The 57206-nt window shown below is 63.9% G+C and carries 49 protein-coding genes, 2 other RNA genes and 4 pseudogenes (1 of these 55 cut by a window edge); 18 read left to right on the top strand and 37 right to left on the bottom strand.

The window, feature by feature from the left end; all coding sequences use genetic code 11:
- The first annotated feature begins 58 nt into the window (after window positions 1-58).
- Both NX05_RS06805 and NX05_RS21970 read left to right on the top strand, forming a co-directional pair.
- A non-coding RNA gene (locus NX05_RS06805) (sX9 sRNA) lies at window positions 59-134 on the top strand.
- A gap of 5 nt (window positions 135-139) precedes the next feature.
- Window positions 140-295: pseudogene (locus tag NX05_RS21970) on the top strand (PhnA domain-containing protein); the annotation flags it as partial.
- A gap of 287 nt (window positions 296-582) precedes the next feature.
- Here the strand turns inward: NX05_RS21970 and NX05_RS06750 are convergent.
- From NX05_RS06750 to NX05_RS06740, 3 genes are all read right to left on the bottom strand, one after another.
- The gene (locus NX05_RS06750) at window positions 583-819 is read right to left on the bottom strand and encodes a hypothetical protein (protein ID WP_039433862.1); all 237 of its coding nucleotides are present in this window, start codon (window positions 817-819) and stop codon (window positions 583-585) included.
- Window positions 820-887: 68 nt separating this feature from the next.
- Window positions 888-1289 (bottom strand): hypothetical protein, encoded by a 402-nt coding sequence (locus NX05_RS06745; protein WP_039433406.1) that lies wholly within the window; start codon window positions 1287-1289, stop codon window positions 888-890.
- A 493-nt stretch (window positions 1290-1782) separates the two neighbouring features.
- The gene (locus NX05_RS06740) at window positions 1783-2877 is read right to left on the bottom strand and encodes an alkene reductase (RefSeq protein WP_172645706.1); all 1095 of its coding nucleotides are present in this window, start codon (window positions 2875-2877) and stop codon (window positions 1783-1785) included.
- 242 nt (window positions 2878-3119) lie between these two features.
- Here NX05_RS06740 and NX05_RS06735 point away from each other — a divergent pair, with 242 nt between their 5' ends.
- From NX05_RS06735 to NX05_RS06710, 7 genes are all read left to right on the top strand, one after another.
- A complete protein-coding gene (locus NX05_RS06735) occupies window positions 3120-4331 on the top strand; it encodes an MFS transporter (RefSeq protein ID WP_039433411.1) in 1212 nt (403 codons plus the stop codon).
- Between the two features lie 171 nt (window positions 4332-4502).
- Window positions 4503-4673 (top strand): hypothetical protein, encoded by a 171-nt coding sequence (locus NX05_RS24355; protein ID WP_022559751.1) that lies wholly within the window; start codon window positions 4503-4505, stop codon window positions 4671-4673.
- Between the two features lie 217 nt (window positions 4674-4890).
- Window positions 4891-5346: a PA2169 family four-helix-bundle protein gene (locus NX05_RS06730; protein WP_010380460.1), complete on the top strand. Its 456-nt coding sequence runs from the start codon at window positions 4891-4893 to the stop codon at window positions 5344-5346.
- Window positions 5347-5619: 273 nt separating this feature from the next.
- Window positions 5620-6222 (top strand): RNA 2',3'-cyclic phosphodiesterase, encoded by a 603-nt coding sequence (thpR, locus tag NX05_RS06725; protein WP_010366055.1) that lies wholly within the window; start codon window positions 5620-5622, stop codon window positions 6220-6222.
- A 35-nt stretch (window positions 6223-6257) separates the two neighbouring features.
- A complete protein-coding gene (locus NX05_RS06720; RefSeq protein ID WP_010366057.1) occupies window positions 6258-6863 on the top strand; it encodes an HD domain-containing protein in 606 nt (201 codons plus the stop codon).
- Window positions 6864-6926: 63 nt separating this feature from the next.
- Window positions 6927-7121 carry an oxidoreductase-like domain-containing protein gene (locus tag NX05_RS06715; RefSeq protein ID WP_010366058.1) on the top strand — a complete coding sequence of 65 codons (195 nt, stop codon included), beginning with the start codon at window positions 6927-6929 and terminating at the stop codon, window positions 7119-7121.
- A gap of 69 nt (window positions 7122-7190) precedes the next feature.
- Window positions 7191-8561, top strand: coding sequence for a virulence factor (locus NX05_RS06710; protein WP_039433415.1), 1371 nt, complete (start codon window positions 7191-7193; stop codon window positions 8559-8561).
- Between the two features lie 471 nt (window positions 8562-9032).
- Here NX05_RS06710 and mprF read toward each other — a convergent pair whose 3' ends face one another.
- Window positions 9033-11597, bottom strand: a complete 2565-nt coding sequence (gene mprF, locus NX05_RS06705; protein WP_039433419.1) for a bifunctional lysylphosphatidylglycerol flippase/synthetase MprF — start codon at window positions 11595-11597, stop codon at window positions 9033-9035.
- Window positions 11598-11860: 263 nt separating this feature from the next.
- Between mprF and NX05_RS06700 the strand changes: the two genes are divergently transcribed.
- Entirely contained in the window at window positions 11861-12568 is a 708-nt protein-coding gene (locus NX05_RS06700; RefSeq protein WP_039433422.1) for a DUF998 domain-containing protein, read from the top strand.
- 10 nt (window positions 12569-12578) lie between these two features.
- Window positions 12579-12926 carry a RidA family protein gene (locus NX05_RS06695; protein ID WP_010366067.1) on the top strand — a complete coding sequence of 116 codons (348 nt, stop codon included), beginning with the start codon at window positions 12579-12581 and terminating at the stop codon, window positions 12924-12926.
- A gap of 195 nt (window positions 12927-13121) precedes the next feature.
- Here NX05_RS06695 and NX05_RS06690 read toward each other — a convergent pair whose 3' ends face one another.
- The 16 genes from NX05_RS06690 to gloA2 all read right to left on the bottom strand — a co-directional run bounded on the left by NX05_RS06690 (window position 13122) and on the right by gloA2 (window position 28341).
- Window positions 13122-14192 (bottom strand): SAM-dependent methyltransferase, encoded by a 1071-nt coding sequence (locus NX05_RS06690; RefSeq protein ID WP_039433423.1) that lies wholly within the window; start codon window positions 14190-14192, stop codon window positions 13122-13124.
- Window positions 14193-14209: 17 nt separating this feature from the next.
- Window positions 14210-14992 carry a DUF1295 domain-containing protein gene (locus NX05_RS06685; RefSeq protein ID WP_039433426.1) on the bottom strand — a complete coding sequence of 261 codons (783 nt, stop codon included), beginning with the start codon at window positions 14990-14992 and terminating at the stop codon, window positions 14210-14212.
- Window positions 14989-15534: a DUF2878 domain-containing protein gene (locus NX05_RS06680; protein WP_039433429.1), complete on the bottom strand. Its 546-nt coding sequence runs from the start codon at window positions 15532-15534 to the stop codon at window positions 14989-14991. Before NX05_RS06680 ends, NX05_RS06685 begins: the two co-directional genes overlap by 4 nt.
- On the bottom strand, window positions 15531-16826 hold the full coding sequence (locus NX05_RS06675; RefSeq protein WP_039433432.1) for an SAM-dependent methyltransferase: 1296 nt from the start codon (window positions 16824-16826) through the stop codon (window positions 15531-15533). The genes NX05_RS06680 and NX05_RS06675 overlap by 4 nt, the downstream gene beginning before the upstream one ends.
- Complete coding sequence (locus NX05_RS06670) at window positions 16823-17707, bottom strand: DUF1365 domain-containing protein (RefSeq protein ID WP_039433435.1); 885 nt, start codon at window positions 17705-17707, stop codon at window positions 16823-16825. Before NX05_RS06670 ends, NX05_RS06675 begins: the two co-directional genes overlap by 4 nt.
- A complete protein-coding gene (locus tag NX05_RS06665) occupies window positions 17707-18957 on the bottom strand; it encodes an NAD(P)/FAD-dependent oxidoreductase (protein ID WP_039433438.1) in 1251 nt (416 codons plus the stop codon). Before NX05_RS06665 ends, NX05_RS06670 begins: the two co-directional genes overlap by 1 nt.
- Window positions 18954-19952 carry an acyl-CoA desaturase gene (locus tag NX05_RS06660; RefSeq protein ID WP_026112293.1) on the bottom strand — a complete coding sequence of 333 codons (999 nt, stop codon included), beginning with the start codon at window positions 19950-19952 and terminating at the stop codon, window positions 18954-18956. Before NX05_RS06660 ends, NX05_RS06665 begins: the two co-directional genes overlap by 4 nt.
- Before the next feature lie 227 nt (window positions 19953-20179).
- Window positions 20180-21013 carry an anti-sigma factor gene (locus NX05_RS06655; protein ID WP_010366087.1) on the bottom strand — a complete coding sequence of 278 codons (834 nt, stop codon included), beginning with the start codon at window positions 21011-21013 and terminating at the stop codon, window positions 20180-20182.
- Entirely contained in the window at window positions 21010-21573 is a 564-nt protein-coding gene (locus NX05_RS06650; protein WP_010366088.1) for a sigma-70 family RNA polymerase sigma factor, read from the bottom strand. The genes NX05_RS06655 and NX05_RS06650 overlap by 4 nt, the downstream gene beginning before the upstream one ends.
- A gap of 58 nt (window positions 21574-21631) precedes the next feature.
- Window positions 21632-22000, bottom strand: a complete 369-nt coding sequence (locus tag NX05_RS06645; RefSeq protein WP_039433442.1) for a DUF4345 family protein — start codon at window positions 21998-22000, stop codon at window positions 21632-21634.
- Between the two features lie 85 nt (window positions 22001-22085).
- Window positions 22086-22871 (bottom strand): hypothetical protein, encoded by a 786-nt coding sequence (locus NX05_RS06640; RefSeq protein ID WP_039433447.1) that lies wholly within the window; start codon window positions 22869-22871, stop codon window positions 22086-22088.
- Window positions 22872-23538: 667 nt separating this feature from the next.
- Window positions 23539-23967, bottom strand: coding sequence for an Rnf electron transport complex subunit RnfB (gene rnfB, locus NX05_RS06635; RefSeq protein ID WP_052239612.1), 429 nt, complete (start codon window positions 23965-23967; stop codon window positions 23539-23541).
- 1 nt (window position 23968) lies between these two features.
- Window positions 23969-24559: an HAD family hydrolase gene (locus tag NX05_RS06630; protein ID WP_039433452.1), complete on the bottom strand. Its 591-nt coding sequence runs from the start codon at window positions 24557-24559 to the stop codon at window positions 23969-23971.
- Window positions 24560-24934: 375 nt separating this feature from the next.
- Complete coding sequence (gene metG, locus NX05_RS06625) at window positions 24935-27013, bottom strand: methionine--tRNA ligase (protein ID WP_039433454.1); 2079 nt, start codon at window positions 27011-27013, stop codon at window positions 24935-24937.
- Between the two features lie 241 nt (window positions 27014-27254).
- Window positions 27255-27704 (bottom strand): DUF2147 domain-containing protein, encoded by a 450-nt coding sequence (locus NX05_RS06620; protein WP_039433456.1) that lies wholly within the window; start codon window positions 27702-27704, stop codon window positions 27255-27257.
- Between the two features lie 247 nt (window positions 27705-27951).
- Window positions 27952-28341, bottom strand: coding sequence for an SMU1112c/YaeR family gloxylase I-like metalloprotein (gene gloA2, locus NX05_RS06615; protein ID WP_039433466.1), 390 nt, complete (start codon window positions 28339-28341; stop codon window positions 27952-27954).
- A gap of 360 nt (window positions 28342-28701) precedes the next feature.
- Between gloA2 and mmuP the strand changes: the two genes are divergently transcribed.
- Window positions 28702-30099: an S-methylmethionine permease gene (gene mmuP, locus NX05_RS06610; RefSeq protein ID WP_039433469.1), complete on the top strand. Its 1398-nt coding sequence runs from the start codon at window positions 28702-28704 to the stop codon at window positions 30097-30099.
- Window positions 30096-31061, top strand: coding sequence for a homocysteine S-methyltransferase (gene mmuM / locus NX05_RS06605; RefSeq protein WP_010380417.1), 966 nt, complete (start codon window positions 30096-30098; stop codon window positions 31059-31061). Before mmuP ends, mmuM begins: the two co-directional genes overlap by 4 nt.
- Window positions 31062-31248: 187 nt before the next feature.
- Here mmuM and NX05_RS06600 read toward each other — a convergent pair whose 3' ends face one another.
- The 3 genes from NX05_RS06600 to NX05_RS06590 all read right to left on the bottom strand — a co-directional run bounded on the left by NX05_RS06600 (window position 31249) and on the right by NX05_RS06590 (window position 34916).
- Entirely contained in the window at window positions 31249-33186 is a 1938-nt protein-coding gene (locus tag NX05_RS06600) for a DUF885 domain-containing protein (protein WP_039433472.1), read from the bottom strand.
- Between the two features lie 274 nt (window positions 33187-33460).
- A complete protein-coding gene (locus NX05_RS06595; RefSeq protein ID WP_039433475.1) occupies window positions 33461-34237 on the bottom strand; it encodes a queuosine precursor transporter in 777 nt (258 codons plus the stop codon).
- Between the two features lie 4 nt (window positions 34238-34241).
- Window positions 34242-34916, bottom strand: coding sequence for a DUF502 domain-containing protein (locus NX05_RS06590; RefSeq protein ID WP_010380413.1), 675 nt, complete (start codon window positions 34914-34916; stop codon window positions 34242-34244).
- A gap of 235 nt (window positions 34917-35151) precedes the next feature.
- Between NX05_RS06590 and NX05_RS06585 the strand changes: the two genes are divergently transcribed.
- A complete protein-coding gene (locus NX05_RS06585; protein ID WP_039433477.1) occupies window positions 35152-36507 on the top strand; it encodes a hypothetical protein in 1356 nt (451 codons plus the stop codon).
- Window positions 36508-36778: 271 nt separating this feature from the next.
- On the opposite strand, the gene NX05_RS06580 is transcribed toward NX05_RS06585, so the two are convergent.
- Window positions 36779-38332, bottom strand: coding sequence for an alginate export family protein (locus NX05_RS06580; protein ID WP_039433479.1), 1554 nt, complete (start codon window positions 38330-38332; stop codon window positions 36779-36781).
- 376 nt (window positions 38333-38708) lie between these two features.
- Between NX05_RS06580 and NX05_RS06575 the strand changes: the two are divergent.
- Both NX05_RS06575 and NX05_RS06570 read left to right on the top strand, forming a co-directional pair.
- Window positions 38709-39022 (top strand): annotated as a pseudogene (locus NX05_RS06575) (PadR family transcriptional regulator).
- Window positions 39023-39057: 35 nt separating this feature from the next.
- Window positions 39058-39974: pseudogene (locus tag NX05_RS06570) on the top strand (sensor domain-containing protein).
- A gap of 135 nt (window positions 39975-40109) precedes the next feature.
- Here the strand turns inward: NX05_RS06570 and NX05_RS06565 are convergent.
- Complete coding sequence (locus tag NX05_RS06565) at window positions 40110-41453, bottom strand: polyhydroxyalkanoate depolymerase (protein ID WP_017112999.1); 1344 nt, start codon at window positions 41451-41453, stop codon at window positions 40110-40112.
- 144 nt (window positions 41454-41597) lie between these two features.
- A complete protein-coding gene (locus NX05_RS06560; RefSeq protein WP_026112296.1) occupies window positions 41598-42200 on the bottom strand; it encodes a methyltransferase in 603 nt (200 codons plus the stop codon).
- A gap of 74 nt (window positions 42201-42274) precedes the next feature.
- Here NX05_RS06560 and NX05_RS06555 point away from each other — a divergent pair, with 74 nt between their 5' ends.
- Window positions 42275-42721, top strand: a complete 447-nt coding sequence (locus tag NX05_RS06555) for a HemJ family protein (protein ID WP_010366134.1) — start codon at window positions 42275-42277, stop codon at window positions 42719-42721.
- 247 nt (window positions 42722-42968) lie between these two features.
- Here NX05_RS06555 and NX05_RS06550 read toward each other — a convergent pair whose 3' ends face one another.
- From NX05_RS06550 to dnaE, 5 genes and pseudogenes are all read right to left on the bottom strand, one after another.
- The gene (locus NX05_RS06550; RefSeq protein ID WP_039433481.1) at window positions 42969-43403 is read right to left on the bottom strand and encodes a DUF2628 domain-containing protein; all 435 of its coding nucleotides are present in this window, start codon (window positions 43401-43403) and stop codon (window positions 42969-42971) included.
- A 36-nt stretch (window positions 43404-43439) separates the two neighbouring features.
- Window positions 43440-43955 (bottom strand): annotated as a pseudogene (locus NX05_RS24770) (hypothetical protein).
- A gap of 30 nt (window positions 43956-43985) precedes the next feature.
- Window positions 43986-44741 carry a tetratricopeptide repeat protein gene (locus NX05_RS06540; RefSeq protein WP_039433486.1) on the bottom strand — a complete coding sequence of 252 codons (756 nt, stop codon included), beginning with the start codon at window positions 44739-44741 and terminating at the stop codon, window positions 43986-43988.
- Window positions 44742-44801: 60 nt separating this feature from the next.
- Window positions 44802-45761, bottom strand: a complete 960-nt coding sequence (locus NX05_RS06535) for an acetyl-CoA carboxylase carboxyltransferase subunit alpha (protein WP_010366140.1) — start codon at window positions 45759-45761, stop codon at window positions 44802-44804.
- Window positions 45762-45919: 158 nt separating this feature from the next.
- Complete coding sequence (gene dnaE, locus NX05_RS06530) at window positions 45920-49510, bottom strand: DNA polymerase III subunit alpha (protein WP_039433488.1); 3591 nt, start codon at window positions 49508-49510, stop codon at window positions 45920-45922.
- Window positions 49511-49686: 176 nt separating this feature from the next.
- Here dnaE and NX05_RS21960 point away from each other — a divergent pair.
- A non-coding RNA gene (locus tag NX05_RS21960) (sX9 sRNA) lies at window positions 49687-49763 on the top strand.
- 398 nt (window positions 49764-50161) lie between these two features.
- Here NX05_RS21960 and NX05_RS06525 read toward each other — a convergent pair.
- The 6 genes from NX05_RS06525 to bamA form a co-directional block, all read right to left on the bottom strand.
- Window positions 50162-50890: a ribonuclease HII gene (locus tag NX05_RS06525; RefSeq protein ID WP_039433491.1), complete on the bottom strand. Its 729-nt coding sequence runs from the start codon at window positions 50888-50890 to the stop codon at window positions 50162-50164.
- Complete coding sequence (gene lpxB / locus NX05_RS06520; protein WP_230597812.1) at window positions 50887-52206, bottom strand: lipid-A-disaccharide synthase; 1320 nt, start codon at window positions 52204-52206, stop codon at window positions 50887-50889. Before lpxB ends, NX05_RS06525 begins: the two co-directional genes overlap by 4 nt.
- Window positions 52203-52994 (bottom strand): acyl-ACP--UDP-N-acetylglucosamine O-acyltransferase, encoded by a 792-nt coding sequence (gene lpxA / locus NX05_RS06515; protein ID WP_039433495.1) that lies wholly within the window; start codon window positions 52992-52994, stop codon window positions 52203-52205. The genes lpxB and lpxA overlap by 4 nt, the downstream gene beginning before the upstream one ends.
- A 25-nt stretch (window positions 52995-53019) precedes the next feature.
- The gene (fabZ, locus tag NX05_RS06510) at window positions 53020-53478 is read right to left on the bottom strand and encodes a 3-hydroxyacyl-ACP dehydratase FabZ (RefSeq protein WP_017118186.1); all 459 of its coding nucleotides are present in this window, start codon (window positions 53476-53478) and stop codon (window positions 53020-53022) included.
- A complete protein-coding gene (lpxD, locus tag NX05_RS06505; RefSeq protein WP_039433498.1) occupies window positions 53475-54488 on the bottom strand; it encodes a UDP-3-O-(3-hydroxymyristoyl)glucosamine N-acyltransferase in 1014 nt (337 codons plus the stop codon). Before lpxD ends, fabZ begins: the two co-directional genes overlap by 4 nt.
- A gap of 986 nt (window positions 54489-55474) precedes the next feature.
- Window positions 55475-57206: the 3' portion of an outer membrane protein assembly factor BamA gene (bamA, locus tag NX05_RS06500; RefSeq protein WP_039433501.1), read on the bottom strand. The gene runs 635 nt beyond the window's last position; only the last 1732 of its 2367 coding nucleotides appear in the window; its start codon lies off the right edge, out of view — the gene reads right to left on this strand; it ends in the stop codon at window positions 55475-55477.

Here is a 57206-nt window from a genome sequence, read left to right as displayed (position 1 = left end):
CAGCTAACAAAACTACTGCGCAACCGCCAGGCGGGCGCGGCCTGTGCTCGGAATCCTCATGTACCACTCGTACACTGCGGTTCCTGCGCGCCGTCCGCGCCCACCTGACGGCTGCTCGCTACGTTTTGTTAGCCGCTCTAAGGATATGAAGGTCAAAGGCTCGTCGATTCCGCTCAAGCAGGGCACGGTGATCCGCAATATCCGCCTGGTCGAAGACGATGCCGAGCACATCGAAGGTAATTCCGAAAAGATCAAGGGCCTGGTGTTGAAGACCTGTTTCCTGCGCAAGGCGTAAGTGTGTCTCAGTGACTGCGCTTACCGCCAGGCACCGCGGTCGGTGCTCGGTACGGCATGGTCCACTCGCAGGTTGCGCCCTTGGACGCCGTCCATGCTTAGCTGACGACTGCCTTATCCCTACTGGTAGCTGCCTCAAGCGGCGAAGCGCGATTTGCCAGTGTAGGAGCGCGCATGCGCGCGATGCGGCCTTCTCGGTAACACTGCATCCAGCGGCGGCTCGCCGTTAACGTGCGATGTCGCTCCGAATGGCGGGCGCTCGCAGATGGGTGGTGAAGGCCGGCTGCGCTAATCGCGCGGATACACCGCTGCTACCATGCAGTTCTGCCACATGCGCGACAACATGCCGCCGCACATGCTGCTGAGATCACCTTCCGCACCAGCCCCCACGCGTGCGCCGGCGATGCCGATTTCGTCGAGCACATCGACCTTGTCGCCCGGATTGCCGCAGATCGCATACAAGCCCATGCCGGAGATGAAGCGGATGGATGGAGCGCCGCTGAGTTCACGACAGCTGTCCATCAATTCAACCCGGTAATGACGGTGTGTGCCAGGATGGCGCGGCGACACTTCCACCACCAGGCCCTGGCCGTTTACGACCAGGAGCGCAGCATGCTGGGATTGAAGCAGTAGCTGGAGGAACCGGCGAAATTGCGGCGGCGCGCCTCGCGCACGCTGATGCGTTCCAGCGTTGGCACGCCGTCGTGGTCGTGTTGACGCCCAGGGCTGGCGTAGTCGCGTGCGGTGAGTGGGGCGACCTGGTCGATCGCGCAACCCTGCTGACCGGTGCTGACATACGCTTGTGCGCCATTGCAGACCCAGCCGTTTGCAGCCAACAGGCTGGCATCCGGTTGTGCGGCCAGTTGCGGGCAGTCCTGCGACAACTGCAGGCGGAATAGCCGTCCATCGCGCTCGGCAACTGCCAAGATACGCGCGTCGGCCTGATGCAATTCGGCAACCTGGCGTGCGTCCAGGCAGTCGGCACTGGGCGCCACTGGTCACTGCATTGGTGCCGATGCAGCAGGCAAGCCACAGCCAAAAACCGTGCTACCGAGCAGAACTGCAACGATCACGCACATCCTTGGCAATGAGGTTGTTGCATCATCCGCCCGCGTTGGCGTGCTGGTAATCGCGACGGTAGCGTGCATTGCGGCGAACCGCGAGTGGTGATGTGGTGCTTCGCGGTGAAGATCAGAGGCGCAGTGGCGACGCGTGTCAGTCGCGCATGGCAATCAGCAAAAACGAAAGGAAAAAAACGCAACGCCGGATACGCGATGCGGCATGCAGGCTTCTAAATACATCCCACTTCACGAACGCTGAGGGTATGTCATAGCGCCCATGTGCAAGGCGCTACGAGCGGTCTGTTTGCAAGGCAAGCAACTACGTATCCGGCAGCAGCAAGCATGCAGTGCATGTGCCATGCCGCATAGAGAGCGCACCGTGCCGGCTGGCAAGGTGCGTTCGCGTGGTCAGCGGCTGATCAAACGATCACTCCGGCAATGCGGGGTAATCGGTATAGCCCTTGGCACCGCCGCCGTACATCGTGGCTTGGTCGAGCTCGGCCAGCGGCGCGTTCTCGCGCAGGCGACGCACCAGATCCGGGTTGGCGATGAAGGGACGTCCGTAGGCGATCGCATCGGCATAGCCGCTGCTGATGGCGTGTTCGGACATGCCGCGGTCATAGCCGTTGTTGGCGATCCAGGCGCCGTCGAACTTGCCGCGCAACGCGGCGTAGTCGAAAGCGATGTTGTCGCGCGGGCCGCCGGTGGCACCTTCGATCACGTGCACGAAGGCCAGCCCGCCGATCAGGTTGAGGCGCTCGACCGCACGCTCGAACAGCGGCTGCGGGTCGGAGTCGTGCGCGCCATACACGGGGGTCACTGGCGACAAGCGCACGCCGGTGCGGTCGGCACCGATTTCATCGGCGATTGCCTGCACCACTTCGGCAAGCAGGCGGGTGCGGTTTTCGATATCGCCGCCATAGGCGTCGGTGCGCTGGTTGGAGCTGTCGCGCAGGAACTGGTCGAGCAAGTAGCCGTTGGCCGCATGCACTTCCACGCCGTCGAAGCCGGCATCGATCGCGTTGCGCGCCGCGATGCGGTAGTCCTCGATCAAGCCGGGGATTTCTTCCAATGCCAGTGCGCGCGGCTCGGACACATCCTCAAAGCCGTTCTTGGTGAAAGTCTTGCCTTCCGCGCGGATGGCGCTGGGCGCAACCGGCACTTCGCCCGGCGGCAGCACGCTAGTGTGTGAGACACGGCCCACATGCCACAGCTGCAGCACGATCTTGCCGCCGCGGCGATGCACTTCGTCAGTGACGGCGCGCCAGCCCTGGATCTGTTCCTTGGTGTAGATGCCGGGCGTGTCGAGGTAGCCCTGGCCCAGCGGACTGATCTGGGTGCCTTCGGCCACAATCAGGCCGGCGGTGGCGCGCTGGCCGTAATACTCGGCAGCAAGCGGCGAGGGCACCTGACCGGCGATGGCGCGGTTACGCGTCAGCGGGGCCATGATCACGCGGTTGGCAAGATCCAGCGCGCCCAGGCGCACCGGGAAGAACAAGGGGGATTCAGTGGATTTGGACATCAGCAACCAGTCGATTTGATCACGCGCCAGGCGCGACGCCGCGTCGATCGCGGTGCCCCATAGCGATGGTGGCGCACTCATGCAGTTTCGAGCGATGCAGATAGGACACAGCGTCCCCATCGCGTTGAAAGCGATGTAACTGTGATGGGTTGGGCGATTGCGCTGAACCGACCTGGTGTCGCGCTTTCCTGCTCTATTGCATTGCACAATAATAGACCGCCCCGCCATCACCGGAGTCGGGCATGACCGATACCGATCTTTCTTCGCCACGCGTGTCCCGGCGCGATTACGTGCTGATCCTGCTTGCGCTGGCGATGGGCGGCTTTGCGATCGGCATCAGCGAATTCTCCACCATGGGCCTGATGACGCAGATTGCGCAGGGCTTGCAGATCAGCGAGCCGCAGGTCGGCCACGTCATCAGCGCATATGCATTGGGCGTGGTGGTCGGTGCGCCATTGCTGGCGATTTTGGGAGCGCGCTGGCGGCGGCGCACCTTGTTGCTGCTGTTGATGGTGTTCTATGCGCTTGGCAACGTGGCCAGCGCCTTGGCGCCGAGCTACCACACGATGCTGCTGTGCCGCTTTATCGCCGGGTTGCCGCATGGCGCGTACTTCGGCGTTGCATCCTTGGTCGCCGCATCGATCAGCCCGCCCAATCAACGTGCCACTGCAGTGGGGCGGGTGTTGTTGGGCTTGAGCGTTGCGCTGCTGGTGGGCAACCCGCTGGCGACCTGGCTGGGGCAAATTGTGAGCTGGCGTTGGGCGTATGCCTCGGTGTCGGTGATTGCGCTGGGTACGGTCGCAGCTGTGGCGATCCTGCTGCCACCGCAGCCCGATGAGCCGCGGCAGCAGCCGCTGCGCGAATTGCGGGCGTTCAATCAGCCACAGGTGTGGCTGGCATTGGCGATCGGTGCAGTTGGGTTCTCCGGCATGTTCTGCGTCTTCAGTTACCTCGCGCCGACGTTGACTGCGGTGACCGGCGTGACCGCAGCGCGCATTCCATTGGCAATGGTGGCGTTTGGCTTAGGCGGGGTGCTGGGGAGCATCCTGGGCGGTTGGTTGTTCGACCGTATGCAGTTCCGTGCGGTGCCGGTATTGCTGGTGTGGTCGGTGGTGGTGATGTTGACGTTTCCGCTGGCCGCGCAGTCAGAGGTATGGGTGTTCGTATCCATCGTGGCGGTCGGCACCATGGGGGCATTGGCGCCTGCCTTGCAGACACGCTTGATGGATGTGGCGGCAGACGCGCAGACCCTGGCCGCAGCATCGAACCACGCAGCATTCAATACGGCCAATGCGCTTGGCCCATGGCTGGGTGGGATGGCGATCACGGCGGGTTGGGGCTGGACCTCCACCGGCTACGTTGGCGCGGTCACCGCGCTCGGCGGGTTGGTGGTGTACGCACTAGCAGTGTGGCAAGAGCGTCGCCAGCAGCGCACGGTATTGGCGAACTGGTGAGGTGGCACACGCCAATCCGGTCGTGCGCATCTGGTGCGGCAATGCCGCGCCAAGTGCTCGCACACTTGCCTCGCCGTGCAGTTGTACAGCGATGCGCGTGTTGCATCACCACAGCCATCTCACAGCCTGCCGGCGAGACTGTGCGCTCAATCAAGCGAGCCGAACAGTGTCATGACTGAATTTACTCCACCGCCGTGGAAGCGCCCGAATCCCAAAGGCAAGGCGAAGTCGACACCGTTGACCGACGCGCAGAAAGCGGCTGCCAAACAGCGTGCTGAAGAGGCGGGGCGGCCCTATCCGAATTTGGTCGACAACATGTGGGCCAGCCGTCAGCCGAAGTAATCTTGACCCGCTGTTGGCATGGATGAATTGCGATTCATCGCTTGCAATGTGGCGTGAGGATGATGCTCGCATCGCTCACATTTCAATTATGCAAACGACGCGAGGATGAGGCCGTACACAACGCAACGGCACTGCAATCAACCCATCGATTGACTCAACCGCCGCAGGCACAGTCATCGCACAGCGCAGCGTCGGTCCATCTAACAAGGAGCCACACATGAGCATTCAGAGCAAAACCGAGCACAGTCTCAACGACCTCATCGCCATCTCGCGCGACGGCAAGGACTTCTACGATGAAGCCGCAGCCAAGGTGGGCGATGCAGAGCTTGCGACGCTGTTCCGTCGCATTGCAGGCGTCAAGACCGACATCGTCAGCAGCCTGAGCAGTGTGGTCACCGCCGCTGGTGGTACGCCGGAGCAGCACGGCACCATGGTGGGCAGCATGCAGCAGTTCTACGGCAAGGTGCGCGCAACCCTGGGTGACACCAAGTACGGTTACGTGGCCGAGCTGGAAGAATCGGAAGACCGCCTGCTTAAGGCCTTTGACGAAACCATTGCCGACCAGGACACTCCGGCTGCTGCACGCGAAGCCGCGCTGCGCCTGCTGCCGGAAGTGCGCGCTTGCCACGACGTCATGCGTAACCGCAAGCATGCAATGAAGAGCGCCGCATAACCTGCGCGCTTGACCGAAGTGCATCGTCACCGATCCGATGCAGCTCCGGGGTAAAACGATAAAGGCGGAAACGGGCAGCGCGAGTTGCCCGTTTCTTTTTGTGTTGCAACAACGCGCCACAGCGCGAACTAATGCTGCAATCGCGGTTCCACGCATCGCAACACGTTTCACGTCGGCGATGCGCACGACGGCATATTCGGCAGGCAGCGGGTCTGCTAGTATCCGCCGCCCTTCTTCAGGCAGGCCCGCGTTGCGCGGTCGTGGCATCCACCCATGAAGCAACAGTTCCTGTACCTGTCATCGGCCGACGCGCAATTGTCGCTTGGGCTTGGGGAAGAGAAGACGACTGAACGGCTGTTCTTCGCGGTCATGGCCGATGCGCCCACTGCCGAGCATGCGGCGCGAATTGCAGACAGCCTGCTGCAAGGCGGGCACGCGGAAGGCAAGCCGCTGGCGCGCGAACGGCTACATGTAACCCTGCATCATCTGGGCGATTACGCCGGTGGTCTGCCGCCATCGTTGGTGAGCCGCGCCAGCCAGGCCGCGGCGCGCGTAGCGATGGATGCGTTCGCAGTGGAATTCGACCGCGTTGGCACCTTCGGTGGCAGGCGCTCGCAACTTCCCTGCGTATTGCGTGGCGAAGAGCAGGTGCGTGGGCTATACGAGCTGCAAGGCGCAGTGGGAAAGCAGCTTGCGCATGTCGGCATTGCCGGCGATGCGCAGTACACGCCACACATGACCCTGCTGTACTGCAATCAGGCGGTGCCACAACGGCGCTGCGATGCGCTTGCCTGGACCGTGCGCGACTTTGCATTGGTGCGCAGCTTCCTTGGCCAGTCGCGCTACCAGATCGAAGGCCGCTGGTCGCTGCGCTGATGTGCACGGCCGCGCGCGCACGGTAGCCTGCGCGCATGGACATTCCCTCGCCATTGCCGTTGCACGCAGACCACCTGACCGCACTCGAGCAGGCCTATGCCAAACCGCCGCGCGCCTACCACCACTTCGGCCACGTGCGCGCGGTGCTGCAGCACTATGCGCAGGTGGCCGCCGGGCCGGGCTGGCGGCAGCCGGCAGAGGTCTGGTTGGCGGTGCTGTTCCACGATGCGATCTATCAACCCGGACGCAGCGACAACGAGGCGCAATCGGCATTGATGGCGGCCGAATCCATTCCATGCTGGTGGCCGCAGGCGCAGCTGGATGTTGAGCGCGTGCAGGCGCTGATCTTGCTCACCGCCCGGCATGGGCAACTGCAACCGCAAGATGTGGATGAAGAGGCCGCGCTGTTTCTGGATTGCGACATGGCGATCCTGGCCGCGCCCGCGGCAGTGTTCGATGCCTACGATGCGGCCATCGCCGAGGAATATCGCGGGCACGTGCCCCGCCTGCTGTTCAAGCTCAATCGCCGCCGCTTCCTGGCCGGTGTGCTCAAACAACCGCGCATCTTCCTGAGCGACTACTTCCACACCCATCACGACGCTGCGGCGCGCGCCAATCTGCGCCGGCGGCTGGGGCGCTGAGTGAACCCGTAACGTCCGGGCGGTAGGCCCGGATGAGGCCGATGCGCACGCTACAATGGCCGCATGCACGACAGCGCTGCTTCCAGCCCCGACCCTCGCCCGATCGCCCCACAGCCGCCTGCACCCTACGAATGCTGCGAGAGCGGCTGCCCGCTGTGCGTGCACGATCTGTATGCCGAGGAGCTGACGCGATACCGCCAAGCCCTGGCGGCATGGGAAGCACGCCAGCCGGGTGTCAGCGGGCCAAAGGCGCAATGAGCGAATTCCTGCACTTCGCTCTGCCGCCTGGAACGATTATCTTTGAACCACTTTTCCCGATGGTGCGACATGCGACGACTTGATATGTGGAGCGCGCTCTGCGGCGCGGCGATGTTGACGCTGTCGGGCATGGCCGCCGCGCAGGCGCCGGAACCGGTCAGCCATGGTCGTTTCGAGCAGGTGCCGGTGCTGATGCCCAAGGGCGAGCCGCAACGGGTGGTGATCTGGCTGGCCGGTGCCGGCAATGCCGCCAAGCGCCAGGCCCAGGCGGAAAGCCTGCGCGCCGACGGTGCGATGGTGGCAGTGGTCGATACTGCACACCTGTACGCGGTGCTGCGTAAGGCCGGCGGTACCTGCCCGTTCTCGGTTGGCGACGTGGAAAACTTCTCGCGCTACATGCAGGCCTTCTACCACATCCCCACCTACCGCCTGCCGCTGCTGGTGGGCGATGGCGATGGCGCGGCGCTGGCCTATGCGATCGCTGCGCAATCCAAGCCGCATGTGCTGGCCGGCGTGCTGACCGACGGGCTGTGCCCAACCAACGTGTCCAACCAGGCGATCTGCCAGCCGGGTGTCAGCCCGGGCACCAACACGCTGCTGCCGCTACCGCTGCAGATTCCCTGGGTACTTGCCGCCAGCCAGGACAAACGCTGCCCCGCGGCTGCCGAAGAGGGTTTCCTCAAGCAGGTGCCGCAGGCGCGAACCTTCCGGCGGTCTGCGAAAGGCGACATCCTGCCTGGCCTGCGCGCCGCGGTGCGCTCGCTGGGCGAGCAGAAGGGCGTAGCATTGCCGCCGCCGCCAGGCGGTCTGGCCGACCTGCCGGTGGTGGAGCTGCCGGCCAAGCCAGACGGCGATAGCGACGACGACACCTTCGTGATCTTCGTCTCCGGCGATGGCGGTTGGGCCGGGCTGGACGAAGAAGTGGCTGACGCACTCGCGGCGCAGGGCATTCCGGTGGTCGGCCTGGATTCGCTGCGTTACTTCTGGACCGAGCGCACGCCGCAGGGCTTTGCCGACGACCTGGATCGCATCGCCCGCATCTATGCGCAACGTTGGGACCGTCAGCGCGTGGTGCTGATCGGTTTTTCGCAGGGCGCCGACGTGCTGCCGGCGGCCATCAACAAACTACCCGCTGCGACCAAGCAGAACCTGCGCATGACGGCACTGTTGTCGGTCGGCAAGCTGGCCGACTACGAATTCCACGTCAGCAACTGGCTGGGCTCGGACGACGAGGGCCTGCCGATCGCTCCGGAAGTACAGCGTCTGCCGGCGGGGACCACAGTGTGCATCTACGGCCAGGACGACGACGACGCGCTCTGCCCGATCCTGCCCGCAAACGTGGCCAAGCGGGTGGCGCTGCCGGGCGATCACCATTTCAAGGGCGACTACACGACCCTGGCCAAGACGATCATGGACCAGATGCACGCGCTGTCGAAGTAAGGCGCGCAACACCGGTTGCTGTGATTTGCGCGCCGACGTGTCGATGTCGGCGTCTCGACTCTGTGCGTTGCTGTCAAAGGCAACGTACAGACGTCGATTGTTCCATCCCGGTGCCGTTCTTTCAGTCGCTGCTCTTCTCTTAGCCGCTGACGATGGCACGCGTGCGAGCGACCGCAGCAACTGATGCTTTCGCTCGGGAACTGTAGTTATCAAACGCAGCGTTGGTCAGCGGCCCGGTGCCGCATCCGGTGGCGGGACACGCTGTAAATCTCTGGAAGCTCGGTGGCGGCATCCAGGCCGGCACACGGGTCCGCCCCGAATGGCACACCGCGCTTCCACGATGTGCGGCAACTTCTTGCCGAGCCAACATCTCAGGGGCTGGAATGCGCAAGAGATTTCGACATCGCATTGGTGAGCGGCTAACCAGTGCCCGCCAGACCCGCAGGTCTGGCGCCAGTGTTCCGCACGGTCTTACTCCTGCCGTCCCGGATCCGCCGAGATCAGGCGGGTGACATCCAGCAACGCGGCCGGCAGGTGCATGCCGCCGGGGGCGACCAGATAGCGCGGGCGCCAGGTCGGAGCAAACTTCGACTTGAAGCGGCGCAGACCGCTGAAGCCATAGAAACGCTCGCCATGGCGCGCGACCAGGCTGGCGAAGCGGTTCCAGCGCCCAGCAAGGCGATGCTCGGCCAGGCCGGACAACGGCGCCATGCCCAGCGAGAACCGTGTATAGCCATTGGCCTGGCCCCACAAGAACAGTTCGATGAACAGGAAATCCATGGTGCCCTTCGGTGCCTCTGTGCTGTGCCGCATCAGGTCCACCGACAGCTCGCCGCCGGCCGGCGCCCACCACACGTTGGCGAACGCCACGATCTGGCCTTCTGCCTCGGCCACTGCCACCGGGAAGCGCCGCAGGTAGTCCGCATCGAAGCTGCCCAGCGAAAAGCCTTTCTCTTCGCCGGATTTTTCTTCCAGCCACTGGTCCGAGACCTCGGCTAGCCGCGGCAGCACCTCGTTCACCTGCTCGGGCTGCAGCATGCGGAAGCTCAGGCCACCGCGCTTGCCGCGGTTCCAGGCCTGGCGCAGGTCGGCGCGGTCGCGGCCTTCCAGGGTGAAACCTTCCAGCGGCACGATCGCCTCTTCGCCCAGCTTGACCAGGGTCAGCCCCATGTCGAGATAGGTCTGCCAGTACTTTTCGCCAACCTGGTAGAACACCGGGCGCAAACCCATGTGGTCGGCCTCTTCGCGGAAGCGCCAGATCAGCGCACGCGCCACCTCCGGCGGGCCGACCGGGTCGCCCATCGAAATCAGCGAGCCGCCATAGCGTTGCATCATCACAAAGCCGCTGCTCTGCTCATCCAACAGAAACGCCTTGTCGCCGGTCAATGCCAGGCAGGCCTGGGTATCGGTGCTGGTGGCCAGAATCGGCGCCAGCGTCTGCAGCATCTGGGCGTCGGAAGCGGGCATCGGGCGGCGCCCGCCACGCAGCAGGCGCGCCATGCCGAACACGATCACGCCCACGCACAGGATCAGCGCGGCACGCAACGCACGCGGCGCATTGGCCGATGTAGCGAACTGCCACCACAAGTCGTTGCTGTATTCGACATGGCTGTAAACGAAGAACAGCAGCCAGAACGTGGCGACCAATACCAGGCCCAGGTTGCTCAGCCAGCGCCACGACCAGGCTTCGTCCAGCAGGGCGCCCTGGCGGTAAAACTCGCGCCGCGCCGCCCATAGCGCAACCGCAGCCAGCGCTGCCGACAACGACACCGAGATGTGGCTGCCGCGCAGCAGCGCCAGCGGCGGCAGCAGCAAGCACACGCCCAAGGCCAGCATCCAGGCCGCATGGCTGCGGCGCTGCAGGCCCTGGCCGATCAGCAGCAGCATCATGCCGCCCAGGCTGACCAGCAGATGCGAGGTCTCGATCAGCGGCAACGGCGCCACTTCCTGGCGCGCGCGCGGTGTCGGCAGGGTGCCGTCGATCACCAGCGCGGCACCTACCGCAAACACCGCCAGCGCCAGAATCTGCGGCAGCCAGGGGCGCAAGGCCTTCCACATGGTGCGCGCGGTGCTGGCGCTGACGCGTACCGGCGCGCGCAGCCCGGAGGCTGCTGCCATCGCCACCGAGATCAGCAGCGGAACGATGTAATACGTGACCCGGTAGGCCAGCGCCGCCGCCAGCACCGCGGCAGGGGCGACATGCGGCAGCAGCTTGAGCAGGCTCCACTCGAACACACCCAGGCCGGCCGGCACGGTGGAGATCAGACCGGCCACCACTGCCACCAGCCAGATGCCGATGAAACCGAAGTAGCCGGTGCCCGGGTCAGGCGGCAGCAGCACATAGAACGCAGCCGCGGCCAGGCCCAGCTCGACCACGCTGAGCGCGGTGACGCCCAGCACGGTAGTGCGATCTGGTAACCAGAACCGATGGCTGCGGATGCCGAACTCGCGGCCCTGTTTGCCGACCAGCACCAGCATGGCGACATAGCCAACCAGCAAGGCGATGCCGGCGATGCGGATAGCCTGCGCAGTGATCGGCAAGGCGCGTGCGGCCGCTTCCGGTTCCAACATCAACGCAAGGCCAAGCAGCACCCAGGCCCCGAAGATGAAGCCAAGCGTGCTCATTAGTACCACTTGGCCGATCTCGGCCAGGGTCAGGCCCACGCTGCCATAGCCGCGCAGACGCACGGCGCCGCCGGTGAGTGCGGCAAAGCCCAAGGTCTGCCCGACCGCATGTGCCATGAAGGCGGTAATGCCCACCCGCGCCGGATGCAGCTGCTTGCCGGTGCGCTTGAGCCCCACCCAGTCGAAGCCCACCAGGCACGCGTAGCTGCTCAGGCCGAGCAGCAGCGTCAGCGCGATCTGCCCGGCACCCAGCGCACGGAACGCATGCCGAATCTGGCGATAGCCGTGGTCGGTGAACTGCGAAGACAGCGCATGCAGAGCCATCGCCAGGATGGCCAGGCTGATGATCACCGGCAGGGCGCGACGCCAACCACTGGCGGACGTTTCGGAAGAGGCGGGAGTATCCGTCATGAGGGCAACGGGATCTGCTGAAAGGGAAGGAGGGTGCATGCACAAGGTGTGCCGCGCGCGCATTTGCAGTGCATGTGCCGGTCGGGTTGAGGGCGCATGCAGCATGATTGCAAAGGTGCCGACATCAAGTGAGCGCGTGGTTCGGTCATACCGACATAGTGCCTGTGCGGGCCGGCCGCGCGCATCATAGGGCAAACCCGCACACACGTGCCGCACGGACACGGCAGGACCGCCATGACAGTTGGAAGGCACACAGGCTGCTGATGCGCAATCCACCCGATTCCCCGACGTTTGCGTACCCGCCGCAGACCCCGCCGCCGCGCTGGAGCGGCTATGCCGGCCGCACTGCCGCCACTGCGGGCCTGGCCTTCATCGGGCTGGTACTGACGCTGCAATGGCTGCGCAGCGATCTGTGGTGGGTAGATGCGCAACTGAGCGCCTATCTGCACGGCCCGTACGGCTTGTTGCTACGTACCGCCTACTGCCTGCTGGCCGCCACGATGGCATGGCTGGCGCTGGGGTTGTATGCGGCGTTGGCGCCGGCTGCGCGCAGCCGCACCGTGCTGGGTCTGTTCTGGATGGCGGGCGTGGGCCTGTGCATGGTGTCGATCGGCGACAGCTGGATGCCTGAGCTGGCGCCGCAGGCGGCCGCGATGGTGCATGTGTTGTCGGCAGATATGACGTTTCTGTGCGTGATTGCGGCGGTGTTGCTGCAGTCGTGGTATTTCCGCCGCGATCCGCTGTGGCGCGCGCACTTTCCCGTGGCCTTCCTGCTGGGCTGGGCCGCGTTTGCGGCGTTGCTGTTCCATGTCACCGTGACCAGCGCGCCCTTGGGCATCAGCCAGAAGATCGCCATCGTGCTGATCGTGGTCTGGATGGTGCTGGCAGGCACGTGGTTGGCACGCTGCGTGCGCGACGGGGCTGCACGCTTGCCGCATTCGCGGGACAATGCGGGCGTCAATCAACCGTAGGAAGTCAGAAATGGTGCAGCGATTCGATGCGGGTCCGCGGATGTCCGAAATGACCGTTCATGCCGGCGTGTGTTACCTGGCCGGCCAGGTTGCCGAGGACACCAGCGAAGACATCACCGGGCAGACCCGCCAGGTGCTGGGCGAGATCGACAAGCTGCTGGCACTGGCGGCCAGCGACAAGACCAAGATCCTGCGCGCGGAAATCTACCTTGCCGACATCGCCGATTTCGATGGCATGAACACGGCCTGGGACGAGTGGGTGCCGCATGGTTTCACGCCTGCGCGCGCTACCGTCGAAGCCAAGTTGGCACGGCCGGAGTGGAAGGTGGAAATCGTGGTCACCGCTGCGGCGGGTTGATCGCAATAACGAGTAAAACGATCGACATGCGGTGCGCGCGATTGCACGCACCGCATCGCTGCGAAAACGCTGCTGCTGCGTGTCAGATCGCGCAGATGCAGGCGGAAGCGCGGCGTCTGCCGTGAATCGCTTCCGCCGGCACGCGGTCGCGCAGGTATTCCGGCCGTGCGTTGTTGTGTTCGCGGCGGCTGGGCGTCAGCGCTTGACGAAGCGGTAATGCGCCACGCCCCATTCGCGGCCCTGGTCGTAGCCGAACAGTTCCGCACAGGCCAGCCAGAACATGCGCCAGCGCTGCCACCACCGCTGTGCGTCGTCGCCGTAGGTTTGCTTCAACAGCGGCATGATCTGGTCGCGGTGGCGGTCCTGGTTTTCCAGCCAGGCATTGGCGGTTTTTTCGTAATGTTCGCCCGACAGCACCCAGCGTTGTTCGATCACCACGTCTTGCTGGAAATGCAGCAGGGTGTCGGCCGCCGGCATCAGTCCGCCGGTGAAGAAATGCCGGCCCATCCAGTTGTCTTCGCCGGCCACTTCGAATGGATAGGCCAGGTCGCGGTGGCAAAAAATGTGCACGAACAACTTGCCGCCCGGCGCCAGCCAGCTGCCGACGCGTGCGAGCAGCTCGCGGTAATTGCGCATGTGCTCGAACATTTCCACCGACACCACGCGATCAAAGCCCCCCGGTGGTAGCGCCAGCGCGTTGACGTCGGCGGTGATCACCTGCACGTTGCCCAGCCCGCGCACGCGGCACTGCTCCAGAATGTGCGCGCGCTGCGGGCGCGAGTTCGACACCGCAGTGATGCTGGCATTGGGATAGCGCTCGGCCATCCACAAGGTCAACGAACCCCAGCCGCAGCCTAATTCCAGAATGCGCTGGCCATCGGCCAGTTCGGCGCGCTCGCCGTACAGCGCCAACATGCGTTCTTCGGCCGCATCCAGATTCGGCGTGCTGGCGTCCCAATAGCAGCTGCTGTACTTGAGCCGTCGTCCCAGGCACAGGGTGAAGAACTGCGGCGGCAACTCGTAATGCTGGCGGTTGGCCGCATCGGTTTCGATCGCGATCGCGCTGGCACGCAGGCTGTCGATGAAGGCGCGCTGGCGTTCGCCATTGGCATTGGCATCGTTGCCGCGCTCATCGCGCAGGCGCTGCGCGCACAGGCGACGGATGCCGTAGCGCAACGCGGCGTCGGGCAGTACACCGGATTCGGCGAGCCGGGTGGCGAAGGATTCTTCAGGCTGCGAGGAGGGCGGGACGATAACGGTAGACATGCAACTCTCCAGGCAATTCAGGACGAAGGGGGAAGCGGAAAGAACGCGCTGGTGCTGCGCTGGTATTGGGCGTAATCCTCGCCACGCGAGCGCAGTGCCTGCTGCTCGGTGTAAGGAATGCCGGTGAAGCGATACAGAAACACGAACATCACCACCGGGCCGAGCGCGCACAGCACCACCGGCCAGGGCCCGGCACCCACGGCCAGCGCCAGGTACGCAAACCAGTGCACGAACTCGAAAAAGTAATTGGGATGGCGCGAGTACCGCCATAAACCCGTGCGGCAGGTCTTGCCACGATTGGCCGGGTTGGCCTTGTGCGCCGACAACTGTCGGTCCGCCAACGCTTCGCCACCGACGGCAATCAACCATAGGGCAGCGGCAATGGTGGTCCACACGCTCCAGTCAGGGCGCGGGTTGCTGGCAGCGGCGAGAAACGGCACGGCGAACAGCACGACCACTACCGCCTGGGCCAGGAAAAACCCGAGGAACTTGCTCTGGCTGCCATTCCAATGCTCGCGCAATGCGCGATAGCGGCCATCTTCGTGCGGGTCGCCGAACACGCGCACGCCCAGATGCAGCGCCAGCCGCGCACCCCACATGCCGCCGAGCACCGCTACCAGCACGCGCGGTAGCACGGCGCCATCGGACACCCACGCGCAATACGGTGCAGCCACTGCCAGGCAGCTCGCCCACAACACATCGACCGGGCCGGCGTTGCCGCTGCGGCGTTGCCACAGCCAGCCGATCACCATGACCACGCTTGCGAACACGCCTACATGCAGCAGCGGCCAGACATTCATTGCAGTTCTCCGGTGAGGTGCGCAGGCGATGGTCGCGCCAGCCGGCGTGCATACAGCGACAACACGCCGCAGACCACGCCCCAGCCGATGCCCGTGGCGAGCACGGCGTGCAGGTAAGGCGATTGAAATTCCACCGCGTGCCAGCTGCGTTGCGCCAGCCAATACGAAAACGGACCGAAGATGGCGCCGAGCAACACTGCAAGCCACGGCCGCTGCATCACCGTGGCCAGCGAATGATTGAGGGTGAGTGCAAAGCCCAGCCACAGCGCCAAAATCCACGGCGGCGCCAGCAGGCTGCCTGGCCACGGCGCGGCGTAGCGCACCCAATTGGCGGCGGCTAGCGTTGTATCCAGCAGCAATCCCAGCGACAACCCCGCGATCATCAACGGAACATCGCCCGGCGCACGGCGCGATGGCCACAGCTGATACAGCGCAAACACCGCCAGCGCCAGCAGCGTTGGCCAGACGCGCGCATGCGCAGCGGCGCTGACGGCCACCAGCCATAGCACCTGCAGGCCAAGGTAGTTGCCGAGCTGCTTCATGCGTCGGCGGCAAGGCCGGGCACGAACTGCGGCGGGCGCGCACCGGGCTTGCTCAGCCACAAATGCACATCGCCGATCGAGCGTTCCAGGAAGCCGGCCTCGCAATACGCCAGGTAGAACTCCCACATGCGGATGAAGCGTTCGTCGTAGCCCAGTGCACGCACCTGCGGCAACTGCGCCATGAAGCGCTGCCGCCACGCGCGCAAGGTCAGCGCATAGCTCGGGCCGATGTCTTCCAAATTGAACAGGCGCAGATCGCTGGCACGCGCAATCGCACCGGTCATTGCCGCCACCGACGGAATAAAGCTGCCCGGGAAGATATGTCGTTTGATGAAATCCACCGAGTGCAGCGCCTGTTTGTAGCGGTGGTCTTCGATGGTGATGGCCTGGATCAGCGCCTCGCCATCGTCGGCCAGCAGGCTGCCGACCTTGGCGAAATAGGTGTCCAGATACTGGTGGCCGATCGCTTCGATCATCTCGATCGACACCACGCGGTCGAAGCGGCCTTCCAGGTCGCGATAGTCGCGCAACAACACCGTCACCCGATCGCTCAAACCGGCTGCGGCGATGCGCTGCGTGGCCAGATCGAATTGCTCGCGCGAAATGGTGGTGGTGGTGACGCGGCAGCCATGTGCGCGTGCAGCATGCAGCGCAAAGCCACCCCAGCCGGTGCCGATCTCCACGACATGATGCTGCGGGCCAAGGCGCAACTTCTGGCAGATGCGTTCGAGCTTGCGGGTGGCCGCGCGCTCCAGCGCTGCTTCGCCTAGCGCCTCTTCGCCATCGACGAAGATGGCCGACGAATACATCAGGTTTTCATCCAGAAACAGCTTGAACAGCGGGTTGCCCAGATCGTAATGCGCAGCGATATTGCGCCGGCTGCCGCTACGGGTATTGCGCGCAAACGCATGCAGGCTGCGCATGGCCCAACCACCCAGGCGCGCGGTACCGGTCTCCATTGCATCCAATCGCTCACGATTGCGCAGCAGCAGCCGCATCAACGCAACCAGGTCATCGCACTGCCACTGCCCCTCCATATACGACTCGCCCGCACCGACGCTGCCGTTGAGCGCAGCCTGGCGATAAAAGCCAGGATCGATCACGCGCAACTGCGTCTGCAAGGCGTCCGCGCCAGTGGCCGTGCCTAGCGTGGTGACAGCGCCGCCTTCATGCAGTTGCAGTTGCCCGTCACGCAATTCGCCAAGCGTTGCCAACAGGCGCTTGCGCAACAGACGGTCTGACCAGGAAGCCGCGCGCGGCGCAGCGTGATCGGGCAGGGACGTGGCGTTCATCGGGGTTCTCGCACAGGCGGGTGAGGGTGGTCGTGGACAGGATTGCCGCGCAGCCACAGGCGCAAGGCCTGCCAATGAATAGCGATCACCACCCAGACCGTCATCAACGGGTAAGCCAGCAACGTACGCGCCAGGTTGCGCGCGGTGAGCGGTTGCCGTTGCAGCACCAAGGTGGCGTCGAAGCGGCGCGTGCCGCTGTTGTCGATGGCGCCGTCGGCATCGTCGCCGACGGCGTCCAGCACGTCCATGTGCACGCGCAACTGCGCGTCCGGCACGCTGAAGCGCCAGTCGTAGCGATGCTGCATGCCCATGAACGGCGAAACGTGGAAGCGCTTGTCGAAGCGCCACGCGTGCACATCGCGATGCGTGCGCGCCTGCGCAACCGGCAGCACATAGGTATGACGCTGCTGCCAGGGCGTGTTGGTGATTTCGGCCACGATCCAGCGCAAGCCGTCGTGGCGATCGAAGCAATAGTAAAAGCTGACCGGATTGAACACGTGGCCGAAGTAGCGCAAATGCGTCAGCAGCTGAATCGCGCCTTCAGGGCGCTCGCCGGTGTGCGCCTGCACGCAATCGCGCACCGCCTGGTCCAGCGGAATATTCGCATCGCCTAGATAATCGCTGCGCCGGAACTGCGCCAGGTTGGCGCGCCCCACCGACCATAACCAGCGCTGCGCAAACACCTGATCCAGTTCGGACAGATCCAGATACATCAGGAACAGGCGATAGCGGAATTGCAGTGCTTTGGGCATGAATCGGCGGTGCCGCACCCAACCGGTGTAGATCGCGCTGCGCAACGGCTCCACCACGCGACCGGCGCCGCTGCCCTCGGCAGAGGGCAACGGCGCCGCGTCGGTGTGGGCTTCGCGCAGCAGCTGCATTACCACTGCACTCCCAGGCCCTGCGCGACATCCACACCGCTGCGCAGGCCGTCTTCGTGGAAACCAAAGCCCCACGCTGCGCCGGCAAACCAGGTGTTCTGCACGCCCTGGATCTCGGCCTTGCGCGTCTGCGCTGCAAGTGCGGCTGCATTCTGTACCGGGTGGCGATAGCGCATGCGCCGCAGCACCTTGCTCGGGTCGATAGCGTGATCGCGATTGAGGCTGACGATGAACTGCTGCGGGGAGCTGATCGACTGCAGTGCGTTCATCCAATAGCTCACCGTGCAGGCGGCATTGGGGTCGGCCGGCACATGCGCATTCCATGCTGCCCAGGCGCGTCGGTCGCGTGGCAGCACGCTGGCATCGGTATGCAGCACGGTATCGTTGTCCTGATACGTGATGCCGCCCAGAATCTGCTGCTCGGCTGGCGTGGCATCGCTGAGCAAGGCCAGCGCATCGTCGGCATGACAGGCCAGCACCACGTGGTTGAAGTGTTCCTCGCAACGCGATGCCTCCAGCACCACGCCATTGGGCGTGCGACGGATCGACCGCACCGGTGTGGACAGGCGTTCGATCACCTGCCAGCTCCGACTCAACGCACGCACATAGCTGTTGGATCCGCCACGCACCACCTGCCACTGCGGACGCCCGCTCACTTGCAGCATGTGGTGATTGGCCATGAAGCCGATCAGCTGGCCCATGGGGAATTCGAGAATGGTCTGCGAGGGTGAAGACCACAGCGCAGACGCCATCGGTACAAGGTGCTGGTCGCGAAATGCATCCGAATAGCCGTGCCGCTGCAGATACGCACCCAGCGTGCTGAAACGCTCGCCGCTGTGCAGCACCGCTGGTGCCTGGCGATAAAAGCGGCGCAGGTCGGCCAGCATGCCCCAGAACCGTGGGCTGAGCAGATTGCGGCGCTGGCAGAACAACCCGCCCAGGCTGCCGGCGTTGTATTCAAGCCCACTGCGCGCATCGTGTACCGAAAAACTCATCGTGGTCGGCTGCGCGGCAACATCCAGCTCGGCGAACATCCGCGTGAGCAGTGGGTAATGCTGCGGGTTGAACACGATGAAGCCACTATCCACTGCGTGACGCTGACCTTCCAACTGGATGTCGTGCGTGTGCGTATGGCCGCCCAGATAATCCGATGCCTCGAACAAGGTCACTTCGTAGCGCCGCGACAACAGCCACGCCGCGCCGAGGCCGGCGATGCCGCTGCCGACCACGGCAATCCTGCCCTCGCTCATCGCGTCACCCGTTCGGCGCGCTGGGTGAGCTTCTTCGGCATGGGTTTCAGGTCCCAGACCAGCCCCACCCACGACATCGCGGTGAGTCCGTACCAGGTCACGTCGTATTCCCACCACCGCAAGCCCTGGCGCGCGGAGCCGGGGAAAAAGTGGTGATTGTTGTGCCAGCCTTCGCCGAAGGTGAGCAAGGCGAGCAGCCAGTTGTTGCGGCTGTCGTCGCGCGTGTCGAAGCGCCGGCTACCGAAGCGGTGCGCCAGCGAGTTGATGGTGAAGGTGGCATGGAACAGCGCCACGGTGGAGATCACAAAGCCCCACACCAGCAATTGCGCACCGCTGGTCTTCAGCGCGGGCGCCGCAACCGCCAGCCAGTCGCCGAGCAGGTACAGGCCCAGCGCCAGCACTAACGGCATCACGATGTCGAAGCGGTCCAGAAAGCGCAGTTCGGCAAAGCGGCGCAGATCGGGAATCACTTCCCAATCGGTGCGGAAATTACGCGGGGTCAGGAACCAGCCAGTATGGCTCCACCAAAAGCCGTGCTGCGCCGGCGAATGCGGGTCGCGGCCGGTATCGGTATGCCGATGGTGGTTGCGATGATGCGCTGCCCACCACAACGGCCCGCGCTGCACGCAGGTGGCTCCGATGGCGGCGAAGACGAACTGCAGCACCCGCGAGGTCTTGAACGCACGGTGCGAGAAGTAGCGGTGATAAAACCCGGTGAGCGCAAACATGCGCAACGCATACAACGCCACCGCCATACCCACCGCAAACCAGGACGCGCCTACCCAGAACACCGCCAGGCAGGCCAGGTGCAATGCGATGAAGGGCAGTGCGCGGAGCCAGTCGATGCGATCGGCGCGCGCTTCGTCCAGGGGCTCGTCGGTTTGCGAATCCACCCAGCGGCGCAGGCTGCCGATGCGCGCCGCCAACCCGCTACGCGGTGGCGTGGCTGCGGGCTGCGGCGCTGCGGCGCGAGGGTCGAGGCCAGTGCTCGGCACGCGTGATTCTCCATGGTTAGTCGTGGCCCAATACGGACGCTGCCGGCAAACAGATGCACCAGGCCGCTTGATCGTCGCATGCATGAGCGGGGTTCGCTTGGCGTCGCGAATGAATCGCGCAACTGCGCACACATTGCCCGCGCCAGAGAATGTGCTGGCGCGGATGAGGCTGTTTCCAAGAAAGCCCCGCTTGCGACGCGCGCGCAAGCGAGGTCAGGCGCACTGAGTCAGGGCGCCATTGCCAGCGTGCTGATGCCGCCCTTCGCAACCACAGTGCCGGTGGCAACACCACCCGGTGCGCCGCCCGGCGGTTCGAGCGTGACGGCCAGGAGCGCCTCGTTGCTGAGCATTGGCATCAACTGATCGGGGATCTGCGCACGCCGTGCACGCTGATCGTCGAACGTGCCCATCGAATGCGCCTTGCCATCGGGGGTGATCAGCCACAGCTCCGGTACCTTGCCGACGGTGGCAGTGCGGTCCAGCGGCGTCACCGTGATGGTGTGCTTGTCGGCATCCATCAAGGCCACGTAACCAGGGCGACCGTCTTCGGTAGCCAGGGTCGAGGTCATGGCGATCCCGGTTGCGACAGGCGGATTTGTGGCTGGCGGGGTGACTGGGGTCTGCACCACCTCGCCGGTCGGCGGCGGCTGCACCGGTGCCGGCGGCGTGCGCAGGTTGAGCAGGGCGAGCACGCAGACCGCTGCAGTGGCCAGACCACCGACGCTGGCCCAGCGCCAGAACCGCACGTTGTTCCACAACGGTGCTGCCGGCGCATTGGGGCTGACCGGCGCCGCAGACGGCACTGCACGCAAGGGCGTATCGAAGCCCAGCGTCTGGCGCACACGTGCCCACACTTGATCCGGTGGCGTTTCCGCCGCGATTTCTTCCAGCAGTGGCGCCAGCAGTTCCTGCCACTGCAAGACGGCCTGAGCGAACTGACCGTCGGTGGCAACGCGTTGTTCGGCCGCAAGACGTTCTTCGGCGCTCAGCAGGCCGAGCACGTATTCGCCGGCAAGCACGTCGCGCGGCGGTTCCTGGTCGATGGGAAGGGGCGTGCTCATCGTTCCAGACATGCCTTGAGTTTGGCCAGACCACGACGGATCCAGCTTTTGACCGTGCCGATCGGTGTGTCGGTGCGCGCGGCGAGTTCTTCGTAGGTGATGCCTTCGAAGAACGCAGTGCGGATCAACTCGCTGCGCGGTGGTTCCAGCTCGGCCAGACAATGATCGATGCGCCGACGCGTGCTGGCGCGCTCAGTGCGCTCCAGCGGCGAGGCATCGCTGGCACGCAGTTCGCCGGCATCGTCCAGCGCCACGTTGCGGCGCTGCGGCGCGTTGGCGCGCAGGTGATCGATTGCCTTGTTACGCGCGATCATCGCCAGCCAGGTCAGCCCGCGTGCGCGCGTTGGGTCGAATTGCCCGGCCTTGTGCCAGATCAGCGTGAACACGTCCTGCAGCACCTCTTCAGCTTCGGCGCGTTGCGGGATCATGCGCAGGCACACCCCAAACAGCTTGGCGGAGGTCTGCCGGTACAGCACTTCGAAAGCATGTCGGTCGCCGCCCGCAGTGGCGGTCAGCAGGCGTCCGGTCTCATCGTCGTCGTGGCCAGGAATGGCACTCATGCGGTCGGGCGTTGGTTTAGGTGGGGGCGATGCTACCGGACTGGGCCGAGCGTGTCCTTCACTTACGCTGGACCCACAACAGCACTGCGGCGAGCAGCAGCAGGATCTCAACACCGGCAAGCGCAACCGTGGGTGCAGAGACCGGCCACAGGCGCGCGAGCGCGATGTTGCGGAACAGCACGATCGGGACATAGAACGCAAGGGCGACCACCAGCCCAGTGCGGGCTTGATCGGTCCATGCGAAATAGCCGAACAGGAACGCCATGCCCAGCTGCAGGCCACCGTAGATGACCAGGTATTCGGATTGCCCGGCCGGCGAGAGCTGGGTATAGCCCACCGCGGTTGCGGTCTTGGCCGGGGAGAGCGTGCACCACACCGCCAGGGCGACGTAGAGCACTGCATTGATCCAGAGATAGGCTTTTGCCACGATGGTGCTCCAGTGCGGGGAATGGGTGCCCGGGCCGTTGTACGCACCGGCGCGTGGTCGAACGTGAAGATGGCGCGGGCCTGGCTCACGGGGCGCTGCACGACTTGGCCAGCGGCTGCTCGCGCGCCTCGCGCAATTCCTCGGCACTGGCCGCGCGCGCAGCGGTGTCCGGAAACACGATGCGCACGCGCGGATAGCGGCCGTTCGCATCGCGCAGATTACCGACCCCGCGGAATTCGAGCAGGCGTTTGTCGGCGATCGAATAACGCACCTCCAGCGAGGGCACCGCCGCGCCGTACCAGGCATCCAGACTGATGCGGAAGCGCCGCTGACCTGCAGCATCGCCCATGCGTTCGACCCGGAAGCCCAGCTGCCGCTGCAGGCTGGGCAGCACGAAATCCACCTTTTGCGGCGCGCTTGCGATGGCATCCCACTGGTTGCGCAGATAGGTGTCGAACCCCGCATCGATCACCCGTGCGCCGGCGCTCGGCGGCAGCGTGGTGCGGCGTTCGGGTTTGCCGGGTGCGAGCTGAAACATTTCGCGCACGCCTTCGCGTTGGCGCACACCTTCGCGATACCCATCGCGCCCATCGATCAGGCTGAAATCGGGCGAAGTGCCGCCGCCGTCGACCTGCTTGCGCGCGAACGCACGCCCGTCCGGGCAGCGGTACAGCACCAGCCGCCCACCGTCGTCGAGCAGCCAATGCGATTCGCGGTACCGCAACGCGCCGCTGTCGCCGTCGAAGGCATCGCCATCCACCCGCGTCACTGCCGCTGCACTTAGTGGCAGGCTGCATAGCACCAGCAGCACCGGCGGAATTGGCCGGCAACGGACGTTGAGCGCAGTGAGGGCAGCGGCAAGTGGGCGCATCGGCAGATCCTCGATGGGAGTGCTTACCAATACGGGCGCGGCCGCAGCACGGATGCGCCGGTTGCGTCAGGACGTTTCTGACAGCACGTGGGTTGGAGGGCCGGGGCGAATGGCCTGGGGTCGCTGGCAACGGGATGTGTGGTTCGACTCCGGCGTGACGCATGAAGCGCTCTGGATGCCCGCTGTCTGCATGGCGCGCGCTGGTTCTGGCGGGCTTGTTGCGATGTGTGAGCACAGCGGCAACCCGCGTGATGAATACGCGCAGGCAAGCGCCCATGGTGCAGCGCCGGTGGGCGCATGCGGGCGCCGCAATCAAGTGGCATGCACAGGGAATGGTGGACCCGTGAGCTCGATGGATGTTTCCGGTCGCAGCTTGGCGCATCGCTCTGTCTATGCGCAGATCTTCGTGGCGCATGTAGATGGTGCGCAGCCAAACACGGTTACAACCCGGGTTTCGATCAAATGTTGGTCCGCTTGCGGTGTCGTAGATGCCCTGTTTCTGGCATTCCCTAGCCGGATGCGGCAGATCAGCTGGTTGATCGGGGGCGTATCTCCAATTCGCGCTCGCTCAGATCTGGCTTGCGCAACGTGGGACCGTGACGCGATATGCGTGAACCGGTGGCCACGCACGCGTCCACAGATCGCGGCATCGCGCTGAGCATCGCACTCAGCCGGCTGGGTGCAACTCGATGCAATCCACCGGGCAGGCCGGCAGACACAGTTCGCAGCCGGTGCACAGCGGCGCGATCACCGTGTGCATGTGCTTGGCGCCGCCGACGATGGCATCCACCGGGCAGACCTGGATGCACTTGGTGCAGCCGATGCAATCGGCTTCCACAATCCAGGCCACCTGCGGCAATTTGTGCGTGCCGCGACTGCGATCGTAGGAACATGCCGGCACGCCCAGCACCTGCGCCAATGCGCGTGCCCCCGCATCGCCGCCGGGTGGGCAGTGATCGATCGTGGCTAATCCATCTGCCATCGCCTGTGCATACGGGCGGCAGCCGTCGTACCCGCATTGCCCGCATTGGGTTTGCGGCAGCAGGCGGTCGAGGCGCTCGACCAGATCGAGGGCAGGGGCGGACATCGCGGCCATCTCAGGGCAGCAAATTACCGCGATACCAGCGCTGTTGCGCAAGCGCGAGCATCGGTTTGTCTTCGCGGCTGTCGCCGTACGCATGCACGCATGCATACGCGGGCAGGTCGTAGCGCGCCTTGATCTGCGTCGTCTTGTGCGGGCCGCAATCGCCTTCGGCATAACGTCCGGTCAGTACGCCTGCAGCATGTTCCAGCCGGTTGCAGATCAGCGATAGCCCATGCGCTGCGCACCACGGTTGCAGATATAGATCCAGCGATGCCGAGACCAGCACTACTTCATGTCCCTGTGCCTGATGCCAGTCGATGCGTTGCATCATCTCGGGACGCAGCACGCCCGGCAGCGCAGTGCGCGCGTACTCGGCACCATGCGCGCTAATATCATCCAGCGAGCGGCCGCTGAACACCAATCGCGTCACCCGCGCGCGCAATGCTGCTGCGGCCACCAGGCCCATCCGATACCCCAGCACCCACGGTTGCACCTGCCACTTCGCCGCCGCCAGCTGCGCCGGCGTCGCCACCTTGCGCAAGAAACGCTCATAGGTGTCGCAGGTGGTGATGGTGTGGTCGAAGTCGAACAGGGCTAGGTGCATGGGGCGGGGATTGGGGATGGGTTGAAGCGGTGTTGCTGATTTTCCTTCTCCCATTTGGGACATTGTCCCCCTTTATGAGGGAGACGGTGCCCCGCAGGGGCGGATGAGGGTATAGGCGAAGCCACGTGCAGTTGCCAGTCCCGTGTGGCTTCGCTCGTACCCTCTCCCGCGAGCAGAGGGGGCTTAATAGCGCGCGGCGCCGCACCTGCCCAACTATTTCGTGTTTTCAGCAGGTTCTGTCAACCGCCCTCAAGCCTAATGCCATGTTTGGAGTGGTGAGTGCTGCGATTTCAAACTCGCAATTGGCAGATCTTGCAGACCGAGCAAACCGGCTCTTACGAATCCCAATTCCCCAATCCCCAATCCCCAATCCCATCACCTAACCGGCATGCCCGGCTGCGCGCCGCTATCGGCATCCAGCAGCGCCAGGGCGCCGCCGTCGAAGCCGGCCGACAGAATCATGCCTTCGCTGATGCCGAAGCGCATCTTGCGCGGGGCCAGGTTGGCGATGAACACCACGCTGCGGCCGACCAGCGTTTCCGGCTCGCCGTAGCTGGCGCGGATGCCCGAGAAAATCTGCCGCTTGCCTAGCTCGCCGGCATCCAGTTCGAAGCGCAGCAGCTTGTCCGAGCCTTCCACGAATTCGCAGACCAGCACCTTGCCGATGCGCAGATCGAGTTTGGCGAAGTCGTCCATGCCGACGAAGCTGGGAGTGGAGATTGGGGACTCGGGATTGGCGGGTGCAGCAGGCTTTGCATCTGCCTTGGCCGCTGCTGGCTTGGTGCTGGTTGCAGCCGGTGCAGCGAGGGTGTCTTTGGAAGCGTCGGTCATGGCGTCGATCAATTTGGGGTCGATACGGGTGAACAAGGCGGTGTAGGGCTGGATCGTGTGCGAAGTCAGCGGGCGGATCACGTCCTCCCAACTGGTCATCGGTGCCGACAGGAACGCTTCGGCTTCGGCACAGGTACGCGGCAGGATCGGCTTGAGCGCGGCCACCAGGATCCGGAACAGGTTCAGGCCCTGCGTGCACACCGATTGCAGTTGCGCGTCGGCGCCGTCCTGCTTGGCGATCACCCACGGTTTGGTGTCGTCGATGTATTTGTTGGCCTCGTCGGCCAGCGCCATGGTCTGGCGGATCGCGCTGGCGGCATCGTTGCGCTCGTAGGCCTCGCGGATCGGCGCCAGTGCGGCGACGAAGCGGTCGTACTGCGCTGCATCGGGCAGTGCCTCGGCCAGCTTGCCGTCGAAGCGCTTGCCGATGAAACCGGCGCAGCGGCTGGCCAGGTTGACGAACTTGCCGACCAGGTCCGCATTCACCCGCGCGATGAAATCGCCCAGGTTGAGGTCAAGATCGTCCACCCCGCCGGAAGACTTGGCCGCAAAGTAATAGCGCAGCGCTTCGGGTTCCAGGCCGACATCCAGGAAGGTCCGCGCCATCACAAAGGTGCCGCGCGACTTAGACATCTTGGCGCCGTCCACGGTCAGGTAGCCATTGACGTGCAGGCGGGTTGGCGCGCGGTGGCCGGTACCATGCAGCACCGCCGGCCAGAACAGGCCGTGGAAATTCACGATGTCCTTGCCGATGAAGTGATGCAGCTCGGTCTGCGTGCCGGCACGCAGATGCGATGCGAAGTCTTCGCCCATCTGCGCGCACAGCGTCTTGAAGCTGCACAGGTAGCCGATCGGCGCATCCAGCCACACGTAGAAATACTTGCCCGGCTGGCCGGGAATCTGGAAACCGAAATACGGCGCATCGCGCGAAATGTCCCAGGCGCGCAGGCCGCCCTCGGTATCCAGCCATTCCTTGAGCTTGGCCTTGACGCCGGGCAGCGCCACATCGCCAGCCAGCCACTCGCGCAGGAAGCCGTCGAAATGGCCTACTTCGAAGAAGAAATGTTCTGAATCGCGCAGCTCCGGCGTCGCGCCGGAGATCACCGATTTCGGCTCTTTCAGCTCGGTCGGTGCATAGGTCGCGCCGCAGACTTCGCAGTTGTCGCCGTACTGGTCGGCGCTGCCGCAGTTGGGACAGATGCCCTTGATGTAGCGGTCCGGCAGGAACATGCCCTTGGCCGGGTCGTAGAACTGCGCCACCGAGCGGCGGCTGATGTGACCGGCAGCCTCCAGCTTGGTGTAGAAGGCCTCGGTGAGCTCGCGATTGACCGGCGAATTGGTCGAGTCGTAATGGTCGAAGGTCACCCCGAACGCAGCGAAATCGCGCTCATGGCTGGCCTGGATGCTGGCGATAAAGGCTTCCGGGGTCACCCCGGCCTTCTCGGCAGCAAGCATGATCGGCGTGCCGTGGGTGTCGTCGGCGCAAACAAACCAGGTTTTGTCGCCGCGCAACCGGCGCGCGCGCACCCAGATATCGGCCTGGATATAGCCGACCAGATGGCCAAGATGCAGCGGGCCATTGGCGTAGGGCAGGGCAGTGGTGACGAGTGCGGTGCGGGTCATGGCAGGCGTAATGCGGGGGACGCGCGATTATCGCATTAGTGGGAATGGGGAGTTGGGAATCGGGAATCGGTTGCAGCGGTCGGTTGCCGTGCCGCTGATGCGTTCCGGCGTTTGGCACGTGTAGGCACGATCGCTTCCAGCGCTACTGCCGTCCCTCTCGCAAGGGTCTTGATCTGGCGAACATAAAAAAAGGCGCCCAAAAGGGCGCCCGCTCTTACGATTCCCGATTCCCGTTTCCCGGTTACTCACGCACCCAGGTCTGGGTGCGGCCCAGCGCTTCGATGCCGACATAGCCGCGCATCTGCAGCTTCTTGCCGCCGTCGGTGAGGGTGATCTTGGACTTGTAGGTCTTGCCCTTGGCCGGGTCGAGCACCGAGCCGCCACTCCATACCGCAGTGCCGTCGGGCTTGAGGCCCCACAGGATGGTCATGCCCTTGATCGGCTTGCCCTTGAGCGCGCCATCGCATTTGTCGCAGGTCGGGTTGGGCCCATGGTTGGACTGCAGGATCTCGATCACCTTGCCGGTCAGCGTGCCGTTGGCGGCCTGCTCGATCTGCACCACCGACTTGGGCTTGCCGGTTTCGTCGTCGATGGTCGTCCAGCGGCCTACCGGCGACTCGGCAGCCTGGGCCAGCAGCGAGGCGGCGGCCAGCGGCAGGGCCAGCATCAGGGTCTTGTAGGTCTTGCGCATGATTCCCCTCCCAGGGATTGCTAGGGCCACCGTCGGCGGCCTGATCGCGAATGTATACCGTGGAGTATGGTGCGGGAAAGACGCGCTGCAGGGTGCGTTCACGCGGCGCCCGGTGGCTGAGGTCCTACAGTCCTGGCAGCTGGGGAGTGTCCGCCGTCAGCGCCAAGAGTTGACGCGGTGCCTGACAAGTGCGATGCCCCCGGCACGCATGAGATTGCCGCAGCACCGCCGGGTTTTGCACGCCAGCTCAGCCGACCTCGTACAACTCCAGCGGCAAGTCATCCGGGTCGGCGAAGAAGCTGAAGCGGCGGCCGGTGTATTCGTCGATGCGGATGTCTTCGGTTGCTACGCCGTGTGCGTTGAGATGCGCGACGGCGGCATCCAGGTCTTCGACGCGAAAGGCGAGGTGGCGCAAGCCGCGCGCTTCCGGACGGCTGGGCCGCAGTGGCGCGTTGGGGAACGAGAACAGCTCGATCTGCCCACCGTCGGGCAGCGCCAGATCCAGCTTCCACGAGTCGCGCGCCTGTCGGTAATGCTCATCGAGCACACGCAAGCCCAGAATCTCGCAATAGAACTGTTTGGACACCGCGTAGTCGCCGGCGATGATTGCCACGTGGTGGATTCCAGCGAGCATCATGCGGCGCTCCGAAGTAGCGCCATCGGCAATGCGGAGGATATCGAGGTGTTAGACCACTGCCTGCATGCATAGCGCAGACGCGTGCCTGCGATGTAAAGCGCAGCAAGGTCAGCAGTGCCTGCGCACGTTGCGCTATGTGGAGTGGGTGAGCGCCCAGGCCAGTTCAGGCTAGCGAGGCGGCAAAACGATGTGTGCAAGGCGGCACGGCGATGGTGTGGCATGGGGAGAGTCAGCAAAAACCAATCGGCAGCATAACCGTCAGCGACTGAGCAGCAGGCCCTGCGTCACAGCTCGCCTGCGTACGGCTGTGCCCGTCTGCGTGCGCGTGGCAGGATAGAGCGCCCCCGATCACGCGCGCCCATGCCCGAACCATCGTCCACCACTGCACCGCGGTTTCAGCGCAGCATGCAGGTGCGCCATCTGGTGATGCTCTCACTGGGCGGCGTGATCGGTACCGGCTTGTTCTTCAATACCGGGTACATCATTGCCAGCACCGGCGCGCTGGGCACGGTGCTGGCGTATCTGCTCGGCGCGTTGGTGGTGTACCTGGTGATGCAATGCCTGGGGGAGTTGGCGGTAGCGATGCCGCAGACCGGCGCGTTTCATGTGTATGCCGCGCGTTATCTGGGTCCGGCCACCGGTTACGTGGTGGCGTGGTTGTATTGGCTGACCTGGACGGTGGCATTGGGCTCGAGCCTGACTGCAGCCGCGTTCTGCATGCAGTACTGGTTTCCGCACAGCCCGGCGTGGCCGTGGTGTCTGCTGTTCTGCGCGCTGATCTTTGGCTTGAACACTGTGTCGGCGCGCTGGTTTGCCGAAGGCGAGTTCTGGTTCTCGTTGATCAAGGTCGTCACCATTTTGGTGTTCATCGTGCTGGGTGGTGCGGCGGTGATCGGCGTGCTGCCACTGGCCGATGGGTCGCCCGCACCCGGGATGCGCCACCTGCGCGCCGAAGGCTGGTTCGCGCACGGCACGCTGCCGATCTTGATGACGATGGTGGCGGTGAATTTTGCATTTTCCGGGACGGAGTTGATTGGTGTGGCCGCCGGCGAAACCGCGCAGCCGACGCGCGCGATTCCACTGGCGATCCGCACCACGCTGGTCCGGTTGGTGGTGTTGTTCGTCGGCACGGTGCTGGTGCTGGCGGCGCTGCTGCCTGCCCAACAGGCGGCGGTGGAGACCAGCCCGTTCGTGCGCGCATTTGAGTTGTTGGGCATTCCGTACGCGGCAGACATCTTGAATGCGGTGATCCTCACCGCGATCCTGTCCGCGGCCAATTCCGGTTTGTATGCCGCCGCGCGCATGCTGTGGTCGTTGGCCAACGAAGGCACCTTGCCGTCGGGCTTGGCGCGGTTGACCGGCCGCGGCATTCCGTTGCGTGCGGTGTCGTTGAGCATGTTGGGTGGGTTACTGGCACTGCTCACGGGCGTGTATGCGGCAGACACCGTGTTCGTTGCGATCTCGGCGGTCTCGGGGTTTGCGGTGGTGGTGGTGTGGTTGAGCATTTGCGCCGCGCATTACCGCTTCCGTCGCCAACTGCTGCGCGATGGCGTTGCGCCGGAAACGCTGGCGTATCGCGCGCCGTTGTACCCATGGACGCCGATCCTCGGCTTTTCGCTGTGTCTGCTGGCCTGCATCGGGCTGGCATTCGATCCGCAGCAGCGCATCGCGTTGTGGTGCGGCATTCCGTTCGTGGCGCTGTGCTATGGCGCCTACGCACTCACCCAATGGCTTGCGACCCGGAGACTGCACGCATGACGATTCTTCCACGCCATCCGCGCGCCAACGCCCCTTTCAGCCAGGCCTTGCAGCACGACGGTTACGTGGTGCTGGATGGCGCGCTGGCCACCGAGCTGGAACAGCGCGGATGCGATCTCAACGATACGCTGTGGTCGGCGCGTGTGCTGATGGAGCAGCCGCAGTTGATCTATCAGGTGCATCGCGATTACTTCGCTGCCGGTGCGCAATGCGCGATCACCGCCAGTTATCAGGCCACGCCGCTGGGGTTTGCCGCGCGCGGGTTGGATGTTGCGCAATCACAGGCGTTGATCGCACGCAGCGTGGAACTGGCGGTGCAGGCACGTGCCGACCATCTGCACGCGCAGCCGCAGGCCGCGCCGTTGTGGGTGGTCGGCTCGGTTGGGCCGTATGGCGCGTATCTGGCCGATGGTTCGGAATATCGTGGCGACTACGTGCTGCCGGTGGAGCAGTTGATGGACTTCCATCGCCCGCGCATTGCTTCTCTGGCTGAGGCGGGCGTAGATCTGCTGGCCTGCGAAACATTGCCAGCGGCCGGCGAAATCGTGGCGTTGCGGCGGTTGCTGCAACACGAGTTTCCGCAGCTGCATGCGTGGTTTTCCTTCACCTTGCGCGACGCCGCGCACCTGAGTGATGGCACGCCGCTGGCGCAGGTGGTGCCGGCCCTGGATGCCTGTACACAGGTGATCGCGATAGGTATCAACTGCATTGCGCTGGATCAGGTGACGGACGCATTGCACAGCCTGTCGGCGCTGACCGCGTTACCGCTGGTGGTGTACCCGAACTCCGGCGAGCACTACGACGCCAGCGACAAACGCTGGCATGCCGGCCACGGAACTGCGCTCACCTTGGCCGACCAGCATGCGCAGTGGCTGGCGGCCGGCGCGCGCTTGGTCGGTGGCTGCTGCCGCACCACACCACGCGATATCGCCGCATTGGCGGCGGCACGTTTGGCGGACTGACCGGGCCTGTAAACGCCCTCACAATCCATCTTGCGATCAACCTGGGAAGCTGGGGCTTGCCCGCAGAAAGCAGCTTGCGAGGCGGTGCCGGCGTTGCACGAGACCACACAAGGCAAATCCGCCTCAAAGCCAACGCTAACCAGCGCCTGCCGACGTCAGCGCCGTCTAACGACCGCGACCGCTTGCCTCAGCCCTTCTGTGTAGCGATCCAGCGTTGGATCTTGTCCTGCAATATATCCAGCGGCACCGAACCGTCCTTGAGCACTTCGGTGTGGAAGGCGCGCACATCGAAGCGTGGGCCCAGCTCGCGCTGCGCCTGTTCGCGCAACTGCGCAATCTTCATCTCGCCCACCTTGTAGGCCAGCGCCTGACCGGGGATGGCCATGTAACGATCCACCTCGGCTTCGGCATCGGTACGGGTCATGGCCGAGTTGTCCACCATGTAGTCGATGGCCTGGTTCCGCGTCCAGCCTTTGCTGTGCAGGCCGGTGTCGGTGACCAGGCGGACCGAGCGCCATAACGCATTCTGCAGATAGCCGTAATAGTTGTATGGATCCTGATACAGGCCCAGCTCGCGGCCCAACGATTCGGCATACAGGCCCCAGCCTTCGATGTACGCCGTCTCGCCGCCCAGGCGGCGGAACTTGGGCAAATCGGTCAGCTGCTGCTGCAACCCGAGCTGGTAGTGATGGCCGGGCACGGCCTCGTGCAGGTACAGGCTCTCGGCCTCCCAGGTTTTGCGCGAGGGCAGGTCGGAGGTATTGACGTAGAAGATGCCCGGGGTGCTGCCGTTGCCGCTGGGGCGCATGTACGAGCCGCTGGCAGCCGATTGCGCACGCTGCGGTTCCACCGCGCGCACTTCCAGCGCCGGCATGCCCTGAGTGTTGAACAGCCGCGGTACCGCCAGCTGCACGCGGCCCTGCAGGCTGCGGTACGTGCCCAGCAACTCGGTGTCGCTGCGGTAGCTGAAGCGCCGGTCGGTCTGCATGAACTTGTAAAACTTGGGCAGGGTGCCGCGGAATTTGACCTGTTTGGCCAATGTCTGGATTTCGCTCTGCAAGCGAGCGACCTCATCCAGGCCGATCTGATGTACCTGCTCCGGTGTCAGGTCGGAGGTGGTGCTCTGGCGTACGTCGTAGGCGTACCAGGCCGCACCATTCGGCAAGGCGGCAAGGCCATCGCTGTCGCGGCAGGCGGGCAGGTATTCGGTGGCGATGAAGCCGCGCAATGCACGGTAGGCCGGCATGATGCGCACTTCAATCATGCGCTTGTACTCGGCAGTGATGCGCTGCTTGTCGGCTTCGGGCATGTCGGCGGGCAGGTTGCGCACCGGGCCCCAGAACAGGCTGTCCTCGGCATTGCGCGCAATGATCGCGTCCAGCTGCGGCAACACCTTTTGCATCAGCACCTTGGGCTGCACCACGCCGGCCTGCATGCCGGCACGCATGTTGGCGATGGCCTGCTCGAACAGGTCGGGGATGCCGAGCGCACGCCGCGACCAGTTGTCGTAATCCTTGACCGTCTTGAACGGCTGCGCGCCGGTACCCGAGCCCAACACCACTGCAATGCTGGCGATGTTGTAGAACTGGTTGATCGGCAGCATCCAGCTGGGGAACTGCTCGGCGGCCAGCGCGCTGCGCGCATCGCGCACGAAGATCTGGTAGCTGAGCAGATCCTGCCCGCTTAGCCCATCGGGCCCCAGTGCCTCGGCCTTGCCCAACCACAGCACGGTGAAATCATGCGATTGCTGGCGGAACGCCGGCGACAGGAAGTTCGGCAACTGGTCGTTGTAGCGGCTCTCGCCCTGGAAGGTGGCCTGCAGCGGGTTGAGCTTGAGCGAGGCGTCCCAGTATTGGTCGTACAACAGGTTGAGCTGCTGCGCCTTGGTCAGCACCACCGGCGCGGCAACCGCGCGTGGCCTGACCGTAGCGGCCCTGCTGCCCTTGCCCTTGGTGCTCTTGGCTGCCGGCTTGGCGGTCTTCTTGCCTTTGCTCGCCTTCGCGCGCGTTTGCGTTGTCTGTGCCTTGGCGGTCTTCTTCTTGGCCGCGTCGGCCGGCGCCGCCAGCGACAGGCTTAAGAGGACGGCCATGGCCAGGGACAGCAGGCGGGAAAAGCGAAGGGGCATTACCGGCTCCGGAAACAAGCGAGCGGGGAGCTTGCCCGATCCGCACGGTTACGGCCACCCATTAGAGTCATACCGCCTATCGGCAATTCATGCGGCGCATGGGCGCGGTGCTGCACCTGCGTGGTGTGGTGCGCTGCGGCATGTGGAGAAATGCCGCGCGTGGGCCAGAGCGCACACTGCGCTCGCCTGCTACGCAATGATGAAGACCACTGGCGGTCAGGTGGTGTCACCGCAACACATTGCGGGGCGATGACCTTGGCCGGAGCCGCACGGCTTAGTCGGCAGCGGCTTCTTCGCGTAGCTGTTCAGCACGCTCGGCGCCCAGGTATGCGGTGATGCCGCGGCGCGCCAGATACAACAGCGGGATCAGCAATACCGCAAAGCCCATCTTGTAGATGTAGTTGAGCGTACTCACCGCCAGGAACTGGTCAATGGACCAATGCTGCGGGCCCAGCACGAAGGCGATGTAGATCACCACGAAGCTGTCCACCACCTGCGAGACCGCGGTGGAGCCGGTGGCGCGCAGCCACACGTGTTTTTCGCCAGTGACGCCGCGGATGCGGTGGAACACCGAGACATCGATCAATTGGCTAAACAGGAACGCCACCAGCGAGCCGCCGATGGTCCACAGGCCTTGCCCGAACACCGCCGCAAATGCGGCCTGGTAATCCGGCACACCCTGGTTCTGCGCCGCAGTGACCCACCAGCCAGCCGGCGCCAGTGCGATAGCCGCGAATGCGAACACGAAGCCGTAGCCGATCAGGACGACAGCCACCCACGAGATGAAGCGCACCCCACGGCTGCCGAAGAACTCGTTGATGGTGTCGGTCATGATGAACACCACCGGCCACAGCAAGGTGCCGGCGGTGAAGCTGAGCGAGCCGCTCTGGCCGAACAGATTCCAGTTCAACGGCGCAATGCCGAGCGTGTCTTCCAGCGCGAAGATCTTGACGCCGATGAATTCGGCCAGCGCCGCATCGACGCAGAAGAAGGCTGCCAGTGCAATGAACAGGCGTACCGCACGATCGTCTAGGGTACGCACCTGTGTCATGGTCTTAGCGATCTGCAGTTCGGGTGAAGGGAACCGATTCGGGCGCCACTGCGCCGCCTGAAATGATGAAGCTCATCGCCTGATCCACGCTCCAGTCGGTGGGCGTGAGCAGTTCCACCGGCACGATTTCCAGGTAGCCGGAGGTGGGGTTCGGCGTGGTAGGCACATACACCGCCGCCAGCTCGCGGCCGGTGCCCTGCTCCTTGATCACGCGGGTGACCAGACCTACCGACTTCATATCGCGATGCGGAAAGTCGATCAGCACCACGCGCTGGGTGCTGCCGGGCTGGGTCTGCAAAATATCGAGCAGCTTGCGCGCGCTGTCGTAGACCACGCTGGCCAGCGGAATGCGCCGCATGATCGCTTCGAACCAGTGCAGCAGGCGCTGGCCGATCACGCGCCGGCTCAGGATGCCGACAAACAGGATGACGGCCACCGTGGCGATCAGCGCGATGGTGTTCTGCACCCATAACGCCTTGAACCAGCCCAGATAATCGGGGAACGAGGCCGCGATGCGTTCGGACAACGGCACCACCCAGGGGCTGCTGATGCCGGAGAGCAGCGAGAAAACGAACTTCACCACCACCCAGGTCAACCAGACAGGCAGCAAGGTGAGCAATCCGGTCAGAAAGACCCGTTGCAGGGAAGGGCGTGCATGCGGAGTGGGGGATTCGGACATCGGCATAGTGTATTCATTCGGCCGCGCTCGGTGGCAATGTCGCGCGGATTTGGCTGCGTGCATTCGGGATTGGCAAAAATGCTTCGCGTGCGGCTGGGCACCGCAACGCCTTGTGCTTGCCTACATGCGCGTCTGCAGATCGCACAATGTCCTGCGGCGACACGGTTGCGTCTGCCCGTCGCAGGCCTGCGCCGATGGCACTAAGATGCGCGGCACCTGGGAAGGATGTATGCACATGATTGCCAAGTTTTTCAAAGCGGCCTTGCTCGGCCTCTGCATTCTGTTCGCGGCCGCAGTGGCGGTGTACGCGGTCTCCAGGCATTGGCCGATTCCCGAAGCGCAGCGTCAGGCGCTGGCGCAGCTGCGTCAGCCGCTGCCACCGTTGCGCGGGTCCAATATGTTCGGCGCGCTGTGGTCGCTGTCGTACGCGATCCCGGAAGCGCAGCGCGAGACAGTGCTGGCCCAGGACGTGGAACGATTCAATCGGCTGCCAGATCGCGTGCCATTTCAAAGCACCGCAGCGGGCTATCCGCGTTTGCCACGTTGGCCCTCCACCGCGCCCGCGCTGTGCACGGCCAGCGCAGGCGGATGCTTGCAGCGCGTGCGCGAAGATCCGCAGGCCTATGCCGATGCGCTGGTGACACAGGCTCCGATGTTGGCAAGGATGCGGGCATTGGCGAACTACGCCGACTACCGCAGCCCATTCCGGTCACGGGGCGATACGCCGTTGCCCGAATTGCCGCGAATGCCGTTGTCGATGACGGCCAGCGCCCTGGATTTCGTCCAGGGGCGCACCACCCAGGCCTTGTCCGGCGTCTGCACCGATGGGCAGGTTGCCCGTGTGCTGATGCGGAGCAGCGACAATCTGGCGATCACGATGATCGGCGCGGCGATGCTGCGTGGCAATGCGCAACTGTTTGCCGACATGCTGGCCGAGCTACCCGCGCAGCAGTCGCTGCCTATGCATTGTGCCGCGGCGTTCGCACCGGCGACGACGCAAGAGATCTCGCTCTGCCATGCGCTGCATGGCGAATCGCGGATGGTGTTCTCGCTGCTGCAGGACGCGCCTGCTCCGCATGATCGTGGCGGGCTGGAGCGCGTAGGGCCACAGCTGCTGGACCGCGAGCGCACCCAGGCCCTGTTGGCGCCGACCTTTACCTGGGCCTGCAGCGCGCCGGTGCTGGCAGTGCTGGCGCAGGATCAGGCGTTACCGCAAGACAGCGTTCCGGTGCCCGAGACCACATCGGTGACCTGCGTGGCTAATGCCAGCGGTTGCCTGTTGGCAAGCGTGTCGCGTCCAGACTACGCCAATTACCAACACAAGCTGCAGGACACTGCCGCTGCATTGCGGACTGTTTCGACGATGCTGTGGTTGCGCGATCACCCGGCCGACGCAACGCCGTTGACGCAGCGACTTGCCGCACTACCGCTTGCGCTGCGTGGGCAGACGCGCCCGCTGCAAGTCGATGGCGACGGCAAGCATCTGATCCTGGCTCAGTACGCCCGCCGCGAAGACGGGGCGGCGGAGTACCGCTGGCCATTGCCGGCCAGTCGGATCACAGAACAACGTCAGGCCAATGCCATTCAATAGAGCCGGCGATGCTCCATCGGCACGATGCATCCATCGGATGTGTCGCGGGAAAAACGCATCGCTCCAATAAGTTTGCAGCTGATTGTCTTGGCCGATATTCGCCGAATCGGCGCGCTCGCCACTGCTGTTGAGTGCACGCCTGGCGCAACGCAATGGCCTAAGCCGCAATGCCCAAACGCAACATGCCGCGCCCCAGACAGGACGCGGCATGCATGCATAACAGCGATGGCAGAACGACCCGATGCGCGCAGGCGCATCGAGTACCTGGCGCTTAGAAGCGGAAGTTCAACCAGCCCATCACGAAGGTCGAGTCGCCGTAGCCGGCTTTCTCCAACGCCGGGCCTGCCATCAGGTGTTCGGCGCGGAAGGTCACCGACCAATTCGGGTCGATATTCCAGGTGGCATTGATGCGCGGCATGGTGCCGATACGGCGTTGGCCGGTGTTCTGGGTGCGTGCGTAGGCGCGTGCCTGATTGTTGTAGATCGCATCGCTGGTGGTCTGGCGCCACAGCGTTTCCCATTCCAGATTCACGGTGATCTTGGAGGTCGGCGAGAACGTGAACGTCGGTGCGGCGGTGACCAGGTTCACCGGGCCGAAGAACGTGGCCCAGCTGAAGTAGATCGTGTTGCCGTACAGGAAGTTGTTGTTGCGCAACGTGCCGGTACCGGAGGTGCCACCGCCGCCGGACGCGATTTCGCTATGGAAGCCCAGACGCGGCTTCCAGCCCGATTCGCTCAACGACCACGCGTTGGAGGTGCTGGCCATGTAGGCGCGCAGATCGCGTCCGCCGAAGCTGCCGCGCTGCACGGTCACAAATGAATCGGTACGCAGCTTACCCACGTTGCCCCACAGGCGCAGGCCGTAGTAATTGCGGTTTTCTTCGGCAGTCTGGCGGCCCCAGACCTGGTTGTCGTTACGGAACTGGTAGAAGAACGGCTCCAGATACATCGGCTTGGCGGTCGGCAAGCGATAGCCGCCGACCACGCCGCGGAAGTGCCGCGAGCGGTCGATGCGATCGTCGCCCAGGCCTTCGGTGCCATCCAGGTTGAAATTGAAATCGAACACGTCAACCCGTGTCTTGTCGCCGATTGCCCAGGCGCGCGCGCCGTTGAAGGTCACGAAAATATCGGTGTTGTCGCGCAACGCCATCAACGTGGCGGGGCCATCGACGAAGACTTGGCGACCAACACGCAAGCCGGTGTCAGCGCTGCCGATACGGCCTTTCACGTCGAAGAACACCTGCTGCAGGATCGCGTTGTTTTCCTGGGTGCCGGTCTTGGTACCCTCGTTGCGTCCATCCAGGCTGCCGTGCGCCAACTCCGTGTACAGACGGAAGTGTTCGCTGACATGGAAATCCGCGCCGAAGAACGCGCGCAGCAGATACTGCTGCTGCGAATGACTACCGGGAACCAGGCCCGGATTGGTGATGGTGTTGCTGCGCATGCGCAGCTCGTTGCTCAGCGACACATACACATCGCCGTCTTGATTGAGCGGGATGAACTTGAGCGGATCGAACGGGCTTTTGCGCTTGGACGGGTCCTTTAGATACGACCAGTCTTCGGCCCAGCGCACCTGCCACAGATTGCCGCCCTGTTTGGCCCCCCAGCCTTGTGCTTCGAGCGGATAGCCCTTGGCCGTTGCCGGTGCGGCGGTGACCGGCGCTTTCGCCGGCTCGGCCACGGCCTGCTCGGCATTGGCGGGAGTCGCTTGCACCTGCGCAAAGCTGAGTGCCGGCAACGCCAACCCGATCGCAAGGCACAGGCGCCGGGTGGCACCAAAGGAAATATCGGCCATGGCCGGCTGCGCCAAGCGTGTCATTTGCATTGCATTGCCCCATCGAAAAGTGAAAACCCCTGAGCGAAGCTTATCGGCACGGGGACACCGACTGTAGTAAAGCGGCGCCAGAAAGGCTGTAACCCAAAGGTTCTAAGCTAATGAACGCACTGGGATTTGCGCAGGCGGGCGCTAGTGGGACGGGGATTGGGGATTGGGCATTGAGGATTCGCAACGGCGGCGTTGCGTTCTGCGGTGGAGCTCGCTGCGATGCTGACAATTGCTCAAACAAGCTGGCGACCACGCCTTTGTCTTTCGTTTTGGCGAATCCCTAATGCCGAATCCCCAATTCCCGCCCATGACGACCGGCACGTTCGCTATAGCTAGGTTCTACATAGCATCACCTTCGACCTAGCAGAGATGGCCGATAAGCGAGCCGGATATCTACCTACGCAAATTTCAGAAGGAGCTGAGTGCGGGCACGGTGTCGCTGGCCTTGCTGGCCCGGGCCGATGCGCCGCTGTATGGCTATCTCATCGCTAAACGTCTCGAGCGTCGGAAGGCGTGCTCAGCGGCAAGCAGAGCGCCTTGTATCCGGTGCTGCGCAATCTGGAACGGGCCGGGTTGCTGCAAAGCCATATCGAGCCATCGGCCTCCGGTCCGCCGCGGCGGTATTACCGCATTACCGACAGCGGGCGTGGCTGCCTGCGCGACTGGACCGCCGCCTGGCGTGCCACCTGAGATTCCGTTGATTCAGTGCTGGAGGGGACCCACGTATGAACACGATTGCACAGGCACATCCGCTGCCGACCACCATTCCCGATTATCTGTTGCAGTTGCGCCAAGCGTTGTCCGGGGCCGACCCGGCGATGATTCAGGACGCGCTCTACGACGCCGAAGAATATCTGCGTGCCGAACTGGCAGAGCAGAACTGCAAGAGCGAAGCCGAGGTCATTGCAGGCGTCGCCAGCAGCTACGGCGCGCCAGAGGAAGTGGCCGAGATCTATCGCGAAACCGAAGTCACCGTGACCCGTGCGTTGCGCCCACCGGTGCCACCCAAGCGGGCATCGTGGATCGGCGCATTTTTCGGCGTGGCCGCCGACCCGCGCACCAACGGCGCATTGTTCTACATGCTGCTGTTGCTGCTCACCGGCGTGTTTTGTTTCACCTGGGTCGTGACCGGCGCCAGCCTGTCGATCGGCTTGATGATCCTGATCATCGGGGTGCCGTTGCTGGTGCTGTTTTTCGGCTCGGTGCGTGTGCTTTCTCTGGTAGAAGGTCGCGTGGTCGAAACGCTGCTCGGTGTGCGCATGCCGCGTCGCCCGCCACATCCGGGTCTGCAAGGTGGTTGGTTGCAACGCATCGGTGCGATGTTCACCGACGTGCGCACCTGGAGCACGATGCTGTACTTCCTGTTGATGCTGCCGCTGGGCGTTATCTACTTCACCGTATTTTGCACGCTGCTGTCGCTGTCGTTGGGTCTGGCCGCGTCACCGCTGGCACGATGTTCGACAACGCCGCAGTGCTGACCTGGGATGGCGTGGATATGACCAGCGGCTGGCTGACGCTGCCGTTGTTCGCGGTGGGCGTGTTGTTGTTATTCGTCACGCTGCATGTGGCACGCGCCTTCGGCAAGCTGCATGGTATGTTCGCCAAGCAGCTGTTGGTCAGAAGTGGTGAGGCGGGTGCGTGATGCGCCTTGTCGAGACGTCGGCGTGCGCAGCGTCGATGCCGGCGCTTGCCGCGGCACATGACCTTGCCCGAGCGCTTGCACATAGAGAACGATAAAAACATCCCCGGCCGTGCCGGGGATTTTTCATTGCGTCTGTCAGGCGCGTTTACTGCGCTTGCGGATCGGCGTCACGGTGGCAGGGTCGCGGCTGCCGACCGGGTCCGCATCGTAGCGGGCGATAAATTCGCGCACCTGCGGGTACACCACTTCCCGCCAGCGACGGCCGCTGAAAATGCCGTAGTGACCGGCACCTTCCACCACCAGATGGCGACGATGTGCAGCATCGATGCCGGTGCACAGATCGTGCACCGCCTCGGTCTGACCGAGGCCGGAGATATCGTCTAATTCGCCTTCGATGCTCAGCAACGCGGTCTTGCGGATCGCCGATGGCTTGACCAGTTGGCCATCCACTTTCCACTTGCCCTGCGGCAGCAAAAACTCCTGAAACACCACGCGAATCGTGTCCAGGTAATACTCGGCCGGCATGTCGAGCACGGCGTTGTATTCGTCGTAGAACTGCCGATGCGCCTGTGCATCCTGCAGGTCGCCCTTGACCAGATCAGTGTAGAAATCCCAGTGCGACATCACGTGCCGGTTGGGGTTCATCGACAGAAAGCCTGCGTGCTGCAGGAAGCCCGGATACACCTGGCGGCCATGGCCCGGATACGGGAACGGCACCGCGTGAATCAGGTTGTTCTGGAACCACTCGATGCCGTTTTCGGTCGCCAGGTTGTTGACCTGGGTGGGGCTGCGACGTGCGTCGATCGGCCCCCCCATCATCACCAGCGAACGCGGCGTGGGTTCGTCATTACTCGCCATCAGCGACACCGCCGCCAGCACGGGCACGGTGGACTGACACACGCTCACCACATGCAGAGGCTCGGCGCCGATATGGCGGATGAACTCCTGGATGTAGGTGATGTAGTCCTCAAGCCGGAACGCGCCCGCTTCCAGCGGCACCATGCGTGCATCCACCCAATCGGTCACGTAGACCTTGTGGTTGCGCAGCAGGGTGCGCACGGTGTCGCGCAACAGCGTGGCGTGGTGGCCGGATAACGGCGCAACCACCAGCACGGCGGGTTGCTCCTTCATCTTGCCGATCAGTTCGACGTGGTCGCTGAAACGCTTGAAGCGCAGCAGCCGGCAGAACGGCTTGCTCAGCACTTCGCGTTCGATGATCGGCAGCGAATGGCCATCGACCTCGACATCGTCGAGCGCCCAGGCGGGCTTTTCGTATTCCTTGCCCAGACGGTGGAACAACTCGTTGCTGGCGGCCATGCGCTCGGCGCCCGGGAGCGAAGCCCACAGGCTGTCCGGGTCGGAAAACATCTTGGAGTTGGCCTGGGCCTGATGCACCCAGGGGGCTAGCAGATTGCGGGTCAGCTCATGCAGTTGATAAAGCATTCCACCCATCCGTGCGGTTTTGCTGCCGCGCAGCATACCGGTTTTGGCGCATTTGCACCTTAATGGGGCTGCGGACGGTTGAGGCCGTCATATGCAGTGTGGCAACAAACGCGCCGGCGTGAGATGGGTTGGCGGGGATCACGCCCCTGTTCCTGAATTATTGGGCTGTCCACACTCCGGTTAGCCACGTTCCAACGCAGACGTGGCTCCGGCCAACTGCGGCGATAACCAGCAATGCGACCCCAGCGCAGCAAAACCCACGCTGGCGAAGCGCTTGCGATACCAGCGCGCCGGTCGCGCCTGGAAGCCGTCGTGATCGCCTTCGAACGCATCTTCTTCGGCAAAGGCTTCCAGAAACGCCACCCCCGCGCACATCTCGGCCAATCCGGGCAGGCCCTGGTTGAATTCGCGGGTGGGCACGTAATGCAGTACGTCCGAGCAGATCAGCAAGTCCACCGGCGCGCACGGGCGCAGCCAGGCGAAATCGCCAAAGCGGGCGGGGTGGATCTGGCGGCTGCGGCCATAGCGCTGCACCGCATAGGCGCTGCTGTCGAAGCCTAGGTAGCTCAGCTTCGGTCGTAACGCCAACAACGGCGCACGCCATGCCGCCTCGCCGCAACCGACGTCGAGCACGCTGCGGATCGGCCGTTCCAGGTAGTACTCGGCCTGGGCAACGGCCAGTGCGACCTTGCGTCGCAGGCGCGCGGGGTCGGCCAGGCCCGCATCGCGATACCAGCGGCGGAAATAGTGGGCGTCGTACTGTTTGGAATCGGAGTACTGCATGGACATCAGCTGCTTTCGCGTGCGCGGATAGGTGAAAATGCGGGTCATCCTACGCGAGCCAGTGGAGCCAGCGCATGACCCTGTATTTGTGGATCAAGACCTTCCATCTGTTGTTCGTGATCGCCTGGATGGCCGCGGTGTTCTATCTGCCGCGCATTCTGGTCAACATTGCCGAAGCCGGGAACGACACCGCGGTACGCGCACGCTTGGTGTTGATGGGGCGGCGGCTGTACAAATTCGGCCACAGCATGCTTGGCCTGGCGCTGCTGCTGGGCGCGGTGTTGTGGCAGGGCTACCGGGTGATCCCGGATTTCCCGACGATGGTGACGGGCGGCTGGCTGCACGCCAAGCTGTTTGCCGTGGCATTGATCCTTGCCCACTACATCGTGTCCGGCCGCTGGGTCAAAGGCGCCGAACAGGGGCGTGCAGTGCCCAGTGGGCGGGCGTTGCGCTGGTTCAACGAAGCACCGGTGTTCCTGCTGGTCGGCGTGATCTGGCTGGTGCTGGCCAAGCCGTTCTGAGCGTATTTCGCACTGCGCCGAAAACGCGCCTGCGCGGTTCGGTGTCGCAGGCAGGACGCTGTTTCTGCTGACGGATCTGCGTGCAGACCTCCTGTTGTGAAGCATCACGCTGCTGTCGGTCGGCGGGCAGCGACTGATCAGGCAGATCGATCTGCGTAAGCGATGCAGCCACGTCCGGTAGTGGCTGCATAACGCTTGAGTCAGACTGCGCCGCAGAGCGGCGTCGGTTTGACTGCAGTGTGAAACATCAGACCCACGGCGCCTGGCCTTGCACAACGTTGGCGTAATAGCTCACGTTAGCTCGGACTGCGTAGATGGCGGCGAATCCGTAGCCTACTGCTCTCCCGAACCTACCGAGGCCGACGAGCTCCAAGAGGGTTGCCAAGGCAATCGCAAGCAGCACGTAAACAATGGCCTGACGCCACAGCCCCTTTGCCAGGAAATAGAACGGCCCCAGCAAGAAGGCAAGCCAGTTGAAGTTTATTCCTCTCCGTTCGGCAATCGGCAGGGAGCGAAAATCTGGCAACCTTGGACCACCGGCCTTGGTGATCACCTTGAAACGCTTCTTCCATTTGTCCGAGACAGTCAGGCGATCAATGCGATCTTCCTGCATGGCGAGCGTCGCTGTTTCAGCGGTAAGTGGCATAGGGCTTTGTACGCCATCAGAGTTGTACGACTTCATTGCTTTACATCTCCAAGGTGATGTCTGACGCGCGCGTCAGGCGTGGCGAGGTGATGCGCTTGTCGGCTGTTGCTTGAGCAGCATTTCCAGATACGTTTTCTGGTGTCCGGCAAATCCCTTCCTGCCGTACAACGCGTAAATCTTGCCCAAGACAGCGCTGACGCGTGCTTCATCTCCCAGCTGCAGCAGCGCATCGCATTCGGTCATCAGGACAAGATGGTCGGTGTGGTCCGGGTCGTCCTACATCCGCGCCATCACCTCGATCCACTGCACACGTTGTCTCTGTCGTGCAGGTCTGCGTAATCCTCTACGAAACTCGTAGACAGGCTTTGCGGGTAGTAATCCCCGTGCTGCTTGGGCTCGGGGATCAGCGCCAAGACCTACATCCCAGGGCGAGCGATTCCGCCAGGGTGCCGGCGCGAAAAATCTGCGCGGATTGCTCCAGCAAGTGATCGATCTCGGCTCTGAGACCCGCCTCGATTTGCGGCTTTCTCTGCATGGTGTGGCCGCCCTGATCAGATTGCCGATCGATTCAATGCATGCCGCGCGCAACTGCGCAGATGTCTCCGAGTGACGAGTGAATCAGGCGCTAGGATCCAACTCGCGCAGACCCTTGCGCGCCAGGTCGCCCCAGGCGCGTTGCTCGCGTTGGTAATGCTTGGGCGAGGCGGCGGAGTGACGCAGCACCTGTTCGTAGATCGCCTTGGCCTGATCGGTGCGTGCGGTGCGTTGCAGCAGCTGTGCATAGCGCACACGTGCCTCTTCGCCCGGATAGCCCTGTGCCAGCGTTTCGTACTCGTGCAGGGCCGCCTCGGTGTCGCCGCTGTCTTCGACCGCGCGTGCATACAGCAGATGGCCGTCATGCGACCGGAAGCTGGGGTTGGCCGCAATCAAGGCATCCAGGGTCTGCCGTGCCTGTTGCGGCTGCCCCAGCCCGAACTGGGCCTTGGCCAGGCCGAGCATCAGATGCGGATCGTCGCGATACAAGCCGCGCAAGGCGCCCTGATAGTGCTCGGCCGCCTGCGCGTAATTGCCTTGTGCGAGCAATGTCTCGGCAAGCTGGCGACGATTTTCCGGTGTGTCGGCCACATCCAGGCGGCGTGAGGCGTGGCGCTGTTCGCGCTGCGGATCCAGGGTGCTGCGCACGCGCTTGAGGCTACGGCGTGCGTTGGGGTCGTTACGCAGATCGGGGATGACCGCTACGCACACATAGATCAGCACCGCCAGCAGCGAAAACGCCAGCAGCAGGAAGATCCAATACAAGGGCCGCCCGCTGCGCACGACGTGGACGCAGCAGGCGGCTTGCAGCAGCAGTGAGATCAGCAGAAGCGGAGACATGCGGGTGTGGCGTCCTTTCCATGGCCGCGCACTCGGCGCGGCCGTCATCATGCACGCAGATCACTGCCCTTCGTAGGCACCGTAGCTGCGCAGGCGCTCGTAACGCTGCTGCAGCAACGCATCCACCGGAATCTTTTCCAGTGCGTCCAGCTCATTGAGCAGCACGGCTTTCAGGCGCTTGCCCATCTGTTCCGGATTGCGATGCGCACCGCCGGTGGGTTCGCGAATGACCTTGTCGACCAGGCCAAGGCCCTTCAGGCGCTTGGCGGTGAGACCGAGCTGTTCGGCGGCGTCCTTGGCCTTGCTCGCGTCCTTCCACAGGATCGAGGCGCAGCCTTCCGGCGAAATGACCGAATAGGTGCCGTATTCCAGCATCAGGGTGCGGTCGCCCACGCCGATCGCGAGTGCGCCGCCGGAGCCGCCTTCGCCGATCACGGTGCAGATCACCGGAATTTTCAGCTCGGCCATTTCCAGCAGGTTGCGCGCGATGGCCTCGGACTGGCCACGCTCCTCGGCACCGATGCCCGGATAAGCGCCGGGAGTGTCGATGAAGGTCAGCAGCGGCAGCCGGAAACGCTCGGCCAGCTTCATCAGGCGCAGCGCCTTGCGGTAGCCCTCCGGACGCGGCATGCCGAAGTTGCGCGCCACCTTGGTCTTGGTGTCACGGCCCTTCTGGTGCCCGATGATCACCACCGGGCGGCCGTCGATACGGCCAAGGCCACCCACGATCGCCTTGTCGTCGGCATAGGCGCGGTCGCCGGCCAGTTCCTGGAATTCGTCGCAGATGGTGTCGATGTAATCCAGCGTGTACGGGCGCTGCGGATGGCGCGCCAGCTGGGAGACCTGCCAGGCGGACAGATCGCGGAAGATCTGCGCGGTGCGCACGCGCAGCTTGTCGCGCAGCGCACGCACTTCGGTCTCCACGTTGACCGCAGGCCCGGTACTGGCCTTGCGCAGTTCCTGGATCTTTGCTTCCAGATCGGCGATGGGTTGCTCGAAGTCGAGGTAGTTAGGATTCATGCAATGGCGTCGTCAACGTAAGGCGGGGAGTGTAGCTGAAGCGCTGCCTTCGGCCCGTACGGGGGCGTTGGGAGCGGAATCGGGAATGGAGAATCGGGAATCAGAGCAAGGTATCCGGCCGCCGCGCTTTTGCGATTCCCCATTCCCGATTCCCATTCTCACGCCCACGGTGGGCTGTACTTGATCTTCAAGGTCCGTACCGCGGGGTCGGCGCGCAGGCTGTCCATCAGCTGCTGGTCGATGCGTACCGAGTGGCTGCCGTTGAGATCGAGCATGCCGGCCACGCCGCCGCTCTGGCCGCGCAGCAGCAGGTCCAGGCGCAAGGGGGTCTTGCCGGGGCGGTGCTTGGCCAGCAGGGCGTCGATGCGCCTGAAGGCCTGTTTTTCGCGCAGGTCCAGACGCAGTGACAGGCGCTGCGCGTGGTCGGCGCAGATCTGCTCGTAATCCCAGCATTGGCGGATGCGCAGGCTGTAGCCGCCGTTGAATTCGTCCTCGCGCAGGCCGCCTTTGACGATCAGGATGCGGTCGCGGGTGAGCAGGTGGCCGAACTCGGCCATCGCATCGGAGAACGCGCTGCATTCAACCCGGCCCCGGCCGTCTTCGAGTTGCACGAACACCTGGCTGTCGCCCTTGCGGCGCACGCCGATCACCTGGCCGGCAACGATGGCGCTGACTTCCGGGCGCCAGGCGCGTTTTTCGCCATCGCCGCCGCCTCCACCGCCGCCGCGTTGTTGCGAAGCGAGGATCTTTTCCAGCGCTCCCAGGTCGCAGCCGACCAGTTCGCGGACCTCTTCGCGGTGCGGGTCGAACGGGTGGCCGCTGAGGTAGAAGCCCAGCGTTTCGCGCTCGCCGGTGAGCAACTGACCCAGCGGCCATTCCTTGCTTTCGGGCAGGTCCAAACGCATCGCCGGCGCGCTCGGGTCCGGCCCGCCGAACAGCGAGTTCTGGCCCGATGCACGTTCGCGTGCCATCTGCTCGGTGGCCTTCATCACTTCGGGCAACTGCAGCATCAGCGAGGCGCGGTTCTTGCCCAGTCCGTCCATCGCACCGGCATTGATCATTGCTTCCAGCGTGCGCCGGTTGAGCTTTGCGGTGCCTACGCGCGTGCAGAAATCCAGCAGCGTGGTGTAGGGGCCGCCGCGCTGGCGTTCTTCGACGATCGCCTCGCAGGCGCCCTGGCCGACGCCCTTGATCGCGCCCAGGCCGTACTGAATGGTGTCCGGGCTGGCCGCCTCGAACATGTACGCAGACTCGTTGACCCGCGGCGGCTTGACGGTGAGGCCGAGGTTGCGCACCTCATCGAGAAAGCCGACCACCTTGTCGGTGTTGTCCATGTCCGAGGACAGCGTCGCGGCCATGAATTCGGCCGGGTAATGCCGTTTCAGCCACGCGGTCTGGTAGCTGACCAACGCGTAGGCGGCGGCGTGCGACTTGTTGAAACCGTAGCCGGCGAACTTCTCCATCAGGTCGAAGATTTCGTCGGCCTTGGCTGCGCTCACGCCACCCTTGGCCGCACCTTCGCGGAAGATTTCGCGGTGCTTGGCCATTTCGGCCGGCACCTTCTTGCCCATCGCGCGACGCAGCAGGTCGGCGCCGCCCAGCGAATAATCGCCGACGATTTGCGCCATCTGCATCACCTGCTCCTGATACACCATGATGCCGTAGGTGTCTTTCAGGATGGCTTCGGTGCGCGGATCGGGGTAGACGATTTCCTGCTGGCCGTGCTTACGCGCGTTGAAGTCCGGGATCAGGTCCATCGGACCCGGGCGGTACAGCGACACCAGCGCAATCAGGTCTTCGAAGCGGTCCGGGCGCGCGTCCTTGAGCAGGCGGCGCATGCCCGAGGATTCGAACTGGAACACCGCACCGGTGCTGCCCGAGGCGAACACGCCCTTGTAGGTGGGCATGTCGTCGAGCGGAATGGTGGTGATGTCGACCGGGTCGATGCCGGCGCGCGCGTGGCGCACATTGATCGCCTTGACCGCCCAATCGATGATGGTGAGCGTGCGCAGGCCGAGGAAGTCGAACTTCACCAGGCCCACCGCTTCGACGTCGTCCTTGTCGAACTGGGTCACCGGGTTCTTGCCGCGGCCGTCTTCGTCGTGTTCGGCGAACAGCGGGCAGAACTCGCTCAGCGGCTCGGGCGCAATCACCACGCCGCCGGCGTGCTTGCCGGCGTTGCGGGTGAGGTCTTCGAGCTGGCGCGCCAGATCCATCAGGTCGCGCACGTCGTCTTCGACCTGGTAGCGCTGGATCAGATCCGGCGAGGCCATCTCCGAGTCCTTGCCTTCACCCATTGCATCCTTCAGCGTGATGCCCAGGATGTTGGGGATCAGCTTGGCGACGCTATCGACCAGACCGTAGGTGAAACCGAGTACGCGCCCGGCATCGCGCACCACCGCCTTGGCGGCCATGGTGCCGTAGGTGATGATCTGGCTGACCCGCTCGCGGCCGTACTTGCGCGCCACGTAGTCGATGACTTCGTCGCGCCGGTCCATGCAGAAGTCGATGTCGAAGTCGGGCATCGACACGCGCTCTGGGTTCAAGAAGCGCTCGAACAGCAGGTTGTACGGCAGCGGGTCCAGATCGGTGATCTGCAATGCCCAGGCCACCAGCGAACCGGCACCGGAGCCGCGGCCCGGGCCGATCGGAATGCCCTGGTTTTTGCCCCATTGGATGAAGTCGGCCACGATCAGGAAGTAACCGGGGAAGCCCATCTTGATGATGGTGTCCAGTTCGAACTCGAGCCGGTCCACGTAGTCCTGGCGCGTCTTGCCGGGCGCGAGCGGGCTCTTTTCCAGACGTGCGGCCAGACCGTCGCGCGACTGGCTGCGGATCCAGCTGTCCAGCGTCTCGTCTTCCGGCACCGGGTAGGCGGGCAGGAAGTAGGTTCCCAGGCGCATCTCGATGTTGCAGCGTTGCGCCAGTGCGTAGGTGTTGTCGATCGCGTCGGGGATGTCGGCGAACAGCGCCGCCATCTCCTCGCTGGACTTCATGTATTGCTGGTCGCTGTAGTCGCGCGGGCGCTTGGGGTCGTCGAGCACGCGGCCCGAGGAAATGCACACGCGCGCTTCGTGCGCGTTGAAGTCGCTTGCATACAGAAAACGCACGTCATTGCTGGCCACCACCGGCAGCCCGCGCACGCCTGCTGCGTTGAGGGCGAACTGGTTGAAGCGTTCTTCGCCGTCGCGGCCGGTGCGGGTGAGTTCCAGATGCAGGCCATCGCCGAACACGCGCTGCCAATCGGCCAGTTGCTGCTCGGCCAGGTCGGCGCGGCCTTCGCTGAACAACCGCCCGGCCAGGCTGTCGCGGCCGGCCAGCGCAAACAGGTTGGCGTGGCCGGCCTGCAGCCATTCCGGATGGATCGCCACGCCGCCCTCGGGGCGGTGGCCTTCCATCCAGGCCCGCGTGAGCAGTCGCGACAGGCTCAGGTAGCCCTCGCGGTCGCGGCACAGCAGGGTCATGCGCCAGGGCGTCATGTCCGGCGTGGCGATCATCACATCGGCGCCGGCGATCGGCTTGATGCCGACGCCTTCGGCGGCCTTGTAGAACTTGACCAGCGCGAACAGGTTGTTGAGGTCAGTGACTGCCAGCGCGGGCATGTCGAGTTCGACTGCCCGGCTCAGCAGGTTGGCCTGCTTGGCCTTTTTCGGGTCAGCCTGATCCGGTTTCTCGGGCACACGGATGGTGGAATCCGCCAGCGAGAACTCGGTGTGGACGTGCAGATGGACGAAGCGGGAAGTGGACATGCGAGACCGGAATAATGCGCGGTCAGGGTACCGGCGGGGGCGGGGACGAACAAGGCTTGACAGCTGGGGCGGCGGGGTCGGGGTGACACCTCGGAGCCGAGCGCGTGGTGCCCAAGAGCAGCTGACAAAACGACTGCGCAGCCGCCAGGCGGGCGCGGCCGGTGCTCGGAATCGGCGTCGACCACTCGTACATTGCGGTTCTGAGCGCGCCGTCCGCGCCCACCAGAGAGCCGCTCGCTAGGTTTTGTTAGCCGCTCTAATGTGGGTGAATCGCTTGGCGCCCGGGCGCTGGGGGCGTTATGGGTCTGCGTCCCGGTGTGTCGGTGAGTGTCGGGCTGGTGCGCGTGGAACGATCTGTGCCCTGAACGGCTCCGCGCATCCTGCAACTCGCGCCTGTGACCGGTCCTGATACGCGAAGGCAGGCCGAGGTGACACGATGTATGACTTCAACGGCTTTGGCTGGTTGGACGGCTGGTAGCTCTCCTGATCTCCTGATCCCGACAAGCAGGCAGAACGGCGGGGTGTGGATCATTGCACCTTTGCACCTTCGACAGCGGCGGCAGTCAGTTCCTGCCTCAGCTGTTGTGGCCTCGGAAGCATCGGAAGCATCGGAAGCAGCCAGGCAAGCCGGGTACGGGCTGCTTGGCCTCGTTACAGCGGCGCAACCAACTGCCCGACCTGCAACTGCTCCGGGTCTCTGACCGCGGCCGATCCCTGTTCGCGGCCTTCCAGCGCCAGCCGGACCGGCGCAAAACTGCGCCGATGCTGCGGGCATGGCCCGTGGGTCTGCAATGCAGCCAGGTGCACCGGCGTGCTGTAGCCCTTGTGCTGGTCGAAGCGATACTGCGGGTGCTGGGCGTGCAGTGCGTGCATCAGCCGGTCGCGGGTCACCTTGGCCACGATCGAGGCGGCCATGATGGCGCGGTCCAGCGCATCGCCGCCGATCAGTGCCTCGGCCGGGCAGGGCAGCCCCTTGGGCACGCGGTTGCCATCGATACGCGCGAACCCGGCCACATGCGCCACACCCTCCACCGCGCGCCGCATGCCGAGCATGGTCGCCTGGTAGATATTGATGCGGTCGATCTCCTCACTGTCGATCAACACCACCGACCACGCCAGCGCCCGGTCGACGATGCGTGCATACAACTGCTCGCGCCGCTCGGCGGTGAGCTGCTTGGAATCGTCCAGCCCATTGATGCGCGGCTTGCTGGGGTCGAATACCACTGCGGCCACAGCGACCGGGCCAGCGAGTGGGCCGCGGCCGGCTTCGTCGACGCCGGCGACGAGACGGGAATCGGGATTCGGGAATGGGGAATCGTGGAAAAACCCGTCCTGCGTCGCCGGAACGACAACCGCGCCGTTGGAGGTGGAGCGTCTCATGGGCCGGCTCCTGCCGATTCCCGATTCTGCATTCCCGATTCCCGCTGCGTCAGCAGCCCCGCCACCGCATCGGCCGCGCGTGCCGATGCATCGCGACGCAGTTCGGCGTGCAGGGCCAGGTAGCGCGGTTGCAGCGCGGCGACCTTGTCGGGGTGCTTGAACCAGTCCAGCAGCGTCACGCACAGTCGCTCAGGCGTGCAGTCGTCCTGCATCAGCTCGGGGGCGAGGTCGTCATTGGCCAGGATATTGGGCAGGGCGTAGCGGTTGACCTTGAGCAGGCCCAGCAGCTTGACGATGCGGTAGGTGAGCGGGGCGACCTTGTAGCCCACCACCATCGGGCGCTTGACCAGCATGGCTTCCAGTGTGGCGGTGCCGGAGGCCAACAGCACCACGTCGGCGGCCAACATCGCCGTACGCGCCTGGCCGTCGAGCAGGTGCGAGCGCATCACTGGCAGCGACGAGCGCGAGAGCTGCTCGGCCAGCAGCTGCTTGCAGCCCGCGTTGGCCGCCGGCACCAGAACGTGCAGGTTGGGAATGTGTTCGGACACCAGCCAGGCAGCCTGAAAAAACGTGTCGCCAAGGCGGCTGATTTCGCCATGTCTGCTGCCGGGCAGTACTGCCAGCACGGTGCTGGATGAAGAAATGCCCAGTTTGGCGCGCGCAGCTTCGCGGTCGGCCTGGTAGGCGATATCGTCGGCCATCGGGTGGCCTACAAAGCGCGCGTCCACGCCGTGTTTGGCGTATATCGGCGGCTCCATGGGGAACAGGCACAACACCAGATCGGCGCTGACGCCGATCTTTTCGGCACGCTTCTCGCGCCATGCCCACACCGAGGGGCTGACGTAGTGCACGGTCTTGATACCGCGCTGCTTGAGCCAGCGCTCCACCGGCAGATTGAAATCCGGCGCGTCGATGCCGATGAACACGTCAGGCTTCCACGCCAGCACGCGCTCGCTGAACGCGCTACGCAGCTTGAGCAGGCGCGGCAAATGCCGCAGCACTTCGGTCAGGCCCATCACCGCCAACTCGCTGGCATCGAACCAGGTCTGGCAACCGACTCCACGCATCGCATCGCCGCCGATGCCGACGAATTCGGCATTCGGATAGCGCAGCCGCAACTGCTTGATCAGCCCCGCGCCGAGGATGTCGCCAGAGGCCTCGCCGGCAATCAAAGCGATGCGGGGAGGGCGCGCATGTGCGCCGGGAATGGGGATGGGGGAATGGGAAATCGGCAGCGCCGTCGGGTCGCCGTCTGCAGGCGCGCGATCATGCACGCCTGTCTCGATTCCCGGCTCACGATTTCCGATTCCGGTCATCGCAACAACGGCCGTTCTGCTGCTTCGATGAACTCGAGCATCCCGCGCACATCGTCGCTGCTCTTGGCCTGTTCGGCCAGTTGCAGTTTGGCGTCCGCCAGCGGCAGGCCGGCAACGTACAGCGTGCGGTAGGCGCGCTTGATTGCGCTGATGCGTTCGGCATCGAAACCACGACGCTTAAGCCCTTCGCTGTTGATACCGCGCGGGCGACCCAGCGACTCGCTGCCAACCATGGTGAATGGCGGAACGTCGCCATTGGTCAGCGCACCCATGCCCAGGAAGGCGTGGGCGCCGATGCGGCAGAACTGATGCGCGCCGGCGAAGCCGCTGATGATCACGTAGTCGCCCACGGTGACATGGCCGGCCAGCGTGGTGTTGTTGGAAAACACGCAGTGGTCGCCCACATGGCAGTCGTGCGCCACGTGCGTGTAGGCCAGCATCCAGTTGTCGTTGCCGACCGTGGTGATGCCACCGCCGCCGCCGGTGCCGCGGTTGATGGTGACGAATTCGCGGATCACATTGCCGTCGCCGATCACCAGTTCCGTGCGCTCGCCGGCGTACTTCTTGTCCTGCGGTTCGCCGCCGATCGCGGCGTGGCCGATGAAGCGGTTGTTGCGACCGATCCGCGCTGGGCCGTGGATCGAGCAATGCGGCCCCACCTCGGTCCCCGCCCCGATCTGCACATCGGCACCGATCAACGAGAAGGCGCCGACGCGCACGTCATTGGCCAGCGTTGCCGATGGATCGATGACCGCCGTCGGATGAATCAAAGGTGTTGAATCACGCATCGTGTCTTACTCCGAAAGCGGGTGATTACCGAGCGCCGGCGCACATCACCTCGGCACTGGCCACCACTTCGCCATCAACCTTGGCTTCGCCATAGAAGCATCCCACGTTGCGGATCAGGCGCTTCATCTGCACTTCCATGATCAGCACGTCGCCCGGGACCACCTGCTTGTTGAAGCGGGCATTATCGACCTTGACCATATAGAACAGCTGCGACAAGGCATCGCGGCCCAGGCCAAGCTGGGTCATCAAGCCACCGACTTGCGCCAGCGCTTCGATGATCAGCACGCCGGGCATCACCGGGCGGTTGGGGAAGTGGCCCTGGAAAAACGGCTCGTTGATGCTGACGTTCTTCTGCGCCACGATCCACTTGGTTTCAAGATCGAGTTCGAGGATGCGGTCGACCAGCAGAAACGGGTAACGGTGCGGGAGCAGCGTCTGGATCTGATTGACGTCGATCGGCAGGTCGTAAACGGGATGGCTCATTCTTTCTCCTTGCCCACAGCCAGGATGCGCCTAGCGAGCACATCAAGCTGCTTGAAGCGCGCGGCATTTTTGCGCCACGTGCGATTGTCGGTGAGAGGGGTGCCGGACGAATACTCGCCCGGCTCATGGATGGAATTACGTACGACAGATTTGCCGGTGATGACGACCTTGTCGCAGATCTCCAGGTGGCCGACTACGCCGACATGCCCGCCGAGCAGGCAGTAACGGCCGATCTTGGCGCTACCGGCAATGCCGGTGCAGCCGGCAATCGCACTGTGTGCGCCGATGCGGCAGTTGTGGGCGATCTGCACCAGGTTGTCCACGCGCACGTCTTCTTCCAGCACGGTGTCTTCCAGCGCGCCGCGGTCGATACAGGTATTGGCGCCGATTTCGCAATCGTCGCCGATCACCACGCCGCCGAGCTGCGGCACCTTGATCCAGTGGCCGGCATCCATCGCCAGGCCGAAACCGTCTGCGCCGATCACCGCACCCGGGTGGATGCGCACGCGCTTGCCCAGCCGCACGCGGGTGACCAGGGTGACGCGTGCGAGCAGCTCGCTGCCGTCGTCCACCACACAGTCTTCGCCGATGATGCTGCCGGTACCGATCACACAACCATCGCCCACGACGCTACGCGCACCGATGCTGACGAACGGACCGACATGCGCGCTGGCCGAGACCTGCGCGGTCGGGTCGATCACCGCGGACGCATGGATACCCGGTTCGCGCACCGGCGCGACATCGAACAGCGCGGCGATCTTGGCGAACGCGGTGTATGGGTCTTTTGCAACCAGCGCAGTGCCCTTGGCGGCCTCGGCATCGTCGGCGCGCAACACCACGACAGCGGCGTGGGTATCAGCCAGTTGTGGGCGATAGCGCGGGTTGGACAGGAAGCTCAGCTGCCCCGGTCCGGCATGCGCCAGCGTCGATACCCCGCTCACTGCGACAGCGCCATCGCCGACCAGGGTCAGGCCAAATTGTTCTGCTATCTCGCTGGCGGTCAGACGCATCTGGTAAACCTACCATAGTCCTTAAATTGCTCGGATATAGTCAAGGCGTGCGCACGAAAATTTCGTGCGCACGCCTTTTTACGTCGAACTACGAATGATGATGACAGGCTCCCATTCAAGAAGCTTGACTCAATTGGCAGAGTCGCCAACGTCAGGCTCAGCGTTCGATTATTGCGGGAACCAAAGATATAGGAGGTGTGCATTCTGCTGCTGCGGGCTGCTAGATTTTTCAGTTGCCCGTGCGGTGGTATCGCCTCGCCGTTCAACAGGTGAATGAATCGGTAAGGTGCAAATATTAATAAACCTACGGCCCGCTTACGCGAGCCGCCTCTGTTGTTTATGCTCACGATGCGCCTTGTCCATGCATCTGTAGGCGCCATATTACCAAATGAATTTACAGGCGTCGTTAGTAATGACTCCTCGTCAGCGCCAACGGACATCGCCCCAGTTCAGGCTCAGGCCATGAAGCGGCACTGCCGCTTATCGGTTGCGTCTGAGAACGGCGAGCGTGAGTTGATGTGTTGGTAAAAGGCCGCTGGTCAAGTTTGTTGAGGCACTGATACAGCGGCTTCTGCTTGTGGTTAAGCGGGGGTGAGTTATCACTATGAACTTAGAACTCACCTCCACAGCGATGCGCTGCGAAGGTGAGTTCGTGGGGCAATGACTTAGCGGTTGGTAAGGTCAGAGCGCTCTTCTGGGGCGCTAGTGACCCGGCTCCCCATAACCATATCCCCGCCTTTGTGAGCTAAGCAGTAGGCTAAATTAGCTTCGCAATTTAAACCACCTGGGTTTGCGCGACAGTTGCTGTAGTAGTCATAGCAGCTAAGCTTCTCGGCTTGGGCGCTGTTTGATGTGATACCACTCAATGCTAGAAGCCCACAAACTGAAACAACAGATAAGTAAGTCTTCACCTTATGATTCTCCTCGCTACGGATGTAGCGAGGAGAATCTACGGCTCAGCTCGTATGCGGACTTTGCCGCAAGTCTCAGAACTGGCCGCCGAAGGTGAACTGCAGACGCTCGATCTCGTCGTTGTCTTCCTTCTTCAGCGGGAACGCGTAGCTGATCGAAATGGGGCCGACCGGTGCGCGCCACAACAGCGCCACACCGGTGGAGGCGCGCAACTCGTTGGCCTTGAAATTGTCCACGCCGCTGTACACGTTACCGAAATCAAAGAACGCGGAAATGCGCGCCGACGGGCTATCGAACAGCTTGGGGAAATACATTTCCACCGAGCCCACCGTCTTGAACGAACCACCCAGCGGCTGGCCGCGGCTGTAGTTAATGGTGCGCTCCGAGCGTGGGCCTAAGGTGTTGTCTTCGAAGCCGCGCACCGAGTTGGTACCGCCAGCGTAGAAGTTCTCATAGAACGGCAGGCCGCTGGCGGTGACGGTCCGGGTCGAGCCATCCGGGTTGGTGAACACGCGGGTGGTGTCGCTGCCATAGCTATCGCCATAGCCCAGTTCGAAGCGCGTGTTCAACACCAGCGCCGGAATAACCCGCCAATACTTGGAGATCTGGTAATTGAGCTTGTAGTACTCGATGGTGGAACCGGGAAGGGTGGTTTCCAGGCCCACGCGCTGATACATGCCGCGGGTCGGCATGAAAAATTCGTCGCGGGTGTCGCGCGCCCAGCCGAGCTCAGTGCGCCAGGCATGGAAGGTGCGCGAACCGACTGCATCGATGTAGTCGATGATCGACTGCGGGGTTTGGCCCTGGAACGTGTTGATCTGGTTGCTGTCGATGCCGACCATCGCCGAGACGGTATCGTTCTCGGTAATCGGCACGCCGAATACCACCTGTGCCGAACCGTTCTTGCTGTTGTACTGCGCGGTGTTGAAGTCCGAATAATCCAGCGACCGCCAGGACAGGTTGTAGCCCAGCGACACGCCGTCGTCGGTAAAGAACGGGTTGGTGTAAGAGAACGCATAGCGCTGCTGATAGCTGCTGCGCGAGGCCTCCACCGCCACGCGGTTACCGCCCCCCAGGAAGTTGTTTTGCGACAACTGCACCGAGGTGGTCACACCGAAGCTCTGCGAGTAACCCAGGCCCAACGAGAAGCTGCCGGAGGTGGTCTCCTTGACGCTGTAGACCACATCGACCTGGTCGTTGCTGCCGGGCACCGCGGGCGTTTCCACGTCCACGCTTTCGAAGTAGCCCAGGCGCTGCAGACGGATCTTGGAACGGTCGATCGCCGCCTGCGAGTACCAGGTGTTTTCGAACTGGCGCATTTCGCGACGCAACACTTCGTCGGAGGTACGGCTGTTGCCCTTGTAGAGGATGCGGCGCACGGTCACGCGCGGGCCGGGCACCACCTGCAGGTTCACCGCCACGGTGCGGTCTTCGCGGTTCGGGGTCGGGAGCGGGTTGACCTTGGCGAAGGCATAACCGACGTTGCTCAACGTGTTGGTGATCGCATCGGAGCTGTACTCCAGCAACGCACGCGAGAAGATGTCGCCGGCCTTGGGGATCACCAAACGCTCGATGTCGGCCTGCGGCAGCACGGTGTCGCCGGTGACCTTGATCTCGGAAATCTTGTACTGCTCGCCTTCGGTGACGCCGGCGCTGATGAACATGTCGCGCTTGTTGGGACTGATCGAAACCTGGGTGGAGTCGATGCTGAAGTCCACATAGCCGCGGTCCAGGTACCAGGAGTTGAGCTTTTCCAGGTCGCCGGACATCTTTTCCTTGGAGTACTGGTCATCGCGGCGGTACCAC

Origin of the sequence: Xanthomonas vasicola (assembly GCF_000772705.2) — a bacterium.
Taxonomy (GTDB): domain Bacteria; phylum Pseudomonadota; class Gammaproteobacteria; order Xanthomonadales; family Xanthomonadaceae; genus Xanthomonas; species Xanthomonas vasicola.
The sequence above is the reverse complement of the archived record's forward strand: the minus strand, read 5'-3'. Positions and strand labels throughout refer to the sequence as shown.

Coding starts and splice junctions, on each gene's coding strand:
- NX05_RS06695 (WP_010366067.1), top strand. CDS start 12,579: ATGGTGCAGCGATTCGATGCGGGTCCGCGGATGTCCGAAATGACCGTT.
- NX05_RS06525 (WP_039433491.1), bottom strand. CDS start 50,890: ATGAGACGCTCCACCTCCAACGGCGCGGTTGTCGTTCCGGCGACGCAG.
- lpxD (WP_039433498.1), bottom strand. CDS start 54,488: ATGCGTCTGACCGCCAGCGAGATAGCAGAACAATTTGGCCTGACCCTG.
- NX05_RS24355 (WP_022559751.1), top strand. CDS start 4,503: ATGACTGAATTTACTCCACCGCCGTGGAAGCGCCCGAATCCCAAAGGC.
- NX05_RS06680 (WP_039433429.1), bottom strand. CDS start 15,534: ATGAAGCAGCTCGGCAACTACCTTGGCCTGCAGGTGCTATGGCTGGTG.
- mmuP (WP_039433469.1), top strand. CDS start 28,702: ATGCCCGAACCATCGTCCACCACTGCACCGCGGTTTCAGCGCAGCATG.
- NX05_RS06535 (WP_010366140.1), bottom strand. CDS start 45,761: ATGAATCCTAACTACCTCGACTTCGAGCAACCCATCGCCGATCTGGAA.
- NX05_RS06700 (WP_039433422.1), top strand. CDS start 11,861: ATGCGCAATCCACCCGATTCCCCGACGTTTGCGTACCCGCCGCAGACC.
- NX05_RS06630 (WP_039433452.1), bottom strand. CDS start 24,559: ATGCACCTAGCCCTGTTCGACTTCGACCACACCATCACCACCTGCGAC.
- NX05_RS06675 (WP_039433432.1), bottom strand. CDS start 16,826: ATGAACGCCACGTCCCTGCCCGATCACGCTGCGCCGCGCGCGGCTTCC.
- NX05_RS06690 (WP_039433423.1), bottom strand. CDS start 14,192: ATGTCTACCGTTATCGTCCCGCCCTCCTCGCAGCCTGAAGAATCCTTC.
- fabZ (WP_017118186.1), bottom strand. CDS start 53,478: ATGAGCCATCCCGTTTACGACCTGCCGATCGACGTCAATCAGATCCAG.
- NX05_RS06710 (WP_039433415.1), top strand. CDS start 7,191: ATGCGACGACTTGATATGTGGAGCGCGCTCTGCGGCGCGGCGATGTTG.
- NX05_RS06555 (WP_010366134.1), top strand. CDS start 42,275: ATGACCCTGTATTTGTGGATCAAGACCTTCCATCTGTTGTTCGTGATC.
- NX05_RS06735 (WP_039433411.1), top strand. CDS start 3,120: ATGACCGATACCGATCTTTCTTCGCCACGCGTGTCCCGGCGCGATTAC.
- NX05_RS06720 (WP_010366057.1), top strand. CDS start 6,258: ATGGACATTCCCTCGCCATTGCCGTTGCACGCAGACCACCTGACCGCA.
- NX05_RS06565 (WP_017112999.1), bottom strand. CDS start 41,453: ATGCTGCGCGGCAGCAAAACCGCACGGATGGGTGGAATGCTTTATCAA.
- NX05_RS06730 (WP_010380460.1), top strand. CDS start 4,891: ATGAGCATTCAGAGCAAAACCGAGCACAGTCTCAACGACCTCATCGCC.
- NX05_RS06580 (WP_039433479.1), bottom strand. CDS start 38,332: ATGCAAATGACACGCTTGGCGCAGCCGGCCATGGCCGATATTTCCTTT.
- NX05_RS06715 (WP_010366058.1), top strand. CDS start 6,927: ATGCACGACAGCGCTGCTTCCAGCCCCGACCCTCGCCCGATCGCCCCA.
- NX05_RS06650 (WP_010366088.1), bottom strand. CDS start 21,573: ATGAGTGCCATTCCTGGCCACGACGACGATGAGACCGGACGCCTGCTG.
- NX05_RS06655 (WP_010366087.1), bottom strand. CDS start 21,013: ATGAGCACGCCCCTTCCCATCGACCAGGAACCGCCGCGCGACGTGCTT.
- lpxA (WP_039433495.1), bottom strand. CDS start 52,994: ATGCGTGATTCAACACCTTTGATTCATCCGACGGCGGTCATCGATCCA.
- mprF (WP_039433419.1), bottom strand. CDS start 11,597: ATGACGGATACTCCCGCCTCTTCCGAAACGTCCGCCAGTGGTTGGCGT.
- gloA2 (WP_039433466.1), bottom strand. CDS start 28,341: ATGATGCTCGCTGGAATCCACCACGTGGCAATCATCGCCGGCGACTAC.
- NX05_RS06550 (WP_039433481.1), bottom strand. CDS start 43,403: ATGAAGTCGTACAACTCTGATGGCGTACAAAGCCCTATGCCACTTACC.
- rnfB (WP_052239612.1), bottom strand. CDS start 23,967: ATGGCCGCGATGTCCGCCCCTGCCCTCGATCTGGTCGAGCGCCTCGAC.
- metG (WP_039433454.1), bottom strand. CDS start 27,013: ATGACCCGCACCGCACTCGTCACCACTGCCCTGCCCTACGCCAATGGC.
- NX05_RS06540 (WP_039433486.1), bottom strand. CDS start 44,741: ATGTCTCCGCTTCTGCTGATCTCACTGCTGCTGCAAGCCGCCTGCTGC.
- NX05_RS06620 (WP_039433456.1), bottom strand. CDS start 27,704: ATGCGCAAGACCTACAAGACCCTGATGCTGGCCCTGCCGCTGGCCGCC.
- NX05_RS06665 (WP_039433438.1), bottom strand. CDS start 18,957: ATGAGCGAGGGCAGGATTGCCGTGGTCGGCAGCGGCATCGCCGGCCTC.
- NX05_RS06560 (WP_026112296.1), bottom strand. CDS start 42,200: ATGCAGTACTCCGATTCCAAACAGTACGACGCCCACTATTTCCGCCGC.
- NX05_RS06600 (WP_039433472.1), bottom strand. CDS start 33,186: ATGCCCCTTCGCTTTTCCCGCCTGCTGTCCCTGGCCATGGCCGTCCTC.
- NX05_RS06670 (WP_039433435.1), bottom strand. CDS start 17,707: ATGCAGCTGCTGCGCGAAGCCCACACCGACGCGGCGCCGTTGCCCTCT.
- dnaE (WP_039433488.1), bottom strand. CDS start 49,510: ATGTCCACTTCCCGCTTCGTCCATCTGCACGTCCACACCGAGTTCTCG.
- NX05_RS06590 (WP_010380413.1), bottom strand. CDS start 34,916: ATGTCCGAATCCCCCACTCCGCATGCACGCCCTTCCCTGCAACGGGTC.
- NX05_RS06585 (WP_039433477.1), top strand. CDS start 35,152: ATGATTGCCAAGTTTTTCAAAGCGGCCTTGCTCGGCCTCTGCATTCTG.
- NX05_RS06595 (WP_039433475.1), bottom strand. CDS start 34,237: ATGACACAGGTGCGTACCCTAGACGATCGTGCGGTACGCCTGTTCATT.
- thpR (WP_010366055.1), top strand. CDS start 5,620: ATGAAGCAACAGTTCCTGTACCTGTCATCGGCCGACGCGCAATTGTCG.
- NX05_RS06640 (WP_039433447.1), bottom strand. CDS start 22,871: ATGCGCCCACTTGCCGCTGCCCTCACTGCGCTCAACGTCCGTTGCCGG.
- NX05_RS06740 (WP_172645706.1), bottom strand. CDS start 2,877: ATGTCCAAATCCACTGAATCCCCCTTGTTCTTCCCGGTGCGCCTGGGC.
- mmuM (WP_010380417.1), top strand. CDS start 30,096: ATGACGATTCTTCCACGCCATCCGCGCGCCAACGCCCCTTTCAGCCAG.
- lpxB (WP_230597812.1), bottom strand. CDS start 52,206: ATGACCGGAATCGGAAATCGTGAGCCGGGAATCGAGACAGGCGTGCAT.
- NX05_RS06685 (WP_039433426.1), bottom strand. CDS start 14,992: ATGAATGTCTGGCCGCTGCTGCATGTAGGCGTGTTCGCAAGCGTGGTC.